This is a genomic window from Pseudomonas sp. S3E17 (assembly GCF_024168685.1).
Classification (GTDB): domain Bacteria; phylum Pseudomonadota; class Gammaproteobacteria; order Pseudomonadales; family Pseudomonadaceae; genus Aquipseudomonas; species Aquipseudomonas marginalis.
The window spans coordinates 4,689,927-4,747,597 of the sequence record NZ_JALJWE010000001.1; the positions used below are offsets into that span (position 1 = coordinate 4,689,927).

The 57,671-nt window shown below is 59.3% G+C and carries 48 protein-coding genes and 2 pseudogenes (2 of these 50 cut by a window edge); 17 read left to right on the forward strand and 33 right to left on the reverse strand.

Annotated elements, in window-relative coordinates; genetic code table 11:
• The 3 genes from J3D60_RS21210 to pbpC all read left to right on the forward strand — a co-directional run.
• On the forward strand, positions 1–122 hold the 3' end of the coding sequence (locus J3D60_RS21210) for a mobile mystery protein B (RefSeq protein WP_253492685.1). The gene continues 466 nt to the left of window position 1, outside the view; the window shows 122 of its 588 coding nt (coding positions 467–588); its start codon lies beyond the left edge, outside the window; its stop codon occupies positions 120–122.
• A gap of 93 nt (positions 123–215) precedes the next feature.
• The gene (locus tag J3D60_RS21215; RefSeq protein WP_253492686.1) at positions 216–6,020 is read left to right on the forward strand and encodes an alpha-2-macroglobulin; all 5,805 of its coding nucleotides are present in this window, start codon (positions 216–218) and stop codon (positions 6,018–6,020) included.
• On the forward strand, positions 6,001–8,298 hold the full coding sequence (pbpC, locus tag J3D60_RS21220) for a penicillin-binding protein 1C (RefSeq protein WP_253492687.1): 2,298 nt from the start codon (positions 6,001–6,003) through the stop codon (positions 8,296–8,298). The genes J3D60_RS21215 and pbpC overlap by 20 nt, the downstream gene beginning before the upstream one ends.
• Before the next feature lie 22 nt (positions 8,299–8,320).
• Here pbpC and J3D60_RS21225 read toward each other — a convergent pair whose 3' ends face one another.
• The 18 genes from J3D60_RS21225 to mnmG form a co-directional block, all read right to left on the reverse strand.
• Positions 8,321–9,523: a Fic family protein gene (locus J3D60_RS21225; RefSeq protein WP_253492688.1), complete on the reverse strand. Its 1,203-nt coding sequence runs from the start codon at positions 9,521–9,523 to the stop codon at positions 8,321–8,323.
• A 132-nt stretch (positions 9,524–9,655) separates the two neighbouring features.
• On the reverse strand, positions 9,656–10,018 hold the full coding sequence (locus tag J3D60_RS21230) for a hypothetical protein (protein WP_065937918.1): 363 nt from the start codon (positions 10,016–10,018) through the stop codon (positions 9,656–9,658).
• A 58-nt stretch (positions 10,019–10,076) separates the two neighbouring features.
• A complete protein-coding gene (gene glmS / locus J3D60_RS21235) occupies positions 10,077–11,909 on the reverse strand; it encodes a glutamine--fructose-6-phosphate transaminase (isomerizing) (RefSeq protein WP_027608179.1) in 1,833 nt (610 codons plus the stop codon).
• 10 nt (positions 11,910–11,919) lie between these two features.
• Positions 11,920–12,687 carry a DeoR/GlpR family DNA-binding transcription regulator gene (locus J3D60_RS21240; RefSeq protein WP_027608178.1) on the reverse strand — a complete coding sequence of 256 codons (768 nt, stop codon included), beginning with the start codon at positions 12,685–12,687 and terminating at the stop codon, positions 11,920–11,922.
• Between the two features lie 227 nt (positions 12,688–12,914).
• Positions 12,915–14,282 (reverse strand): bifunctional UDP-N-acetylglucosamine diphosphorylase/glucosamine-1-phosphate N-acetyltransferase GlmU, encoded by a 1,368-nt coding sequence (glmU, locus tag J3D60_RS21245; protein ID WP_253492689.1) that lies wholly within the window; start codon positions 14,280–14,282, stop codon positions 12,915–12,917.
• A 122-nt stretch (positions 14,283–14,404) separates the two neighbouring features.
• Positions 14,405–14,821 carry a F0F1 ATP synthase subunit epsilon gene (locus J3D60_RS21250; RefSeq protein WP_065937916.1) on the reverse strand — a complete coding sequence of 139 codons (417 nt, stop codon included), beginning with the start codon at positions 14,819–14,821 and terminating at the stop codon, positions 14,405–14,407.
• Positions 14,822–14,865: 44 nt separating this feature from the next.
• The gene (atpD, locus tag J3D60_RS21255; protein WP_003177062.1) at positions 14,866–16,242 is read right to left on the reverse strand and encodes a F0F1 ATP synthase subunit beta; all 1,377 of its coding nucleotides are present in this window, start codon (positions 16,240–16,242) and stop codon (positions 14,866–14,868) included.
• 27 nt (positions 16,243–16,269) lie between these two features.
• Positions 16,270–17,130, reverse strand: a complete 861-nt coding sequence (atpG, locus tag J3D60_RS21260; protein WP_003195829.1) for a F0F1 ATP synthase subunit gamma — start codon at positions 17,128–17,130, stop codon at positions 16,270–16,272.
• 50 nt (positions 17,131–17,180) lie between these two features.
• On the reverse strand, positions 17,181–18,725 hold the full coding sequence (gene atpA, locus J3D60_RS21265; protein ID WP_003177064.1) for a F0F1 ATP synthase subunit alpha: 1,545 nt from the start codon (positions 18,723–18,725) through the stop codon (positions 17,181–17,183).
• 21 nt (positions 18,726–18,746) lie between these two features.
• On the reverse strand, positions 18,747–19,283 hold the full coding sequence (locus J3D60_RS21270; RefSeq protein WP_027608176.1) for a F0F1 ATP synthase subunit delta: 537 nt from the start codon (positions 19,281–19,283) through the stop codon (positions 18,747–18,749).
• A gap of 12 nt (positions 19,284–19,295) precedes the next feature.
• Positions 19,296–19,766: a F0F1 ATP synthase subunit B gene (locus J3D60_RS21275; RefSeq protein WP_008439543.1), complete on the reverse strand. Its 471-nt coding sequence runs from the start codon at positions 19,764–19,766 to the stop codon at positions 19,296–19,298.
• Between the two features lie 55 nt (positions 19,767–19,821).
• Positions 19,822–20,079 (reverse strand): F0F1 ATP synthase subunit C, encoded by a 258-nt coding sequence (gene atpE, locus J3D60_RS21280; protein WP_002555987.1) that lies wholly within the window; start codon positions 20,077–20,079, stop codon positions 19,822–19,824.
• 133 nt (positions 20,080–20,212) lie between these two features.
• The gene (gene atpB, locus J3D60_RS21285; RefSeq protein ID WP_017736231.1) at positions 20,213–21,082 is read right to left on the reverse strand and encodes a F0F1 ATP synthase subunit A; all 870 of its coding nucleotides are present in this window, start codon (positions 21,080–21,082) and stop codon (positions 20,213–20,215) included.
• A gap of 16 nt (positions 21,083–21,098) precedes the next feature.
• Complete coding sequence (locus tag J3D60_RS21290) at positions 21,099–21,506, reverse strand: F0F1 ATP synthase subunit I (protein ID WP_010565865.1); 408 nt, start codon at positions 21,504–21,506, stop codon at positions 21,099–21,101.
• Between the two features lie 148 nt (positions 21,507–21,654).
• The gene (locus tag J3D60_RS21295; protein WP_015886650.1) at positions 21,655–22,527 is read right to left on the reverse strand and encodes a ParB/RepB/Spo0J family partition protein; all 873 of its coding nucleotides are present in this window, start codon (positions 22,525–22,527) and stop codon (positions 21,655–21,657) included.
• Positions 22,528–22,536: 9 nt separating this feature from the next.
• A complete protein-coding gene (locus J3D60_RS21300) occupies positions 22,537–23,334 on the reverse strand; it encodes a ParA family protein (protein WP_016978715.1) in 798 nt (265 codons plus the stop codon).
• Positions 23,335–23,352: 18 nt separating this feature from the next.
• Entirely contained in the window at positions 23,353–23,997 is a 645-nt protein-coding gene (gene rsmG, locus J3D60_RS21305; protein WP_065937914.1) for a 16S rRNA (guanine(527)-N(7))-methyltransferase RsmG, read from the reverse strand.
• Complete coding sequence (mnmG, locus tag J3D60_RS21310; RefSeq protein ID WP_027608172.1) at positions 23,994–25,886, reverse strand: tRNA uridine-5-carboxymethylaminomethyl(34) synthesis enzyme MnmG; 1,893 nt, start codon at positions 25,884–25,886, stop codon at positions 23,994–23,996. The genes rsmG and mnmG overlap by 4 nt, the downstream gene beginning before the upstream one ends.
• Positions 25,887–26,450: 564 nt before the next feature.
• Here mnmG and J3D60_RS21315 point away from each other — a divergent pair.
• The 3 genes from J3D60_RS21315 to J3D60_RS21325 all read left to right on the forward strand — a co-directional run bounded on the left by J3D60_RS21315 (position 26,451) and on the right by J3D60_RS21325 (position 30,432).
• The gene (locus J3D60_RS21315) at positions 26,451–26,957 is read left to right on the forward strand and encodes a sigma-70 family RNA polymerase sigma factor (RefSeq protein ID WP_065937913.1); all 507 of its coding nucleotides are present in this window, start codon (positions 26,451–26,453) and stop codon (positions 26,955–26,957) included.
• Positions 26,957–27,901, forward strand: coding sequence for a FecR domain-containing protein (locus J3D60_RS21320; protein WP_065937912.1), 945 nt, complete (start codon positions 26,957–26,959; stop codon positions 27,899–27,901). The genes J3D60_RS21315 and J3D60_RS21320 overlap by 1 nt, the downstream gene beginning before the upstream one ends.
• Positions 27,902–27,993: 92 nt before the next feature.
• Positions 27,994–30,432 (forward strand): TonB-dependent siderophore receptor, encoded by a 2,439-nt coding sequence (locus J3D60_RS21325; protein WP_253492690.1) that lies wholly within the window; start codon positions 27,994–27,996, stop codon positions 30,430–30,432.
• Positions 30,433–30,492: 60 nt separating this feature from the next.
• On the opposite strand, the gene mnmE is transcribed toward J3D60_RS21325, so the two are convergent.
• The 5 genes from mnmE to rpmH form a co-directional block, all read right to left on the reverse strand.
• The gene (gene mnmE / locus J3D60_RS21330) at positions 30,493–31,863 is read right to left on the reverse strand and encodes a tRNA uridine-5-carboxymethylaminomethyl(34) synthesis GTPase MnmE (protein ID WP_115488321.1); all 1,371 of its coding nucleotides are present in this window, start codon (positions 31,861–31,863) and stop codon (positions 30,493–30,495) included.
• Positions 31,864–31,942: 79 nt separating this feature from the next.
• On the reverse strand, positions 31,943–33,646 hold the full coding sequence (gene yidC / locus J3D60_RS21335; RefSeq protein WP_253492692.1) for a membrane protein insertase YidC: 1,704 nt from the start codon (positions 33,644–33,646) through the stop codon (positions 31,943–31,945).
• Between the two features lie 2 nt (positions 33,647–33,648).
• On the reverse strand, positions 33,649–33,894 hold the full coding sequence (yidD, locus tag J3D60_RS21340) for a membrane protein insertion efficiency factor YidD (protein WP_010207715.1): 246 nt from the start codon (positions 33,892–33,894) through the stop codon (positions 33,649–33,651).
• Positions 33,887–34,291 carry a ribonuclease P protein component gene (gene rnpA, locus J3D60_RS21345; RefSeq protein WP_218188790.1) on the reverse strand — a complete coding sequence of 135 codons (405 nt, stop codon included), beginning with the start codon at positions 34,289–34,291 and terminating at the stop codon, positions 33,887–33,889. Before rnpA ends, yidD begins: the two co-directional genes overlap by 8 nt.
• Before the next feature lie 16 nt (positions 34,292–34,307).
• Complete coding sequence (rpmH, locus tag J3D60_RS21350; protein ID WP_003213577.1) at positions 34,308–34,442, reverse strand: 50S ribosomal protein L34; 135 nt, start codon at positions 34,440–34,442, stop codon at positions 34,308–34,310.
• Between the two features lie 586 nt (positions 34,443–35,028).
• On the opposite strand from rpmH, the gene dnaA reads away from it, so the two are divergent.
• From dnaA to gyrB, 4 genes are read left to right on the forward strand one after another with little or no spacing between them, the layout of a single operon-like run.
• On the forward strand, positions 35,029–36,549 hold the full coding sequence (dnaA, locus tag J3D60_RS21355) for a chromosomal replication initiator protein DnaA (protein ID WP_065937908.1): 1,521 nt from the start codon (positions 35,029–35,031) through the stop codon (positions 36,547–36,549).
• Between the two features lie 38 nt (positions 36,550–36,587).
• Entirely contained in the window at positions 36,588–37,691 is a 1,104-nt protein-coding gene (gene dnaN / locus J3D60_RS21360; protein ID WP_005783345.1) for a DNA polymerase III subunit beta, read from the forward strand.
• A gap of 20 nt (positions 37,692–37,711) precedes the next feature.
• Complete coding sequence (recF, locus tag J3D60_RS21365; RefSeq protein ID WP_027608164.1) at positions 37,712–38,815, forward strand: DNA replication/repair protein RecF; 1,104 nt, start codon at positions 37,712–37,714, stop codon at positions 38,813–38,815.
• Positions 38,816–38,819: 4 nt separating this feature from the next.
• Positions 38,820–41,237, forward strand: coding sequence for a DNA topoisomerase (ATP-hydrolyzing) subunit B (gyrB, locus tag J3D60_RS21370; protein WP_065937907.1), 2,418 nt, complete (start codon positions 38,820–38,822; stop codon positions 41,235–41,237).
• Positions 41,238–41,343: 106 nt separating this feature from the next.
• On the opposite strand, the gene J3D60_RS21375 is transcribed toward gyrB, so the two are convergent.
• Positions 41,344–42,069 carry a response regulator transcription factor gene (locus J3D60_RS21375; RefSeq protein ID WP_065937906.1) on the reverse strand — a complete coding sequence of 242 codons (726 nt, stop codon included), beginning with the start codon at positions 42,067–42,069 and terminating at the stop codon, positions 41,344–41,346.
• A gap of 278 nt (positions 42,070–42,347) precedes the next feature.
• On the opposite strand from J3D60_RS21375, the pseudogene J3D60_RS21380 reads away from it, so the two are divergent.
• Positions 42,348–42,514, forward strand: a pseudogene (locus J3D60_RS21380) (hypothetical protein); the annotation flags it as partial.
• 3 nt (positions 42,515–42,517) lie between these two features.
• A complete protein-coding gene (locus J3D60_RS21385) occupies positions 42,518–44,800 on the forward strand; it encodes a CHASE2 and HATPase_c domain-containing protein (protein WP_253492695.1) in 2,283 nt (760 codons plus the stop codon).
• A gap of 179 nt (positions 44,801–44,979) precedes the next feature.
• On the opposite strand, the gene J3D60_RS21390 is transcribed toward J3D60_RS21385, so the two are convergent.
• The 4 genes from J3D60_RS21390 to glyQ form a co-directional block, all read right to left on the reverse strand.
• A complete protein-coding gene (locus J3D60_RS21390) occupies positions 44,980–45,750 on the reverse strand; it encodes a 1-acyl-sn-glycerol-3-phosphate acyltransferase (protein WP_065926814.1) in 771 nt (256 codons plus the stop codon).
• 82 nt (positions 45,751–45,832) lie between these two features.
• On the reverse strand, positions 45,833–46,369 hold the full coding sequence (gene gmhB, locus J3D60_RS21395; RefSeq protein ID WP_168166790.1) for a D-glycero-beta-D-manno-heptose 1,7-bisphosphate 7-phosphatase: 537 nt from the start codon (positions 46,367–46,369) through the stop codon (positions 45,833–45,835).
• Between the two features lie 2 nt (positions 46,370–46,371).
• On the reverse strand, positions 46,372–48,426 hold the full coding sequence (gene glyS / locus J3D60_RS21400; protein ID WP_065937904.1) for a glycine--tRNA ligase subunit beta: 2,055 nt from the start codon (positions 48,424–48,426) through the stop codon (positions 46,372–46,374).
• Complete coding sequence (gene glyQ, locus J3D60_RS21405) at positions 48,423–49,376, reverse strand: glycine--tRNA ligase subunit alpha (RefSeq protein ID WP_003187265.1); 954 nt, start codon at positions 49,374–49,376, stop codon at positions 48,423–48,425. Before glyQ ends, glyS begins: the two co-directional genes overlap by 4 nt.
• Before the next feature lie 81 nt (positions 49,377–49,457).
• Between glyQ and J3D60_RS21410 the strand changes: the two genes are divergently transcribed.
• Entirely contained in the window at positions 49,458–50,015 is a 558-nt protein-coding gene (locus J3D60_RS21410; RefSeq protein WP_065926816.1) for a DNA-3-methyladenine glycosylase I, read from the forward strand.
• A gap of 40 nt (positions 50,016–50,055) precedes the next feature.
• Positions 50,056–50,943 carry a lysophospholipid acyltransferase gene (locus tag J3D60_RS21415; RefSeq protein ID WP_065937902.1) on the forward strand — a complete coding sequence of 296 codons (888 nt, stop codon included), beginning with the start codon at positions 50,056–50,058 and terminating at the stop codon, positions 50,941–50,943.
• A 124-nt stretch (positions 50,944–51,067) separates the two neighbouring features.
• On the opposite strand, the gene J3D60_RS21420 is transcribed toward J3D60_RS21415, so the two are convergent.
• From J3D60_RS21420 to def, 5 genes are all read right to left on the reverse strand, one after another.
• Positions 51,068–51,379, reverse strand: coding sequence for a M48 family metallopeptidase (locus tag J3D60_RS21420; RefSeq protein ID WP_065926817.1), 312 nt, complete (start codon positions 51,377–51,379; stop codon positions 51,068–51,070).
• Positions 51,380–51,397: 18 nt separating this feature from the next.
• Positions 51,398–52,771: a Trk system potassium transporter TrkA gene (trkA, locus tag J3D60_RS21425; protein WP_027608153.1), complete on the reverse strand. Its 1,374-nt coding sequence runs from the start codon at positions 52,769–52,771 to the stop codon at positions 51,398–51,400.
• A gap of 22 nt (positions 52,772–52,793) precedes the next feature.
• The gene (gene rsmB / locus J3D60_RS21430) at positions 52,794–54,104 is read right to left on the reverse strand and encodes a 16S rRNA (cytosine(967)-C(5))-methyltransferase RsmB (RefSeq protein ID WP_253492698.1); all 1,311 of its coding nucleotides are present in this window, start codon (positions 54,102–54,104) and stop codon (positions 52,794–52,796) included.
• Positions 54,101–55,054 (reverse strand): methionyl-tRNA formyltransferase, encoded by a 954-nt coding sequence (gene fmt, locus J3D60_RS21435; RefSeq protein ID WP_253492699.1) that lies wholly within the window; start codon positions 55,052–55,054, stop codon positions 54,101–54,103. Before fmt ends, rsmB begins: the two co-directional genes overlap by 4 nt.
• Before the next feature lie 69 nt (positions 55,055–55,123).
• A complete protein-coding gene (gene def / locus J3D60_RS21440; protein WP_005783383.1) occupies positions 55,124–55,630 on the reverse strand; it encodes a peptide deformylase in 507 nt (168 codons plus the stop codon).
• A 135-nt stretch (positions 55,631–55,765) separates the two neighbouring features.
• Between def and J3D60_RS21445 the strand changes: the two are divergent.
• From J3D60_RS21445 to J3D60_RS21455, 3 genes and pseudogenes are all read left to right on the forward strand, one after another.
• Positions 55,766–55,903 (forward strand): annotated as a pseudogene (locus J3D60_RS21445) (peptidoglycan-binding protein); the annotation flags it as partial.
• A gap of 118 nt (positions 55,904–56,021) precedes the next feature.
• Positions 56,022–57,125 (forward strand): DNA-processing protein DprA, encoded by a 1,104-nt coding sequence (gene dprA, locus J3D60_RS21450; RefSeq protein WP_253492700.1) that lies wholly within the window; start codon positions 56,022–56,024, stop codon positions 57,123–57,125.
• 75 nt (positions 57,126–57,200) lie between these two features.
• Positions 57,201–57,671: the 5' portion of an L-threonylcarbamoyladenylate synthase gene (locus J3D60_RS21455; protein WP_027608149.1), read on the forward strand. The gene runs 87 nt beyond the window's last position; only the first 471 of its 558 coding nucleotides appear in the window; the start codon lies at positions 57,201–57,203; its stop codon lies beyond the right edge, outside the window.

Consider the following 57,671-nt stretch of genomic DNA (forward strand, 5'->3'; position numbering starts at 1 on the left):
CCTTCTCCTGGGGGCGCGGTAACCTGGTGATCGTGAACGAAGTTCGCCAACGCTACATCCAGGCGCTTCGCGCTGCCGACGCCAATGATTACACGCTGCTGTTGGCATTCGTGCGCAGCTGACTCGGTAAACATCCCCGCCGTGCGGCGTATCGGCGTCATCTTTTGTATCAAAGACCCTGTAAGATACGCCGCACTTAGCCAGGGATGCTCACCATGTTCGATTCGCTCAAAGCCATCAGCCGTCGTGTTGTCGGTGTGTTTCTGACTGTGGTGGGGGCCGTTTTCGGCCAATGGCATCCGCCGCTATGGCTGCGCGCCATCGGCCGTGGCCTGGCGAACCTGGGCAACAAAGCCCGTGCGTATCCACGCCAGGCGGGTGCTGGCGTATTGGGCCTGGTGCTGTTGGCGGCCGCTGGCTTCTATGGCTGGCACTGGTACTCCAACCTGCCGCAGCCCCACACCGTGGGCTATTCGCTGCACAAACCCAACCTGACTGACTACACCCAGCAACCGCCGGTTGTGGATAACTTGCAAGTGCGTTTTGCCGAATCGGTGGCCCCGCTGGCCGCCATTGGCAAGCCGGTCACCGAAGGCATCACCCTCAAACCCAATGTGGCCGGGAGCTGGCGTTGGTCCGATGACCGCACGCTGCTGTTCGTACCGGAGAAAGACTGGCCCATCGAAGCGGGTTACACCCTTGATCTGGCCAGGAAAGGTTTGCTGGCCGATGGCGTACTGCTCAGCCAGTACAGCAGCCAGTTCTCCACCCAGCCGTTCCGCGCCACCCTGACACACAACGAGTTGTATCAAGACCCGTCGAACCCGACGCTGAAACAACTGGTGGCGACCTTCCATTTTTCCCACCCGGTCGATGAAGACAGCCTGCGCAAGCGCGTTTCGGTCACCCTCGGCAAAGGCCTGGCCTACCGCGACGCCCAGTTGCCCAACCGCCCGGACATCAGCTTCGACGAGACCAGGCTGAACGCCTACGTGCGCTCCGCCGCCCTGGCCACACCGCTGGAAAGCACGCCGGTCAGCGCCAAGTTGGATGAAGGCATCAAGGCCCGCGACGGCGGCAACGCCAGCACCGCGCCGCTGGTGGCGGAAGTCACCGTGCCCGGCCGCTATCGCCTGACCTTTACCGGCGCCGAAGTGAGCTTTGTGGATAACGAACGCGGCGAGCCTGAGCCGGTGTTGATGTTCAGCAGCTCCAGTGCCGTGGCCGATGAGACCATTGCCGGTAAGGTCCAGGCCTGGCTGTTGCCGGAAAAAGCCCAGGACGACACCCGTCCCTATAACAGCAACGACATCGACGATGCCCTGCTGGCCCGCAGTACCAAGGTCACGCTGACCCACGTGCCCAGCGTCGAACCGCTGAACACCCTGCACGCCTTCAAGTTCAAGGCCCCGGCCGGCCGTGCGCTGTATGTGCGCGTGCCCGCCAACCTGGAAGCCATCGGTGGCTACCTGGCGAAAAACCCTACGGCCTCGCTGATCAGCATGCCGGCTTATCCGCGCACCTTGCAGTTCCTCTCCGACGGCGCGTTGCTCAGCCTTAACGGCGAAAAACGCCTGGGTTTCATGGCCCGTGGTGTACCTGGCGCCCATGTGGAAATCGCGCGCTTGCTGCCCAACCAATTGCAGCACCTGGTGGACCAGAGCAGCGGCAGCTTTGCCCGGCCCAATTTCGGCAACGAGTATTTCGACCGCATGGTTGAACGCCAGTCCCTGGATATTGCGCTGTCGTCCTCGGAACCGGCGAAAACCGTGTATGACAACGTCGATCTGAGCCACTACCTCACCGCCAACGGTGGCCGTCGCGGCATTTTCGTGCTCAAGCTCAGCCCTCAGGATGAGCCGGCCGAACGCACCTTCGACTATTCGCGCAGCACCACCTCTGACCTGCGCTTTATCGTGGTCACCGACCTCGGCATCATCGCCAAGCGCTCCAGCGATGGCAGCCATGACGTGTATGTGCAATCCATCGGCAACGGTTCGCCGGTGTCCGACGCCCAGGTCGACATCATTGGCCGCAACGGTCTGCCCGTGAGCAGCGGCCACACCGACGGCGAAGGCCACGTGCATTTCGCCAAGCTGGATGAACTGCGCCGTGAGAAAACGCCGCTGATGTATGTGGTCACTCGCGGCAATGACCAGTCGTTCCTGCCGATCGCCCGTCAGTCCCAGCAGCTGGATTTGTCGCGCTTCGACGTAGGCGGTTTGGAAGAAGACGGCGCGATTGATCGCCTCAGTGCCTACCTGTTCACCGACCGTGGCCTCTACCGTCCTGGCGAGACCGCGCACCTGGGCATGATCGTGCGCAGCGGCAACTGGAAAGGTGCCCTGCAAGGCCTGCCCGTGGAGTTGCAGATCACCGACCCACGCGGTCTTGAAGTGATTCGCCAGCCGCTGAAGCTGTCTGCCAGCGGTTTTGAAACCTTTGATTTCCCCAGCAGCGAAGTCGCCCCCGCCGGTGACTACACCGCGACCTTGCAGTTGATTGGCCAGAAACAGACCCGCACCGACCTCGGCAGTGTCAGCTTCAAGGTCCGCGATTTCGAACCGGACCGCATGAAGGTCAGCCTGAGCCTGCACGACACCCCGGTACAGGGCTGGATTCCACCGGACCAGGTGGTGGCCAAGGTCACCGCGATGCACCTGTTCGGCGCCCCGGCGGCCGGCCGTCGCGTCACCGCGAAGATGTCCCTGAGCCCGACGCTCGCGGCATTCGAGCGTTACCCCGACTACCGTTTCCGCCTCAACGATTCCCTGGAAGAGGCCAGCACCGAAGACCTGGCCGAAACCACCGTCGACGACAATGGCCAGGCCGTACTCGACCTCAACCTGCAACGCTTCGCCAACAGCACCTATCGCTTGCAAGTGATGACCCAGGTGTTCGAGGCCGAAGGGGGTCGTAACGTGGCGGCGCAAAGTGCCTTGCTGGTGTCGTCCGCACCCTACCTTGTGGGTGTGAAAAGCCAGGACTCGCTGTCGTACGTCGCCAAGGACGCCCCGCGCCAGGTGCACTGGCTGGCCGTCACGCCAGACCTCACCCCGTTGGCGGTGGATGGCTTGACCAGCGAAGTGGTCGAACACCGCTACGTGTCGGTACTGGTGAAACAGTCCAACGGCACCTACAAGTACGAGTCGCGTATCAAGAACATCAGCCAGCCGGCCTCGCCGCTGGTGATGACCAAGGACGGCGCCAGGCAGGCCCTGAACACCGCCACTCCAGGGGATTTCACCCTGCAAGTGAAGGACGCCAACGGCAACCTGCTCAACCAGATCGACTACAGCGTGGCCGGACGCGGGAATACCTCGCGCTCCCTGGAACGCAACGCCGAGCTGCAACTGCGCCTGGATAAACGCAGCTACGCCACCGGCGATGAGATCGCGATCAGCATCCGCGCGCCTTACACCGGTGCGGGCCTGATCACCATCGAGCGGGACAAGGTCTACACCCAGCAGTGGTTCAAGGCCGACAGTACCAACAGCGTGCAACATATCCGCGTGCCTGCGGGGCTTGAGGGCAATGCCTACGTCAACGTGCAGTTTGTGCGCGACATCGGCTCGTCCGAGGTCTACATGAGCCCGCTGTCCTACGGGGTGGTGCCGTTCAGCATCAACCTCGATGCGCGGCGCATGGCGTTGAAGGTCGAGGGCCCGGCGAAAATCGAGCCGGGGCAGACGCTGGACATCAAGGTCAACGCCGATCGCCCGGGCCGCGCGGTGGTGTATGCAGTGGACGAAGGCATCCTGCAGGTAGCCCGCTACCAGACGCCGGACCCGCTGGGCTTCTTCTTCCAGAAACGTGCGCTGGAAGTCGGCACCAGTCAGATCCTTGACCTGATCCTGCCGGAATTCAGCCGCCTGCTCAGTGGGGCGGCGCCCGGTGGCGATACGGAAGGCGCCCTGGCCAACCACCTCAACCCGTTCAAGCGTAAACACCAGCCGCCAGTGGCCTGGTGGTCCGGGCTGGTGGACTTGCCCGCCGGTGAAACCGTGCTGCATTACCAGGTGCCGGACAGCTTCAACGGCAAGCTGCACCTGTTCGCGGTGGCTGTGGACGCCGACAGCGTGGGCGTCAGCGAGGCCAATACCGAGATCCGTGGCCCGATCGTCATCACGCCGAACGTGCCAGCCTTCGTGGCGCCGGGTGATGTGTTCAACGTCAGCGCCGGGGTATTCAGCAACCTCGAGGCGGCGGCGGACGTGAAGTTTGAAGTGCAGACCAGCACTGGCCTGGTGGTGCAGGGCGACAAAGCCAGCACCTTGTCCCTGCAACCGCGCAAGGAGGGCACCGCCGAGTTCAAGATCAAGGTCGGCGAAACCCTCGGTTCGGCGGACCTGCGCTTTGTCGCCGTGTTGCCGGATGGCAAGCGGATCCAGGTGGCGGAAACCACTTCGATTCGCCCTCTGAGCGAGCATCGCGTGGCCCTGAGCCTGGGTCGTTTCGACAGCGCCAGCAAAGAGCTCAAGCCCACCCGTGAACTGTTCAGCCAGTTGCGCGACGTACAACTGGGTGTGGCCGCCTCGCCGCTGGTATGGGCCAACGGCCTCAAGCATTACTTGGATGACTACGGTTATGCCTGCACCGAGCAACTGGTGTCCAAGGCCATGCCGGCGTTGATCTGGGGCGGCACCGCACCCGAGGCAGAACAGGCCTTCAGCGGAGCGGTGCGTATGTTGCGCCAGCGCCAGAACCAGGCCGGCGGCTTTGGTTTGTGGGCCGCCAACCCGGATGTGGCGCCCTACGCCAGCCTGTACGCCACCGATTTCCTGATCGAAGCCAAGGAGCGCGGGCTGCCGGTGCCGGAAGACCTGCTGGTGCGCGCCAACAGCTATCTGACGGACCTGGCCAACGGCCCGAGCGAAGGCCTGTCGGAATTGCGCAACCGCGCCTACGCCAGTTACCTGTTGAGTCGTCAGGGGATTCTGGTGAGCGGCGCCTTGAGCGATATCCGCGAACGCTACGAAAGCTACTTCAAGGACAGCTGGCAGAACGACTTGGGCGCCGCCTACCTGGCGGCCAGCTACAAACTGCTCAAGCAGGATCGCCAGGCCGACACCGTGTTCCGCAAGATCCCTTGGCGTTCGCTTGTGGATAAGTGGGACAGCGACGGCCTGTATTACGACCCGCTGGTCCACGATGCCGAGCACCTGCATCTGCTCGCTCGCCATTTCCCCGAGTTGCTGGACGATGTTCCTACCGCCCTGCTGGATAAACTCGGCAAGCGCCTCAACGAACAGCGCTACAACTCGCTGTCGGCGGCGCTGTTACTGCGGGCCTTGGACAACTACGGCCAGCGCGCGCAAAGCGATATGACCCTCAAGGCCACTGCCTGGCTGGGCGACAAGCAGCAACAATTGCTGGAAATGGCTGGCCAGCCACCCCGCGCGGCGGTACCGGGCGCCACGCAAAAACTGCTGATGGAAAAATCCGATGGCCCGGCGGCGTTCTACATGCTCAGCGAAGCCGGTTTCGACAAGGGTGCCAAGCTCAAGCCCATCAACAACGGGCTGGAGATCATCCACGAATACCTCGACCTCAAAGGCGAGCCGGTGAGCACAGTGGCGGTGGGCGATGAGTTCCTGGTGCGCTTGCGCCTGCGTGCCACCGACCGTGACCAGGTGCAGCAAGTGGCGGTGGTCGACTTGCTGCCCGGTGGCGTCGAGCCTGTGTATAACTTGCCGCCGGAGCCGGAAGCCGCCAGCAGCGAGGACAGTGAAGGCGAAGCGTCTGAATACGTAGAAGAAAGCGAACAAGAAGCCGATGCCTGGCAAGCGCCCATCGGCGAAACCGAGCTGAGCAACTGGCAGCCGGACTATGTGGATGTGCGTGATGATCGGGTGGTGTTGTACGGCACGGCACTGCGCGACGTAGGCACCTTCGTCTATCGCGTGCGCGCCACCAACGCCGGCACGTTCAATACACCACCGGCCTACGCCGAAGGCATGTACGAAACCACCCTGCAAGGACGCGGCAAAGTAGGCCAGCTTGAAATTACCAAGCCTTAAACGCCTGGCGCCGCTGCTGGCAGCGGCGCTGGTGCTGGCGGGGCTGCGGCTATGGCCCTACGCTCCGCTGGAACAGGCTGTGACGTCGTCACGGGTGGTGCTGGCCGATGACGGTTCGCTGCTGCGCATGACCCTGGCGGATGACGGCCAATACCGTTTATGGCTGCCGCTGGAGCGCATCTCGCCGTCACTGGTGGAGGCCTTGCTGCTCAAGGAAGACCGCAATTTCTATTGGCACCCGGGGATCAATCCCCCGGCGTTGCTGCGCGCGGCCCTGGCCACCTACAGCGGCGGCCAACGCCAGGGCGGCTCGACCTTGAGCATGCAACTGGCACGGCGCCTGTGGGATCTCAACACCCGCCAGGTACCCGGCAAATTGCAACAGATGGCGTTGGCCCTGTGGCTGGAGGCGCGCTACAGCAAGCACGACATCCTTGAGGCTTACCTGAACCTGGCGCCCATGGGCGGCAATATCGAAGGCGCCGAAGCGGCCAGTCGCATCTACTTCGGCAAGGCGGCGGCGCAGTTGTCGTTGTCCGAAGCCTTGGCGCTGGCGGTGATTCCCCAGCAGCCGGGGCGGCGCGCGCGCTTTGGGCCGTCGCTGCAAAACGCGCGACTGCGCTTGATGAATGACTGGCGCGAAACGTATCCACAAGACCCGCGTAACGCCAGTTTGCTCGAGCTGCCCCTGGAAGCCCGCAACCGCCAGCAGATCCCGTTTCTGGCGCCGCATCTGAGCGAGCAGCTGTTGGCCTCCCAGCCCGGCAACGAACTCAACAGCACCCTCAACCTGCCCCTGCAGCAACTGCTCGAACGCCTGATCAGCGGCTTTATCGCCGAGCGGCGCAGCACCGGTGTGGAAAATGCCACGGCCATCCTGATCGACAGCCGCGACCAGAGCGTCAAGGCGCTGGTGGGCTCGGCGGATTACTTATCCACAGGCATCCACGGCCAGGTCAACGGCGTATTGTCACGCCGGTCGCCAGGTTCGACCCTCAAGCCGTTTCTCTACGGGCTGGCACTGGATCAAGGGGTGATCCACCCCATGAGTATCCTCAAGGATTTGCCCAGTAACTTCGGCTACTTCCAGCCGGAAAATTTCGACGGCAGTTTTGTCGGGCCTCTGACCGCACGGGATGCATTGATCCGTAGCCGCAATATCCCGGCGGTGTGGCTGGCCAGCCAGGTGAAGTCGCCGTCGTTGTATGGGTTGCTGCAACGCGCCGGGATCAAGGGCCTGCGCGGTGAAAGCCATTACGGCCTGGCCCTGGCCCTCGGTGGCGGTGAGATGACCCCCGAGGAACTGGCGCGGCTGTATCTGATGCTGGCGGGCGACGGCCGTCTGCGGCCGTTGCGCTATCTGCAGGAGCAGCCCCAGGCCACCGGCCCGCAGCTCCTCACCCCGCAGGCGGCCTTTATGGTGCGCGATATGCTGCGCCGTAACCCACGCCCGGATGGCCTGCCCGCGCGGCACTGGCGCACCGCCTGGAAAACCGGCACGTCCTGGGGGTTCCATGATGCATGGAGCGCGGGTCTGGTCGGCCCCTACGTGCTGGTGGTGTGGGTGGGCAACTTCGATGGTCGCCCCAACCCGGCGTTTATCGGTGCCAAAACCGCCGCGCCGCTGTTCTTCCGTATCGCCGACGCCCTGCCCCTGGCCTTGCCCAACGTCGTGATCAAGGCCGACAAACCACCCGCCGGCCTGGTGCGCATCGACGTCTGCGCCGCCTCGGGCGAGTTGCCCAACCGCTGGTGCCCGCAAACCCGCAAGACCTGGTACATCCCCGGCGTGTCACCGATTCGCGTGTCCAACCTGCACCGCCCGGTACTGATCGACACCCGTACCGGCAAAGCCGCGTGCCCGCCGTTCGAGGCGCAATACACCCGCGAGGAAGTCTTCGAATTCTGGCCCAGCGACATCCAACGCCTGTACCGCGCCGCCGGCCTGCCCCGCCGCACACCACCCAACGTGATGAAAAACTGCCAGCCCAACCGCATCAGCGACCAGAGCGAAGCCCCGCAGATTCGCTCGCCGCTGACTCAAGTGAGCTATCAGTTGCGCCTGTCCCAACCCCAGGAAAGCATCCCGCTGAACGCGAATGCGGCCAGCGATGCGGCGACGCTGTACTGGTTTGCTGATCAAACCTTGATCGGCCAGGGCCCGCCGCAAGCCACATTGAACTGGCGGCCGGGCAAGTCGGGGGAGTATCGGCTGCGGGTCAGTGATGATCAGGGGCGCAGTGCGAGCCGGGGGTTGAGGGTGGAGTTTGTGCCGTGATAAGCCGCCTCTGACCCCTGGCTCAGTAAAAGCGCCGATGAAGATCAGGGAATATCATCTGCGCGAACCATACGGGTAGGCCGGGAAAAATCGAGCGTGACTTGGCAGACGGCGCTTCAACTACGCCCAAATCAATTAACTTTTTAAGCTGATCACTTGCTACGCGATCATGCAGCCCAGAAAAGATTTTGAAGTCCGCTCGGGCAATCTCACCTTGAGTTAGCAGGATATGGATGGCCTTGGCCATTTCCGGCTTCACTCCAGCCCCAATGAATCGCTCCTCAAGCCCAATCACTCTCTCAAGCCGCTGACGCAGACTTACCAGGCCCATCGCTTGTTCTACATACTCCATCTGATCAATGCAGACTTGCAGCATGAACTCTACAAATTCGAACAACCCACCTTGAGTCAGCTGACCACGACCGTCGAGATCACCGCGACGCGGCTGATCCGCTGCACGCAAGCGTCCATGGTACTCATCCTGTTTTCGTGCCAGCCCCCGAGAAAGTGACCACAGTGGGGACGCTAGCCCAAGGCGCATCAACTGCAAGTGCGTAATCATGCGCACGACTCGGCCATTGCCATCTTCAAATGGGTGAATAAACGCAAGACGATGGTGATAAGCAAGAGCGCTGAGAATTCGCGACGTCAGATCAGGTTGCCCCCCATATACCTGTTGAAGGCGGGTGAGCATGGGGGCGACGGATTCCCAGGCAGGCGCTGCATGATCACCCACCAAGACATTGCGTTGTGCACTATCACGCAATTGACCCGGCACCATTAGGCGCCCATCACTCAGCCGCAAGTCGTCGTCGCTGGCACCTGTAAAAAGGCGGCGATGAATGACAGAAATGAATTCAGGGGCAAAGAACACGCTCCAAGGCGCGTCAATTGATTTCGGCCGACGTACTGCTCGCTCCAGTAACGCCTGAACGCCGATGTGACTTTCGGCCAGCTCACGCAGTTCTTTGGAGTCGCGCCTGGGTACTCGTGTAGATAACGTAGCAGGCTCGGTGAATTGGCCTTCAATCAGGTTGCTGTAGTAACTATTGGTGATCCGCATCAGGCCGCCGATGCGAATAGCGGTGTTTTCGGGGAGCAAACCCGTGAGTTTTCCGGCACGAAACGATAGCGTCTCTGCCGTACGTAAAATCGACGCAGGGAAACCTGGCGATGGCCAGACAGGTTCCAACCAGTGATTCCCGAAGATGAACTTCTGCGTCATGTTCCTCACCATTTTTCCGATTTTTTTTCGAATCTGTTTTCCTTTAAGGTCCAATAGTAACGGGATAAATCCAAGATTTTATACAACTATCTGCTAAACATTTTTCTGATTTTTTTTCTGATTTTTTTTGGCCTATACAACCAGCTCCACGTAGTTCGACTCCCCGCCTCCCGTCGCCCCCGACAACCAACCCCACACGAAACTCAGCGTGGTACGCCCGGCGGCATCGACACCGATGATGCCCCGCGACCAGCCGGCCAGCAGCTCACCTTCCAGTGTCAGGCATTGATACAGCAGCTCGATAGAGTCTGGGCCTGTGACGCGGCCGACCTGCGTACCCAGGCGAATTCGGCCGCCTTGGTAGGTACCGGAAATGGCATCGCCCTCGACAAGGTAATGAAACACCGTGCCCGCGCCGGAGAGCCCGTGGGTGTTGGTGGCGACGGTGAATCGGCGGTTGTGCAAACGCTCGTGGATTTGCGAGGGGGTATTCATCGAAGGCGCGTCCTTTCGGGTACCTGGAGACCCGGGCGGGCCTCCAGGGTGGAGCGGGTTACTCCACCGTCACCGACTTCGCCAGGTTGCGCGGCTGGTCGACGTCGGTGCCTTTGAGCACGGCGACGTAGTACGACAGCAGTTGCAGCGGGATGGTGTAGAGGATCGGCGACAGGGTGTCGTGGATGTGCGGCATGTTGATGACGTGGGTGCCTTCACCGTTGGTCATGCCGGCTTTTTCGTCGGCGAACACGATCAGTTGGCCGCCACGAGCGCGGACTTCCTGCAGGTTGGACTTGAGCTTCTCCAGCAGTTCGTTGTTCGGCGCGACGGTGACCACCGGCATGTCGTCGTCCACCAGGGCCAACGGGCCGTGCTTGAGCTCACCGGCCGGGTAGGCTTCGGCGTGGATGTACGAAATTTCCTTGAGCTTCAGCGAGCCTTCCATCGCCACCGGGTACTGCGCGCCACGGCCGAGGAACAGGGTGTGGTTCTTGTCGGCGAACAGCTCGGCGACTTTTTCCACGGTACTGTCCATGGCCAAGGCTTCGCCCAGGCGAGTCGGCAGGCGGCGCAGTTCTTCCACCAGGGTGGCTTCGACGCCGGCTGCCAAGGTGCCGCGAACCTGGCCCAGGGACAGGGTCAGCAGCAACAGGCCGACCAACTGGGTAGTGAAGGCTTTGGTGGACGCCACGCCGATTTCGCGACCGGCCTGGGTCAGCAGGGTCAGGTCGGACTCACGCACCAGGGAGCTGATGCTGACGTTGCAGATCGCCAGGCTGGCGAGGAAGCCCAGCTCCTTGGCGTTGCGCAGCGCGGCCAGGGTGTCGGCGGTTTCGCCGGACTGGGAAATGGTCACGAACAGCGTGTCGGGCTGCACCACCACCTTGCGGTAGCGGAACTCACTGGCGACTTCGACCTGGCACGGGATGCCGGCCAGTTCTTCCAGCCAGTAACGAGCAACCATACCGGCGTGGTAGCTGGTGCCACAGGCCACGATCTGCACATTGCGCACTTTGGCGAACAGCTCGGCGGCCTGGGGGCCGAAGGCGTTGACCAGCACTTGCTTGTCGCCAAGGCGGCCTTCCAGGGTGCGCTGCACCACAGCCGGTTGTTCGTGGATTTCCTTGAGCATGAAGTGGCGGAACTCGCCTTTGTCGGCGGCCTCGGCACCGTCGCGGTATTGCACGGCTTCGCGTTCGACGGAATTACCGTTCACGTCCCAGATCGCCACGCTTTCACGGCGAATGTCGGCAATATCGCCCTCCTCCAGGTACATGAAGCGGTCGGTCACCTGGCGCAGGGCCAGTTGGTCGGAGGCGAGGAAGTTCTCGCCCAGGCCCAGGCCGATCACCAGCGGGCTGCCACTGCGGGCGGCAACCACGCGGTCCGGTTGGCTGGCGCTGACCACGGCCAGACCATAGGCGCCGTGCAGTTCCTTGACCGTGGCCTTGAGGGCGGCGGTCAGGTCACTGTGGTCCTTGAGCTTGTGGTTGAGCAGGTGGGCGATGACTTCGGTGTCGGTGTCCGAGGTGAACACGTAGCCCATGCTCTTGAGCTGTTCGCGCAGCACTTCGTGGTTTTCGATGATGCCGTTGTGCACCACGGCCAAGTCACCGGAGAAGTGCGGGTGGGCGTTGCGCTCGCACGGTGCGCCGTGGGTGGCCCAGCGGGTGTGGGCAATCCCCAGGCGACCTACCAGCGGCTCGCCGGCCAACGCCTGCTCCAACTCGCTGACCTTGCCTGGGCGGCGCATGCGCTCAAGCTTGCCGGCGTTGGTGAAGACGGCCACACCCGCGCTGTCGTAGCCGCGGTATTCCAGGCGCTTGAGGCCTTCGAGCAGGATGGCAGTAACGTTACGTTCGGCGACTGCGCCAACAATTCCACACATGGTGCTTCTCCTAGATGATTGCCGCGCATATCAGCGTAATGCCGCGGGCTTGGATCTGGTCGCGGGCCTCAAGCGGCAGGCGATCATCGGTAATAAGGGTATGGACGCTGCTCCAGGGCAGTTCCAGGTTGGGAATCTTGCGGCCGATCTTGTCGGATTCGACCATCACCACCACCTCGCGGGCGACCTCGGCCATCACACGGCTCAGGCCCAGCAATTCGTTAAAAGTGGTGGTACCACGCTGTAGATCGATGCCGTCGGCGCCGATGAACAGTTGATCAAAGTCGTAGGAACGCAACACCTGCTCGGCGACCTGGCCCTGGAACGAGTCCGAATGCGGGTCCCAGGTGCCGCCGGTCATCAACAGCACCGGTTCGTGTTCCAGTTCGCTCAAGGCACTGGCCACATGCAGGGAGTTGGTCATGACCACCAGGCCGGGCTGGTGGCCCAGTTCCGGGATCATGGCGGCGGTGGTGCTGCCGCTGTCGATGATGATGCGGGCGTGTTCACGCAAACGCATCACCGCAGCACGGGCGATCGCACGTTTGTAGGCCGAGACCGGTTGGGCGGGGTCGCCCACCAGTTCCTGAGGCATGGTGATCGCGCCACCGTAGCGACGCAGCAACAGGCCGTTACTTTCGAGCGCGGCCAAGTCCTTGCGGATAGTGACTTCCGAGGTTTCGAAACGCTTGGCCAATTCGTCCACGCTGACTTCGCCCTGTTCGTTGAGCAAGGTCAGGATGTTGTGGCGTCGTTGGGGTGTATTTCGTTTCGACATGGTGATGATAAGTTTCGTTTCGAAAGATAACGAAGGCAATCAAAACCTATTGGGAAGATATCGTCAAGCGTCGGAAACAGATTTTTCCAACGACGCAGTTCAAATGTGGAAGGGGCTTGCCCCCGATTGCAGTAGATCAGTCGACTAAAACATTGACTGAAAATCCGCCATCGGGGACAAGCCCCCTCCCACATTTGGATAGCATTGCTGATTAGGCTGTGGATAACTCAGCTTTTCTTGATTTTGACCGGGCGTTTCCAGCCGTCGATATTGCGTTGGCGGGCACGGGCTACGGCCAGTTGGGACTTATCCACATCCTGATTGATGGTTGAGCCTGCGGCAGTGTTCGAACCATCACCGATCGTCACAGGTGCAATCAGCGAGTTATTCGAGCCGATGAAGACGTCCTCACCAATAGTGGTCTGGTACTTGTTGGCACCGTCGTAGTTGCAGGTGATTGCGCCAGCGCCGATGTTGCTGCGCGCACCGATCACCGCATCCCCCAGGTAAGCCAGGTGGCCGGCCTTTGCATCGTCGCCCATGCGTGCATTTTTCAGTTCGACAAAATTGCCGACGTGCGCCCTGGCGCCCATCACAGTGCCCGGACGCAACCGCGCAAACGGACCGGCATCGCTGCCCTCGCCCATTACGGCGCCGTCGATATGGCTGTTGGCCTTGATCACCACGCCCTTGCGCAGGGTGCTGTCCTTGATCACGCAGTTCGGGCCAATGACCACGTCGTCTTCGATGATCACGCGGCCTTCGAGGATCACGTTGATGTCGATCAGCACATCGCGGCCCACGGTGACCTCACCGCGTACGTCAAAACGCGCAGGGTCGCGCAGGGTCACGCCCTGGGCCATCAGGCGGCGGCCTTCACGCAGTTGGTAGTGACGCTCGAGCTCTGCAAGCTGCTTGCGATCATTGGCGCCCTGCACTTCCATCGGGTCGTGGGGCTGTTCGGTGGCGACCAGCAGGCCATCACTCACGGCCATCTCGATCACGTCGGTGAGGTAGTACTCGCCCTGAGCGTTGTTGTTGGACAGGCGGCTCATCCAGTCGGCGAGCTTATTGGCAGGGACGGCGAGAATACCGGTGTTGCCTTCGGTGATAGCTCGCTGGACTTCACTGGCGTCCTTGTGCTCGACGATCGCCGCGACCTTGCCGTCGGCACCGCGCACGATGCGCCCGTAACCGGTGGGGTCATCCAGCTCAACGGTGAGCAGGCCCATCTGCCCCGGCACCACACGCTTGAGTAGACGCAGCAGGGTTTCCACTTCGATCAGCGGCACGTCGCCGTAGAGGATCAGCACGGTGTCGGCGGTAATGAACGGCACAGCTTGCGCGGTGGCGTGGCCAGTGCCCAGTTGTTTGTCCTGCAATACGAAATTCAGGTCATCCGCCGCCAGGCGCTCGCGCACCACATCAGCACCGTGGCCGATCACCACGTGGATACGTTGCGGGTCCAGTTGACGAGCGCTGTGGATAACATGTCCAAGCATGGAATTGCCCGCGACCGGGTGCAGCACCTTCGGCAGGGCCGAACGCATGCGGGTGCCCTGGCCTGCGGCGAGAATGACGATTTCAAGAGACATGAATGGCTACCAATCCTGGGCGGTCCGGCTTCAGACCAAAGATGTGTTTTGCTAAAAAAGAAAAAGGGTAGCCGAGGCTACCCTTTTTAATCAATCGCGCATAAGCATCACGGCGTCGCCGCTTACTTCTTGCGGATCTGCTGGAGCGTGCGCAGCTGGGCTGCAGCCTCGGCCAGACGTACAGCAGCAGCGCCGTAGTCGAAGTCCGCACCCTTTTCGTTCAGGGCCTTCTCGGCAGCCTTGACGGCTTCCTGAGCGGAGGCTTCATCCAGGTCGCCAGCACGTTGCACGGTGTCGGCAAGTACCTTGACCATGTTCGGCTGAACCTCCAGGAAACCACCGGAGATGTAGAACACCTCCTTTTCCCCGCCTTGCTTGGTCAGAGTGATCGGACCTGGCTTCAAGCTGGTGATCAATGGCGCGTGGCCCATGGCAATACCCAGGTCACCGAGTTCGCCGTGTGCAATCACCATTTCTACCAGACCGGAGAAGATTTCCCCTTCCGCGCTGACGATATCGCAATGGACTGTCATAGCCATCTGATTGCCTCAACCTGATGAGCGCCCGTTTCCGGGCGCCTGGATTACAGTTTCTTGGCTTTCTCGATCGCTTCTTCGATGCCGCCGACCATGTAGAACGCTTGTTCTGGCAGGTGGTCGTAGTCACCGTTGAGGATGCCTTTGAAGCCAGCAATGGTGTCTTTCAGGGAAACGTATTTACCCGAAGCACCGGTGAAGACTTCAGCCACGAAGAACGGCTGCGACAAGAAGCGCTGGATCTTACGAGCACGGTTTACCAACTGCTTGTCGGCTTCCGACAGCTCGTCCATACCCAGGATCGCAATGATGTCCTTCAGTTCTTTGTAACGCTGCAGCACGTACTGGACGCCGCGAGCGGTGTCGTAGTGCTCCTGGCCGATCACGTTCGGGTCCAGCTGGCGCGAAGTCGAGTCGAGTGGATCGACCGCTGGGTAGATACCCAGGGAAGCGATGTCACGGGACAGAACGACGGTGGCGTCCAAGTGGGCGAAGGTGGTCGCAGGCGATGGGTCGGTCAAGTCATCCGCAGGTACGTATACCGCTTGGATCGAAGTGATCGAACCTTCCTTGGTCGAAGTGATACGTTCCTGCAGAACGCCCATCTCTTCAGCCAGGGTCGGCTGGTAACCTACTGCGGAAGGCATACGGCCCAGCAGTGCGGATACTTCAGTACCGGCCAGGGTGTAACGGTAGATGTTGTCGACGAACAGCAGAACGTCGTTACCTTCGTCACGGAACTTCTCGGCCATGGTCAGGCCAGTCAGTGCTACGCGCAGACGGTTTCCCGGCGGCTCGTTCATCTGACCGTAGACCAGTGCCACTTTGTCCAGAACGTTGGAGTCCTTCATCTCGTGGTAGAAGTCGTTACCCTCACGAGTACGCTCACCCACACCGGCGAACACGGAATAACCGCTGTGCTCGATGGCGATGTTACGGATCAGTTCCATCATGTTTACGGTCTTGCCTACACCGGCACCACCGAACAGACCGACTTTACCGCCCTTGGCGAACGGGCAAACCAGGTCGATAACCTTGATGCCGGTTTCCAGCAGGTCGTTGCCGCCAGCTTGTTCCGCGAACGAAGGTGCTGGACGGTGAATGCCCCAGCGCTCTTCGGTGTCGATCGGGCCAGCTTCGTCAATCGGGTTGCCCAGTACGTCCATGATCCGGCCCAGGGTCGCTTTACCGACCGGTACGGAGATGGCAGCGCCGGAGTCGATAACGTCCAGACCGCGCTTCAAGCCTTCGGTGGAACCCATCGCAATGGTACGAACTACGCCGTCGCCCAGCTGCTGCTGAACTTCCAGAGTAGTTTCCGCGCCTTGTACTTTCAGCGCGTTGTAGATGCTCGGTACGCTGTCGCGTGGAAATTCCACGTCGATAACGGCGCCGATGATTTGAACGATACGTCCGCTACTCATAGCTGGATCCTCTGAATATTTGAACCGTTAAACCGCGGCAGCGCCGCCGACGATTTCCGAGATCTCTTGGGTGATCGCAGCCTGACGCGCCTTGTTGTAGATCAGCTGCAAATCGCTGATCAGATCACCGGCGTTATCGGTAGCGTTTTTCATCGCGATCATCCGCGCCGCTTGTTCAGCTGCGTTGTTCTCGACCACCGCCTGGTACACCTGCGACTCCACGTAGCGCACCATCAAGCCGTCAAGCAGCTCTTTGGCGTCTGGTTCGTAGAGGTAGTCCCAGTGGTGCTTGAGTTCCTGATCCGGAGTCGCCACCAGTGGAATCAATTGCTCCACGGTTGGCTGCTGGGTCATGGTGTTGATGAATTTGTTGGATACCACGGAGAGGCGGTCAATCCGGCCTTCCAGGTACGCATCCAGCATCACCTTCACACTGCCGATCAAATCATTGATCGACGGCTCTTCACCCAGGTGGCTGATAGCCGCAACGACGTTACCGCCGAAGTTGCGGAAAAAGGCCGCACCCTTGCTACCAACAACACACAGATCGATCTCGACGCCGTTTTCGCGGTTTACCGCCATGTCCTTGACCAGGGCCTTGAACAGGTTGGTATTCAAGCCACCGCACAAACCACGGTCACTGCTCACTACCACATAACCCACACGCTTGACGGCGCGTTCGATCATGAAGGGGTGGCGGTATTCCGGGTTGGCGTTGGCCAGATGCCCAATTACCTGGCGGATACGCTCCGCATAAGGACGGCTAGCAGCCATGCGCATTTGTGCCTTGCGCATTTTGCTGACCGCCACTTTTTCCATGGCGCTGGTAATTTTTTGCGTGCTTTTGATGCTCGCAATCTTACTGCGAATCTCTTTTGCGCCTGCCATGTAACACCTATCAGGTTAGCAAGCGGGAGCCTTGCGGCTCCCGCTGCGGCTTACCAGGTTTGGGTGGCCTTGAACTTCTCGATACCGGCTTTCATGCCAGCGTCGATATCGTCATTGAAGTCACCCTTCACGTTGATCTTCGCCATCAATTCGGCGTGATCGCGGTTGAAGTAAGCAATCAGCGCTTGTTCAAAGCTGCCGACCTTGGCGATTTCAACGTCGGTCAGGAACCCACGCTCAGCGGCATACAGCGACAACGCCATGTCAGCGATCGACATTGGGGCGTATTGCTTCTGCTTCATCAGCTCGGTAACGCGCTGACCATGCTCAAGTTGCTTACGGGTCGCTTCGTCCAGGTCAGAAGCGAACTGGGCGAATGCCGCCAGTTCACGGTACTGAGCCAGAGCGGTACGGATACCACCGGAGAGCTTCTTGATGATCTTGGTCTGAGCGGCACCACCCACACGGGATACCGAAACACCGGCGTTCACTGCAGGGCGGATGCCCGAGTTGAACATGGCCGATTCCAGGAAGATCTGACCGTCGGTGATGGAAATCACGTTGGTCGGAACGAACGCGGAAACGTCGCCAGCCTGGGTTTCGATGATCGGCAGTGCGGTCAGGGAACCGGTTTTGCCGGTCACTGCGCCGTTGGTGAACTTCTCTACGTACTCTTCCGAAACGCGGGATGCACGCTCCAGCAGACGGGAGTGGAGATAGAACACGTCGCCTGGGTAGGCTTCACGGCCTGGTGGACGGCGCAGCAGCAGGGAAATCTGGCGATAAGCCACTGCTTGCTTGGACAGATCGTCATAAACGATCAGCGCGTCTTCACCGCGGTCGCGGAAGAATTCACCCATGGTGCAACCGGAGTACGGTGCCAGGAATTGCAGCGCAGGAGATTCCGAAGCACTGGCAGCCACGATGATCGTGTTGGCCAGGGCGCCGTTTTCTTCCAGCTTGCGAACCACGTTGGCGATGGTCGATTGCTTCTGACCGATCGCTACGTAGACGCAGAAAATGCCGCTGTTCTTCTGGTTGATGATCGCGTCGATCGCCAGAGCGGTTTTACCGATCTGACGGTCACCGATGATCAGCTCACGCTGGCCACGGCCGACCGGGATCATGGCATCGACAGCCTTGTAGCCAGTCTGTACAGGCTGGTCTACCGACTTACGCCAGATCACGCCTGGAGCAACTTTCTCGACCGCGTCGGTCTCGGTGTTGCCCAGTGGACCTTTACCGTCAACAGGGTTACCCAGTGCGTCGACAACGCGACCCAGCAATTCCTTACCAACCGGAACCTCCAGGATACGGCCAGTGCACTTGGCGCTCATGCCTTCAGCCAGACTGGTGTACGCGCCCAATACAACGGCACCTACGGAGTCTTGCTCCAGGTTGAGGGCCATACCGTAGACGCCGCCCGGAAACTCGATCATCTCGCCGTACATAACGTCGGCCAGACCGTGAATCCGCACGATGCCGTCAGATACGCTGACGACAGTGCCTTCGTTACGGGCTTGGGAGGTCACATCGAGCTTGTCGATGCGGCCCTTGATAATTTCACTTATTTCGGAAGGATTGAGTTGCTGCATTGCTCTGCTGCCCCTTCAAACTCAAGATTTCAATGCTTCGGCAAGATTCGCGAGTTTGCCGCGAATCGAGCCATCGATAACCAGGTCGCCGGCGCGAATGACAACACCCCCAATAAGGGATGGGTCTTCCGCAACTTGCAGGCGCACTTCCCGGTCGAGTCGTGCACTGAGAACCTTGGCGAGTTTGTCTTGCTGTTCTTGGTTCAATGCAAAAGCACTGGTCACTTCAACGTCTACCGATTTCTCTTGCTCGGCCTTGTACAGGTCGAACAGAGCGGCAATCTCCGGCAAAAGCAGGAGACGGTCGTTTTCGGCGATGACATTGATGAAGTTCTGCACTTTCACATCAAACTTGTCGCCGCACACTTCAATAAAAGTGGCGGCCTTGTCTGCGCTCGTCAGTCGCGGGGCCTTGAGCACGCGCTGCATGGTGCCGTCTTGCGACACTGCTGCAGCCAGGCCGAGCATGGCTGACCAAGAGGCCAGCTGCTGGTGGGCCTGGGCGTGCTCGAAGGCTGCCTTAGCGTAAGGTCGGGCCAACGTGGTCAATTCTGCCATGATCGCCCTCGCTTAAATTTCAGCAGCCAGTTTGTTAACCAGCTCCGCGTGCGCGTTTTGATCAATTGTGGCACCCAGGATCTTCTCAGCACCGCCGACGGCCAGAGCACCCAGTTGGGCACGCAGCGCATCTTTGACACCGTTCAGTTCCTGCTCGATCTCGGCTTGAGCCTGAACCTTCACACGGTCAGCGTCGATACGGGCTTTTTCAACAGCCTCTTCAACAATCTGGTTACCGCGTTTCTTGGCTTGCTCAATGATTTCGGCTGCTTGAGCTTTCGCTTCGCGCAGTTGCTGACCCGCTTTATCTTGGGCCAACTCCAGGTCGCGAGCTGCTCGTGCGGCAGCGTCCAGTCCATCCGCGATCTTCTTTTGACGTTCGTGCAAAGCCGCGATGACCGGAGGCCATACGAACTTCATGCAGAAAACGACAAAAATCAAGAACGCTAAGGACTGACCAATAATGGTTGCATTAATGTTCACGCCAATACCTCGCTCATTCGTTGCACAACACACCAATCACTCGAAAAACGAGTGATTAACCGGCGAGTTGACCAACGAAGGGGTTCGCGAAGGTGAAGAACAGAGCGATACCAACGCCGATCATGGTCACGGCGTCGAGCAGGCCGGCAACGATGAACATTTTAACTTGCAGCATTGGAACCATTTCTGGCTGACGCGCTGCGCCTTCCAGGAACTTGCCGCCCAGCAGGCCGAAACCAATGGCAGTACCCAGGGCGCCCAGGCCGATCAACAGTGCAACAGCGATAGCGGTTAGACCAACTACAGTTTCCATCTTTCCTCCCGACTTTTACGTCGTATGGTTTAGGTTTTTTAGATTTTAAAGCGGTAAAACAAATCGTTTCATAGCCCTGGTGGGCCACCTTCCCGTTTCACCGGGAAGGACATCAGACTAGTCGAGACTGGCCTTAATGGTTCTCTTCGTGCGCCATCGACAGGTAGACGATGGTCAGCATCATGAAGATGAAGGCCTGCAGGGTGATGATCAGGATGTGGAACACAGCCCACGCCCACTGCAGAACAATGCCCAGGCCGCTAAGCCAGAGCAGGCCGCTGCCGAACATCACAGCGATCAGAATGAACACCAGCTCGCCGGCATACATGTTGCCGAACAGTCGCAGGGCCAGGGAGATCGGCTTGGCGATCAGGGTGACGAATTCCAGCAGGAAGTTCACCGGGATCAGCAGGGCTTGAACAAAAATGTTCTTGCTGCCGAACGGGTGCAGGGTCAGTTCGCCGATGAAGCCGCCGATGCCCTTGATCTTGATGCTGTAGAAAATGATCAACGCAAATACCGACAGGGCCATGCCCAGGGTAGCGTTCGGGTCAGTGGTCGATACGGCACGGAATGGAATGTGCGGGTCGCCGGAAATCGCCATGGCCAACTGAGGAATCCAGTCAACCGGGATCAGGTCGACGGCGTTCATCAGGAACACCCAGACGAAGATGGTCAGTGCCAGCGGTGCAATCACCGGGCTACGGCCATGGAAGCTGTCTTTCACGCTGCCATCGACGAATTCGACCAGTACTTCAACGAAGTTCTGCAAAGCACCTGGTTGACCGGAAGTCGCCTTCTTTGCCGCCATGCGGAAAATCAGGACGAAGATCAGACCCAAAGCGACCGACCAGCCCAGAGTATCCAGGTGGAAAGCCCAGAAGCCCATTTCTTTGGCTTCTGCTGCGGAGTGGGCAAAGCCCCAGCCGCCGTTGGGAAGCTGACCGAAGGTCAGGTTCTGCAAGTGGTGCTGGATATAGCCCGAAGCGGTTGTTTCTGCCATGGTTGCCTCAAACGCCCTAAGGTTTCGAAAGTCTTGTTTTCATCAGCAGGGGAGCGAACCAGCTGACCAGTTGGGTCAACACGAAGACGCCGAATACAGCCAGCGGCGCCAATGGCTTCACACCTGCAAAGGTCAGTGCAAACAGCACTGCCGTCAAAATCAGTTTCCCCGCCTCGCCGGCATAAAAAGACCGGACGATAGCCTGGGCTGCTCGGGCGCCGGAAAACCGAAAGGCCCTGTGAGCAAAATACATATTGGGCAGCAAGGCTATCAGGCCTCCGCAAAGTCCTGAATATCCGGCTACGACTCCATGCCAGTACCAAAGCGCCAATGCGGCGATCAGCAAAATGACAAATTGAGCCAATAAAACCGGAAAAACAGCCAAGCGATGGAAGGGCAACGTGTTTGGCGTGCGGGTTTCCATCACTCTTGCTCCTCAATAGTCGGCTGCCGGAAATCAATAACTTGGCATAATTTGTGCCGACAAAATGCGCGCAGAGTATAGGGGCGGTTCTGCCCCTATTCAACTGCCGGGTAGTGATTTCCGATCACGCGCTACATAAGCAAATGTTTCAGCGGATGTGGGCAAGGACGCCCTGAAGCTCATCAAGGGAGTTATATCCGATGACCAATTGCCCTTTGCCTTTCTTGCCGTGGCGAATTTGTACCGCAGAGCCCAGGCGTTCGGCCAGGCGCTGCTCGAGACGCGCGATATCCGGATCAGGTTTGGCCGTTTCGACCGGTGCAGGTTTGCCGCTGAGCCACTGGCGAACCAGGGCCTCGGTCTGACGAACGGTGAGCCCTCGTGCGACAACGTGTCGCGCCCCTTCAACCTGTTGATTTTCCGGCAAACCGAGCAAAGCACGGGCGTGGCCCATCTCGAGGTCGCCATGGGACAACATGGTCTTGATGACTTCCGGCAGCGCGATCAGGCGCAGCAAGTTGGACACGGTGACACGGGATTTACCCACGGCCTCGGCGACCTGTTGCTGGGTCAGCTGGAATTCCTGCTGCAAACGCTGCAAGGCGATCGCTTCCTCGATGGGATTGAGGTCTTCACGCTGGATATTCTCGATCAACGCCATGGCGATGGCGGTTTCATCCGGTACATCGCGCACCATCGCCGGGATGGTGTCCTTGCCCGCCTGCTGGCTGGCGCGCCAGCGGCGTTCACCGGCGATGATTTCAAAGCGGCCGCCGCCGATCGGGCGCACCACAATCGGCTGCATCACGCCCTGGGCCTTGATCGAATTGGCCAGTTCTTCCAGGGCCTGGGGGTCCATGTCCCGGCGTGGCTGGTATTTGCCGCGCTGGATCAGGTCCAGGGGCAAGTGCTGCAGCTCGCGTTCGTCAGCCTGCACCGCTTGTTCTTCAAGCGATGTGACGGTCGGACCACTCAGCAGTGCATCCAGTCCACGTCCGAGACCTCGTTTCTTGACGGCCATGGGGATTCCTTAAGTTGGCTGGGCTGCAGCGGTGCGTGAGTTGCGGCGTTGACGACGAACCATCTCGCCGGCCAATGCCAGGTAGGCAATGGCGCCACGGGATGATTTGTCGTACGCCAGCGCGGGCATGCCATAGCTTGGCGCTTCGGCCAGGCGGATGTTGCGTGGAATCACGGTGTCGTACAGCTGGTCGCCAAAGTGTTCCTTGAGCTGCGCCGACACATCGTTCATCAGGCTCAGGCGCGGATCGAACATGGTCCGAAGCAGGCCTTCGATCTGCAGGTTCGGGTTGAGCAGCTCGGCAATACGCTTGATGTTATCCACAAGGTCGCTCAACCCTTCCAGCGCGTAGTACTCGCACTGCATGGGGATAATCACCCCATCGGCAGCCACCAATGCGTTAAGCGTGAGCATCGACAGCGACGGTGGGCAGTCGATCAAAATGTAGTCGTAGTTCTCGCGGATCGGTGCCAACGCGCTGCGCAGACGGCTTTCCTTCATCTGCATTTCCAGCAGCACCACTTCCGCCGCAGTCAAATCGCGGTTGGCCGGCAGCAGTTGATAACCGCCATGCTCGGAGTAGTGCATGGCCTGGGCCAGGTCGCACTCGCCAATCAGCAAGTCGTAGACCGAGTTTTCCAAGCCGTGTTTATCCACACCGCTACCCATGGTGGCGTTGCCCTGTGGATCGAGATCGATCAACAGCACCCGACGCTTGGTGGCGACCAGGGATGCTGCGAGGTTGATGCAGGTGGTGGTTTTGCCCACGCCACCTTTCTGGTTCGCTATCGCGAATACCTTAGCCATTCTTGCTTGTGTTCCCAATCATGCCGTGCGGCGCAGTATCAGCAGATGGCGTTGGCCTTGGCAACCGGGTACGGCCAAGGCGTGTTCGCTATCGAGGTGGAAGTCTGCCGGCAATGCTAACAGCTCATCGCTTGGATGGACGCCCTTCATTGCCAGCCAGCGGGTGTCGCCGTCGCCCAGGTGACGAGTCCAGCTGCTGAAGTTCTCCATGCTGCTGAACGCCCGGGAAACAATTCCGTTGAAGGGCAACTCAGGCGTGAAGGCTTCGACGCGACTGTGGATAACGTGCAGGTTATCCAGCTTGAGTTCGAGTTTGACCTGGGTCAGGAAGCGGGTTTTCTTGCCGTTGCTGTCCAGGCAGGTCACTTGCGACTCGGGAAACAGGATAGCCAGCGGGATGCCAGGCATACCGCCACCACTGCCGACATCGAGCCAACGACCGTTTTCGATAAACGGCATTACGCTCAGACTGTCGAGCAAGTGACGGGAAACCATTTCGTCGGGATCACGCACGGCCGTCAGGTTGTAAGCCTTGTTCCATTTGATCAACAGGGCCAGATAACCCAGCAGCAAATCGTGCTGGGCCTGGGTCAAGTCCACGCCCAATTGGCGCGCACCTGTGGATAACTCTTCGGCGTGTTGCGAGGTGACCAACGAACTCAAGCGCTTTGCTCCAACTGACGGCCCGCGCCGCGTTTTTTCAAATGAATCATCAACAGCGAAATGGCTGCCGGGGTGACACCGGGGATACGTGAAGCCTGGCCGAGGGTCTCGGGGCGAGTTATCCCCAGCTTGCTTTGGATTTCTTTCGACAAGCCGGAAATACCGGTGTAGTCGATATCCACAGGCAGCCTGGTGTCTTCACTGGCGCGCAGACGAGCGATTTCGTCCTGCTGGCGGTCAATGTAACCGGCGTACTTGGTCTTGATTTCGACCTGCTCGGCAACCTGTGGATCATCGGCGCCGCCGCCGGTCACTTCGACCAGGCCAGCGTAGTCGATTTCCGGACGGGACAGCAGGTTCAGCAGGTTGTATTCATGAGTCAGCGGCGTGCCGAATTTTTCCGCAATCGCGTCGCCCTGCTCGGTCCCGGGGCGAACCCAGGTACTTTTCAGGCGCTGCTCTTCAAGCTCGATGCTTTCGCGTTTTTTGCAGAAAGCCGCCCAGCGCGCATCGTCGACCAAGCCCAGTTCACGGCCTTTTTCGGTCAGGCGCAGGTCGGCGTTGTCTTCGCGCAGGATCAGGCGGTATTCCGCTCGGGAAGTGAACATCCGATACGGTTCCTGGGTTCCCAGGGTAATCAGGTCGTCGACCAACACGCCGATATACGCTTCATCGCGACGCGGGCACCAGCTGTCTTTGCCTTGTGCACGCAATGCGGCGTTGGTCCCGGCCAGCAAGCCCTGGGCGCCGGCTTCTTCGTAGCCGGTGGTGCCGTTGATTTGCCCGGCGAAGAACAGGCCGCCGATAACCTTGGTTTCCAGGCTGTACTTCAGGTCACGCGGGTCGAAGTAGTCGTATTCGATGGCGTAGCCCGGACGCACGATGTGTGCGTTTTCCATGCCGCGAATCGATTGCACGATCTGGATTTGCACATCGAACGGCAGGGAAGTGGAAATCCCGTTCGGGTACAGCTCGTGGGTAGTCAGGCCTTCGGGCTCGATGAAGACCTGATGGCTTTCCTTGTCGGCAAAGCGGTGGATCTTGTCTTCGATCGACGGGCAGTAACGTGGGCCAATACCTTCGATTACCCCGGAGTACATCGGCGAACGGTCGAGGTTCGCGGCAATGATTTCGTGAGTGCGCGCATTGGTATGGGTAATCCAGCAGCTCACCTGTTTGGGGTGCTGCTCCTTGGAACCCATGAACGACATCACCGGGATCGGAGTATCGCCTGCTTGTTCGGTCATCACCGAGAAATCCACGGAACGCCCGTCGATACGCGGCGGGGTCCCGGTTTTCAGGCGACCCACGCGCAGCGGCAATTCGCGCAGGCGTTTTGCCAGGGCAATCGACGGAGGATCACCGGCGCGGCCACCCGAATAGTTCTGCATACCGATGTGGATAAGTCCGCCGAGGAACGTACCGGTGGTCAACACCACGGATTCTGCGAAGAAACGCAGGCCCATTTGGGTGACAACACCGCGAACCACGTCCTGTTCGACGATCAAGTCATCGGCGGCTTGTTGAAATATCCACAGGTTGGGCTGGTTTTCCAGGGTTTCGCGGACCGCGGCTTTGTACAGGATGCGGTCTGCCTGGGCCCGAGTGGCACGCACGGCCGGGCCTTTGCGGCTGTTGAGCACGCGAAATTGAATACCACCCTTGTCGGTAGCCTCGGCCATCACGCCACCAAGGGCGTCGATTTCCTTGACCAGATGGCTTTTGCCGATCCCACCAATGGCGGGGTTGCAACTCATGGCGCCGAGGGTTTCCACGTTATGCGTCAGCAACAGGGTTTTTACGCCCATGCGTGCTGACGCCAGTGCTGCCTCGGTACCGGCATGACCGCCGCCGATGACGATCACTTCAAAACGGGAAGGGAAATCCACCACGCACCTCGTGCCTGCTTATGTAGGTAATCAGGAATTGTTTGTTGAAAGGGTTTTGGAGCTTTGGCGGCAAGTATAGGGACTTCGCCCTTCCTAAAGAACCCTTTGCACAAAATTTAACCAGCTGTGGATGAATCACAGACAATAGAAATTAAAAGAGAGAAATTTATTAAATCTTTGTTTTTATGTTTATTTCTACTGGGCACCGTTTCTGTGGATAGATCTCTACAGACCTTTATTTACAATGTGTACAGCGATTCAAAAGTCTGTGGTCATGTGCCAATGAGGCCCTTGGATAAGTGCTTTAAGCCTGTGGATTAAACAGGTGGTTATCCACAGAGAGGTTTTTACTCAGGTTTCGAGCCCTGTTATCAACTGGGCACAGGGGCGGTTATTCACAGAGCTTAATCCACAGAAATCCGTGCAATGGTGTGAATTTCGCCCACGGCGAAGCCAACCGAATCTTTCTATTCGGGGGTGAGCACGTCAAAAAGAGATCTATTGTGAGAAAACAGCCAGGCAGTTAATAATAGCGATTATCATTAACCTGCCTTGTCATGCCCTATGTCTCCTTCTTCACACACGGCTGCGGTTCAGAACATCTACGAGCAGCACCATTCCTGGTTGCACGGGTGGCTCAAAGGTAAGTTGCATAACGCCTGCGATGCAGCGGACGTGGCGCACGATACGTTCGTGCGCATTCTGGTTGGGCGGCATGCGGCGCAGATCGTTGAACCGCGTGACTACCTGGCAACCATCGCCAGGGGCCTGGTGATTGATCGTTATCGCCGGCATGCCATCGAGCAGGCCTACAAGCAAACCTTGGCCGAACGGCCTGAAGCCACGGCCATCAGTGAAGAAGACAAAGCCATCATCATCGAGACGCTGGTGGCTGTGGATAAAGCCCTGTCCGGACTCGGTGAGCGAGCGCGACGGATCTTCCTGTTGTCGCAGATCGAGGGGCTGACTTATCAACAGATCGCCGATCAACTGCAGGTGTCGCTGACCACGGTGAAGAAGCACATGATCCGTGCATTGACTGAATGCTCGCTGATCATGGCCAGCCTGTAATGGCCGCCCCCGATCGCAAGACCTTCGAGGCCGCTGCTCACTGGTATGTACAGTTTCAATCCCAAACGCCTACGGCCGCTGAACGCCTTGCCTGGCAACAATGGCTCAACGGCGATCCGTCCCATCAGGCGGCGTGGAACCAGATGGAGCAATTGCAGCGCAGTCTCGGTGCCCTTCCCCAGGATTTCACCCGCCGGGCATTGTCGACCACGCAACAACGTCGTCAGGTATTGAAGTGGATGCTGGTAATGGGCGGTACCGGGTACCTGGGCTGGAATGTCCAGCAACACACCTCCCTGGGCAATGTATGGGCCGACTACCGGACGTCCGTGGGTGAACGCCAGCGTATCGCGTTGGCTGACGGCACCCGGATTGATCTTAATACCAGCACGGCGATTGACGTGATCTTCGACGGGCGCCAACGTTTGATCCGGCTGCGTGAAGGTGAAGTACTTATCCACACCGGCAAGTTGGGCGGGCACACGCCCTTTTATGTCGAAACCCGCCAAGGCCGAGTCCAGGCATTGGGTACTCGGTTTACAGTGCGCCAGTTGCCAGATTCCACGCGTGTCGGTGTTCTGGAGGATCGCGTAAGTGTGGCCCCTGGTGACCGGCCCAACCATGCGCGACTGCTCGGTGCCGGTGAAAGCGCTGACTTTGATCGTCAAAACATAGGGCTTGGCCACACGTATAGCGGGTCCCAGGCTGCCTGGGTCGATGGCCAACTGATCGTATTGGATGCTCGCCTCGGGGATGTGATCGAAGACCTTGCCCGCTACCGTCCCGGCGTCCTGAAATGCGACTTGGCTAGTGCACGCCTACGTGTTTCCGGGACTTTCCGCCTCGACTCCACCGATGCGGTACTGGCGAATCTGCAGGCAACCTTGCCCATTCAGGTGAAATACTTCACGCGCTATTGGGTTTCGGTGAAGCGAATCGCTTGATCGCAAAAAATATCCTCACAAGGGGTTATCTTTTTTTTACCTGGCACGGCCCTAAAGGTAATCACGACGCCACCTTCAGGGCTTACCCACCTATGCGCCTTCGCACCAAGCTCCGCCAGCGACTTTCCTACCACGGTATGACGTGCAGCCTGCTGCTCGGCACAGCAGCCACAGCCGGTGTTTTACTATCCAGTGACGCCATGGCCGCCAGCGCCGTGCAGCATTACGCCATTGCGGCCGGTCCCCTGGACAATGCCTTGAGCCAATTTGCCGCCAGGGCGAATGTGATTCTGTCTTTCTCGCCCCAACAAACCGCGCGCTTGAACACCACCGGGCTGGAAGGTGACTATTCGGTTGAGCAAGGCTTTGCACTGTTGCTGCAGAACTCGGGGTTACAAGCGGTAGTCCAGGCGCCAGGCAGCTATGTCCTGCAGGCCATTCCTACAGGGCAACTCACGCTCGCGCCCACCACGGTCAGCACTTATCAACAGGCTGGGTTCAATCAAGAGATTGCCGGGGATGTGGGCTACAAAGCGCAAAACAGCCGTATCGGCACCAAGACCAGCACACCTCTGTCGGAAACACCGCGTTCGGTATCGGTCGTCACCGGCCAGCGCATCAAGGACCAGAAGTCGCAGACCCTGACTGAAGTATTGGGCTACGTGCCAGGTATCTTCGCGCCGCCCTTTGCTGCTGGCGACGGTCTCGCGGGGGACTTGTTCTTCATCCGCGGTTTCAATGCCACGGATTACGGCTACGGCCTGCTGCGAGATGGCCTGCGCGTACAAGGCAATCGGTACGACACCACCAGTGAGCCCTATGGCCTGGAGCGGGTCGAAATCTTCCGTGGGCCCTCTTCCCTGCTGTACGGTGAAAACGCGCCTGGCGGTTTAGTGAACCTGGTGAGCAAACATCCGACTGCCACGCCGCAGGGTGAAGTACAGCTCGGTTATGGCTCGAATAATCGGCGTCAGTTGGGTGTGGATATCTCTGGTCCACTCAACGACAGCGGCAACATCCTTGGCCGGGTGGTGATGCTCGGCCGCAAGTCCGATACGCAGACTGACCATGTTCCTGATGATCGCCTGTATATAGCGCCTTCACTGACCCTGAATTTCGACGACTTCAACACGCTCACGCTGTTGGCCAATTACCAAAAGGACCACACCAATCTCGAACTCGGCCTACCCGCCGCGGGGACCTTGCTTACAAATCCGAACGGAAAGCTGTCCAAGCACACCATGCTCGGCGACCCGGACTGGAACACGTTCGAACGTGAAGCCTGGAGCAGCGGCTACGAATTCAGCCACAGCTTCAATGATGAGTGGCAGTTCCGCCAGAACTCGCGGTACATGCAATCGCGCATCAACCGTCACGAAACCTGGCCGGGCACATTGAACAATGGCGGTTTCGGCACCCAACTGAACATGACGGCCTACGACCGCTACAACAAGTCGATGGTCTACTCCCTGGATAACCAGTTGGAAGGCAAATTCCAGGTCGGTGACCTGGAAAATACGGTGCTGTTCGGCGCCAGTTATGACCGCACCTCGTTCAACCAGGATTGGGACGCAGGCTTCGCCGGCACCATCAATGTGTATAACCCCGTGTACCTGCGTGAGCCGCTTACCCCGGTGGCTGTGCAAAACACCTTGCTCGAGCAGCAAATGAAGGGTGTTTATGCACAAATCCAGAGCAAGTATGACCACTGGTTGTTCCTGCTGGGCGGCCGCCAGGACTGGGTCGACAGTGATTTCCGCGACAAGGTCAACAAGGCCAGCAACACCGGCTCCGAAGACCGCAAGTTTACCTACCAGGGCGGGGTGATGTACCAGTTCGACAACGGCCTGACACCGTACGTCAGCTACTCCACCGCATTTGTGCCTGTACAGCAGATCTCCAACGCCGGCTCACCGTTGAAGCCGATCACCAGTAGTCAGTACGAAGTGGGTGTGAAGTACGAACCGGTCGGCTGGGATACGGCGATGACCCTGTCGGTGTATGACTTGCGCAAGGAAGACGACACCTACCTCGACGCCACCACCAACAGCTACCGCCAGGTGGGCGAAAGCCGGGCCAAAGGGGCCGAGGTCGAGGTGAACAGCAACATCACCCCCAACCTGAATGTGACCGCAGCCTACACCTACACTGACGCTCGTATTACCAAGGACTCGGCGACCTCGCTGGTCGAGGGGCATCAGATGACGGGGGTTCCGCGCAACCAGGCCTCGGTGTGGGGCAAGTACCGCTTCCTCGATGGCCAACTCAAGGGCTTGTCCCTGGGCGGCGGTGTGCGCTATTTCGACAGTACGTTTTCTTACACCCAGCCAAGCCTCTACGGAAAGCTGGATGCTGGGAGCGTCACTCTGGTGGACGCAGCCGTCGGCTATCAGATCGACAGGCACTGGTCAGTGGACGTGAACGCCAAGAACCTGTTCGACAAGGAGTATGTTTCTGGCTGCAACGACGCGGGCCGCTGCTACTGGGGTGACAGTCGTACACTGCTTGGGACTGTTTCGTACAACTGGTGATGGATGATGGCCTGAAGAATCAAAATGCTCTTCAGGCCGCTATCGCTGGCAAGCCTGCTCCTACTTGCCGATACAGAAGCTGGAGAAGATCCGTCCCAACAAATCATCGGAGCTGAATGCCCCGGTGATTTCTCCCAACAGCTGCTGCGCCTGGCGAAGATCCTCAGCCAGCAGCTCCCCCGCCCCCGCCAAGGTCAACTGCGCCCGGCCGTGTTCCAATGCCGCGCTTGCATGGCGCAGCGCCTCCAGGTGCCTGCGGCGCGCACTGAAGCTGCTTTCCGACGTCTGCTCGTAACCCATGCAGGCCTTGAGATGCTCGCGCAGCAATTCCAGGCCCTCCCCCGCAGACTTGGCGCTCAGGCTGATAGTGACGTGGCCGTCAGCGCTGGTTTCCATCGCAATGGCTTCACCCGTCAGATCGGCTTTGTTACGAATCAAGGTGACTTTGGCCGGGTCCGGCCGTTGCTCGAGGAATTCCGGCCACAATGCAAAAGGATCCACAGCCTCCGGCGCGGTGGCGTCCACCACCAGCAATACCCGGTCCGCTTCGCCGATGGCCTTGAGCGCGCGTTCCACGCCGATCTTTTCAACCTGGTCATCGGTATCGCGTAAACCGGCGGTGTCGACGACGTGCAACGGCATGCCATCGATGTGGATATGTTCGCGCAGGATATCCCGGGTGGTGCCGGCGATCTCGGTGACAATGGCTGCTTCACGCCCCGCCAGCGCATTGAGCAGGCTGGATTTGCCGGCATTGGGACGCCCGGCGATCACGACGGTCATGCCGTCTCGCAGCAACGCGCCTTGCCCGGCTTCCCGAAGGACTGTGGATAACTCATCACGGACCTTATCCAGCATCGCCAATACATGGCCATCAGCAAGGAAGTCGATTTCCTCTTCAGGAAAATCAATCGCCGCCTCGACGTAGATGCGCAGGCTGATCAACTGTTCGGTCAAGTTATGCACACGCAGGGAAAAAGCGCCCTGCAGAGAGCGCAGCGCATTGCGTGCAGCTTGCGCAGAACTGGCCTCGATCAAATCGGCAATCGCCTCGGCCTGTGCCAGGTCGAGCTTGTCGTTGAGGAATGCCCGCTCACTGAACTCACCCGGGCGAGCCAGGCGGCAACCCAACTGCAGGCAGCGTTGCAGCAACATATCCAGAACGATCGGGCCGCCGTGCCCCTGCAATTCCAGTACGTCTTCACCCGTGAAGGAGTTGGGTCCCGGGAAATACAGGGCCAGGCCTTCGTCCAATACTTCCTCATCAGAGCCGAGGAACGGGCCGTAATGGGCGTAGCGCGGCTTCAACTCACGCCCGCTGATGGCCTTCGCGGCAATACCGGCGAGCGGTCCGGAAATACGAACGATACCGACACCGCCGCGACCCTGAGCGGTAGCGACAGCAGCGATGGTTTCACGAGGAGCGCTCATCAGCAGGTTCCAGAATAAAAGTGACGGAAAGCAAAACGCCCCACTAGGGGGCGTCTTGAGTGGTTATCCACAGAGTAAATTACGCCTCGGCTTTTTTGGTAGCCGCTTCGATTTTACGTGTGATGTACCACTGTTGAGAGATCGACAACACGTTGTTGACCACCCAGTACAGAACCAGGCCAGCAGGGAACCACAGGAAGAAGAAGGTGAAGATGATTGGCATCATTTTCATCACCTTGGCCTGCATCGGATCCGGCGGCGTCGGGTTCAGGCGCTGCTGGATAAACATGGTCGCGCCCATGATGATCGGCAGGATAAAGAACGGGTCTTTGATCGACAGGTCAGTTATCCACAGCATGAACGGTGCCTGGCGCATTTCCACGCTTTCCAGGAGTACCCAGTACAGCGACAGGAATACCGGCATCTGTACCAGAATCGGCAAGCATCCACCCAGCGGGTTGATCTTCTCTTTCTTGTACAGCTCCATCATGGCCTGCGACATTTTCTGCCGGTCATCGCCATGTTGTTCTTTCAGTGCGGCCAGTTTAGGGGCCACGGCACGCATGCGCGCCATCGACTTGTAGCTGGCGGCCGACAGTGGGAAGAAGATCCCCTTGATCAGCATGGTCAGGAAGATGATCGACCAGCCCCAGTTACCGACGATGCTGTGGATATGTTGCAGCAGCCAGAAGATCGGCTGGGCAATGAACCACAGGATGCCGTAGTCCACAGTCAGTTCCAGACCTGGGGACAACTCTTTCAGCACCGCCTGGCTTTTCGGGCCGGCGTACAGGGTAGCGCTGGTTTCAGCCTTGGCACCTGGCGCGACGGTCATCGCCGGGCCGGTGTAGCCGATGATGTAGTTGCCTTTGCTGTCCTTGCGCGCCAGTACGGAATTGTTCTGGCCAGGCTGAGGAATCCACGCGGTCACGAAGTAGTGCTGCAGCCAGGCTACCCAGCCACCGTTCACGTTATAGGTGATCGGCGCCTTGGTTTTGTCTTCGGCCACCTTATCCATGTCTTTCATGGATACTTTTTTGTACGGTTCCGAACTTGTCCACAGGGCAGCGCCCAGGTAAGTCGCGGTACCGGTCGCAGTGCTGGACGATGGATCGGAACTGGCGTCACGCTTGAGCTGCGCAAACATTGCGCCGGTCCAAGGCTGGGCGCTCTGGTTGTCGATCAAATAGGTGACAACGATGTCGTACAGGCCGCGCTTGAGTGTGAAGCGCTTGATGTAGTTGACGCCGTCCTTGCTGAACTTCAAGTCCACGACCAGTTGGTCTTGGCCATCTGCCAGTTGATAGCTCTTCTTCTCCGCAGAGAAAATCGGACGACCGGTTGCACTCGCATCAGGGCCGTTGGTGCCGATCAGGCCACTTTGTGCCTGGTAAACACGTTCACCACCGTTATCGAACAACTGGAATGGGATTTCCGGGTGATCCTGACGACGCGGATACAGCGGAAGTGTCAGCTTGGCAACATCGCCACCTTGCGGGTCGATGGCCAGGTCCAACACATCCGTCTTGATCTGGATGAGGTCGGTGCTTGCGGCAACTGCAACTTCGGCAGGTGCTTTTGTTTCGCCCGCTGCCCGTGGAATGTCATCACTGGCGGCAGTATTGGTGCCAGTTACTGTATCGGGAAGCCCCGCTGGAACAGCATTGGCAGCAACATTCTGAGTCGGCAGGGCAGCCTGGCCATAGTCCTGGTTCCACTTAAGGACCATGACGTAGGACACGATTGCCAGGGCGACGATCAGGATCGTGCGTTTAATATCCATGATTACTCGGCCATCGAAGAAGAACGGGAGGTAGGGATAGGTGGAACCGGGTCATAACCACCGGGATTCCACGGATGACAGCGACCTAAACGACGAAAGGTCAGCCAGCCACCGCGCAGAAGACCATGATTTTCTATGGCCTCTAACGCGTAGCAGGAACAACTGGGGTAGAAACGACAGTGGCTGGCCATCAGAGGACTAATGGCATAGCGATAAAACTGGATCGGAACGAGTGCCAGTTTACGCATCGGTGCTGTCTACCCCTACAGTTTCGGTGCTGACTACTGGTGCCGGTTTGTTGGTACGCGCCAGACGTTTCCAGAGCTTGCCGAAATGCTGAATCAATTCGGGGTTTTCTACATCCCCCAAGCCTTTGCGCGCGACGATAACAATATCCCAACCAACCAGAGTGTCCTGGTGGAGGCGAAACGATTCGCGCATCAGACGCTTGAGGCGATTGCGCTCAACGGAGAGCTTTACGCTCTTCTTGCCGATCACCAACCCGAGACGGGGGTGATCAAGATCGTTGTTACGCGCAAGGAGCAGGAGATTTTTCCCCGGAACCTTGCCGGTGGGGGAGTCAAAGACTGCCTTGAAGTGCCGGGGGGTTAGCAGACGCTTTTCCCGACTGAAGTCCTGACTCACCACCAGTACCGGATTATCAAACTGCCAGACGCGCACGACCTTTGGCGCGGCGACGCGACAGGACAGCACGGCCGTTCTTGGTAGCCATGCGAGCACGGAAGCCGTGGGTACGGGCGCGTTTGATGGTGCTTGGTTGGAAAGTACGTTTCATGGCGTTGTTACCTGGTTCGTCCACAACGGGCCGGAATGGCCCCCGTTTTAAGAGACCGGCGATTCTAGAGAAAGCAAGCCTCTAGGTCAATTTCCAACCAGCTTTTCCTTCAATTAGATCTTTACGGGCCTCCAGACCTTTTTCTTTCCGTTCTGCTTCCATGAGCAATGCCATAGATATAAAAATAAAGAAGGAAGTTATTTAAAGCTTTTCTGTAAAGCTTATAAAAGCTAGGCAGGCCATCCTCTGTGGATAACTGCCTTAAGGCCATATTCCACGTGCTGTACAGAGAATGACAACATGGGGGAGAAGCGGTGCTCTGCCTGTGCTGCGCTGTCGGATAAGCTGTGTGTGGAATGGCATGTTATCCACAGGCCAGTTACCCACAGACTTTCGACCCCACTTGTACAACGAGCTCAGGCGCGCTTATCCACAGAGCTTATGCACAGACCATCTGTCGCATTTTTTGCAGTTAAGGCATTGATTTTGGCTGGCCTGTGAGCAACCTACATGTGGATAAGTGGGCTGCTGGCCGCTACAATGGCGGCTGTTTTTGCCTCACCGGCTTTCAACTTAGGGGATATCCGTGTCAGTGGAACTTTGGCAGCAGTGCGTGGAGCTTTTGCGCGATGAGCTGCCTGCCCAGCAATTCAACACCTGGATCCGCCCGCTACAGGTCGAAGCCGAAGGCGACGAGTTGCGTGTCTATGCGCCCAATCGTTTTGTTCTCGACTGGGTCAACGAGAAGTACCTGAGCCGCGTTCTCGAATTGCTCGATGAACACGGCAATGGCCTTGCGCCCGTGCTCTCCTTATTAATAGGCAGCAAACGCAGCTCGGCACCTCGTGCTGCACCGAATGCTCCGCTCGCAGCGAGTGCCTCGCAGGCTCAAGCCCCTGTGCCGCCTGTTAATAATTCGCCAGCGCCGGTTGCCCAGACGGCTTCGAAAGCCTCGTCGCAGAACAACGCGACTATCAATGAAGAGCCGTCCCGCGACAGCTTCGATCCGATGGCGGGTGCCAGTTCCCAGCAGGCTCCGGTCCGCGCCGAGCAGCGCACGGTGCAGGTCGAAGGTGCGCTCAAGCACACCAGCTACCTGAACCGCACGTTCACCTTCGAGAACTTCGTCGAAGGTAAATCCAACCAGCTGGCCCGCGCGGCCGCCTGGCAGGTCGCCGATAACCCCAAGCATGGTTACAACCCGCTCTTCCTTTATGGCGGCGTTGGCTTGGGTAAGACCCATTTGATGCACGCTGTGGGTAACCACCTATTAAAGAAGAACCCGAATGCCAAGGTTGTGTACCTGCACTCGGAGCGCTTCGTCGCTGACATGGTCAAGGCCCTGCAGCTCAATGCGATCAACGAGTTCAAGCGGTTCTACCGCTCCGTTGATGCATTGCTGATCGATGACATTCAATTCTTCGCGCGCAAGGAGCGTTCCCAGGAAGAGTTTTTCCACACCTTCAACGCCCTGCTCGAAGGCGGCCAACAGGTCATCCTGACCAGTGACCGTTACCCGAAGGAAATCGAAGGCCTGGAAGAACGCTTGAAGTCGCGCTTTGGCTGGGGCCTTACCGTTGCGGTAGAGCCGCCGGAGCTGGAAACCCGCGTAGCGATCCTGATGAAAAAGGCCGACCAGGCGAAAGTCGATCTGCCCCACGACGCCGCGTTTTTCATCGCCCAACGCATCCGTTCCAACGTGCGTGAGCTGGAAGGTGCGCTCAAGCGTGTCATTGCGCATTCTCACTTCATGGGCCGCGACATCACCATCGAGCTGATTCGCGAATCCCTGAAAGACTTGCTGGCATTGCAGGACAAACTGGTGAGTGTGGATAACATCCAGCGCACCGTGGCCGAGTACTACAAGATCAAGATTTCCGACCTGCTGTCCAAGCGCCGTTCGCGCTCGGTGGCACGTCCGCGTCAGGTGGCCATGGCACTCTCAAAGGAGTTGACCAACCATAGCCTGCCGGAAATCGGGGATGTTTTTGGCGGCCGCGACCACACCACGGTCTTGCACGCATGCCGCAAGATCAACGAACTTAAGGAATCCGACGCGGATATTCGCGAGGACTACAAGAACCTGCTGCGTACACTGACTACTTGATGACACCAGCGCAGCTTATTAAGGCAAGGGACTAGACCATGCATTTCACCATTCAACGCGAAGCCCTGTTGAAACCCCTGCAACTGGTCGCAGGCGTCGTCGAGCGCCGACAGACCTTGCCGGTGCTCTCCAACGTATTGCTGGTGGTCGAAGGCCAGCAATTGTCCCTGACCGGTACCGACCTGGAAGTCGAGCTGGTCGGTCGCGTGCAACTGGAAGAGCCCGCTGAACCTGGCGAGATCACAGTACCCGCGCGCAAGCTGATGGACATCTGCAAAAGCCTGCCGAACGACGCGCTGATCGACATTAAGGTTGATGAGCAGAAGTTGGTAGTCAAGGCGGGTCGCAGTCGTTTCACGCTGTCTACGTTGCCGGCCAATGATTTCCCGACTGTGGAAGAAGGCCCTGGCTCACTGACCTGCAGCCTGGAGCAAAGCAAACTGCGTCGTCTGATTGAGCGCACCAGCTTCGCTATGGCCCAGCAGGACGTACGTTACTACCTCAACGGCATGCTGCTGGAGGTGTCGGAAGGCATCATTCGCGCCGTGGCCACTGACGGTCACCGTCTGGCGATGTGCTCGATGCGCGCCGATATCGGTCAACCTGACCGTCACCAAGTGATCGTGCCGCGTAAGGGTATTCTCGAACTGGCGCGCCTGCTCACCGAGCCGGATGGCAACGTCAGCATCGTGCTGGGTCAGCATCATATTCGCGCGACCACTGGCGAGTTCACCTTCACCTCCAAGCTGGTCGACGGCAAGTTCCCGGATTACGAGCGCGTTCTGCCTAAAGGCGGGGACAAGCTGGTGATCGGTGATCGCCAGGCCCTGCGTGAAGCGTTCAGCCGTACTGCGATCCTGTCCAACGAGAAGTACCGGGGCATTCGTCTGCAACTGGCCAATGGTCAGTTGAAAATCCAGGCCAATAACCCGGAGCAGGAAGAAGCGGAAGAGGAAGTGGGCGTCGACTACAACGGAGGCTCTTTGGAAATCGGCTTCAACGTGAGCTACTTGCTGGACGTGCTGGGTGTGATGACCACCGAACAGGTTCGCCTGATCCTGTCCGACTCCAACAGCAGCGCCCTGGTGCAGGAATCCGATAATGACGACTCGGCTTACGTTGTTATGCCGATGCGCCTGTAATCATGCCCAGCAGAAGCTAGATGTCCCTTAGTCGCGTCTCGGTCACCGCGGTGCGCAATTTGCACCCGGTGACCTTCTCCCCCTCTCCCCGCATCAATATCCTCCACGGCGCCAACGGTAGTGGCAAAACCAGCGTGCTGGAAGCCATCCACCTGCTAGGGCTTGCCCGTTCCTTTCGCAGTGCCCGCCTGTTGCCGGTGATTCAGTACGAACAACTGGCCTGCACGGTATTTGGCCAAGTCGAACTGGCAGAGGGTGGGCACAGCAGCCTGGGGATTTCTCGTGATCGCGGCGGTGAGTTCCAGATTCGCATCGACGGGCAAAATGCTCGCAGTGCCGCACAACTGGCAGAGATCCTGCCATTGCAACTGATCAACCCTGACAGCTTCCGCTTGTTGGAAGGCGCGCCAAAGATCCGCAGGCAGTTTCTCGACTGGGGAGTGTTCCACGTGGAACCGCGATTCATGGCCACGTGGCAGCGCCTGCAGAAGGCCCTGCGGCAGCGGAACTCATGGCTGCGGCATGGTACACTTGACGCCGCTTCGCAAGCGGCCTGGGACCGGGAATTGTGCCTGGCCAGCGATGAAATAGATGAATACCGCCGCGCCTATATCAAAGCCTTGAAACCAGTCTTTGAGCAGACCTTGAGTGAGTTGTTGGATCTCGAGGGGCTGACGCTGAGTTACTACCGTGGCTGGGACAAAGACCGTGAGCTGAGTGCAGTGCTCGCGACGTCCCTGCAGCGGGATCAGCAAATTGGCCATACCCAGGCCGGACCCCAACGGGCTGATTTGCGTCTTAGATTAGGCGCACACAATGCTGCGGATATCTTGTCCCGCGGCCAGCAGAAGTTGGTGGTGTGTGCACTTCGGATCGCCCAGGGGCATCTGGTTAGCCAAGCCCGACGTGGTCAGTGTATTTATCTGGTGGATGACTTGCCGTCTGAACTCGACGAGCAACACCGCCGTGCATTATGCCGCTTGTTGGAAGACTTACGCTGCCAGGTGTTTATCACCTGTGTAGACCACGAATTATTGAGGGAAGGCTGGCAGACGGAAACGCCAGTCGCTTTGTTCCACGTGGAACAAGGCCGTATCACCCAGACCCACGACCATCGGGAGTGAAGGCATGAGCGAAGAAAACACGTACGACTCGACCAGCATTAAAGTGCTGAAAGGTTTGGATGCCGTACGCAAACGTCCCGGTATGTACATTGGCGACACTGATGACGGTAGCGGTCTGCACCACATGGTGTTCGAGGTGGTCGACAACTCCATCGACGAAGCTTTGGCCGGTCACTGCGACGACATCAGCATCATCATCCATCCGGACGAATCCATTACCGTGCGCGACAACGGTCGCGGCATCCCGGTAGATGTGCACAAAGAAGAAGGTGTTTCGGCGGCAGAGGTCATCATGACCGTGCTCCACGCCGGCGGTAAGTTCGACGACAACTCCTACAAAGTCTCCGGTGGTTTGCACGGTGTGGGTGTGTCGGTGGTGAACGCTCTGTCCGAAGAGCTGATCCTGACCGTTCGCCGCAGTGGCAAGATCTGGGAGCAGACCTACGTCCACGGTGTGCCACAGGAGCCGATGAAAATCGTTGGTGACAGTGAAAGCACCGGTACCCAGATCCATTTCAAGCCATCGGCTGAAACTTTCAAGAACATCCACTTCAGCTGGGACATCCTGGCCAAGCGGATTCGTGAATTGTCCTTCCTCAACTCCGGTGTCGGCATCGTCCTCAAGGATGAGCGCAGCGGCAAGGAAGAGCTGTTCAAATACGAAGGCGGCTTGCGTGCGTTCGTTGAATACCTGAACACCAACAAGACTGCGGTCAACCAGGTGTTCCACTTCAACATCCAGCGTGAAGACGGCATCGGCGTGGAAATCGCCCTGCAATGGAACGACAGCTTCAACGAGAACCTGTTGTGCTTCACCAACAACATTCCACAGCGTGACGGTGGCACTCACTTGGTGGGTTTCCGTTCGGCGCTGACGCGTAACCTGAACACCTACATCGAAGCCGAAGGCCTGGCGAAGAAGCATAAGGTCGCCACCACTGGTGACGATGCCCGTGAAGGCCTGACCGCGATCATCTCGGTGAAAGTGCCTGACCCTAAATTCAGCTCCCAGACCAAAGACAAGCTGGTGTCTTCCGAAGTGAAAACTGCGGTTGAACAGGAGATGGGTAAGTACTTCTCGGACTTCCTGCTGGAAAACCCGAACGAAGCCAAGCTGGTTGTCGGCAAGATGATCGACGCCGCACGTGCCCGTGAAGCGGCGCGTAAAGCCCGTGAGATGACCCGCCGTAAAGGTGCGCTGGATATTGCCGGCTTGCCAGGCAAACTGGCTGACTGCCAGGAGAAGGACCCTGCCCTTTCCGAACTGTACCTGGTGGAAGGTGACTCTGCTGGCGGTTCCGCCAAGCAGGGTCGTAACCGTCGCACCCAGGCCATCCTGCCGTTGAAGGGTAAGATCCTCAACGTCGAGAAGGCTCGTTTCGACAAGATGATTTCCTCCCAGGAAGTCGGCACCTTGATCACGGCACTGGGCTGCGGTATTGGCCGAGACGAGTACAACATCGACAAGCTGCGCTATCACAACATCATCATCATGACCGATGCTGACGTCGACGGTTCGCACATCCGTACCCTGCTGCTGACCTTCTTCTTCCGTCAGTTGCCGGAGCTGATCGAGCGTGGCTATATCTATATCGCCCAGCCGCCGTTGTACAAAGTGAAGAAAGGCAAGCAAGAGCAATACATCAAAGACGACGACGCCATGGAAGAGTACATGACGCAGTCGGCCCTGGAAGACGCCAGCCTGCACTTGAACGACGAAGCCCCGGGGATCTCCGGCGAGGCGCTGGAGCGTCTGGTTAACGACTTCCGTATGGTGATGAAGACACTCAAGCGCCTGTCGCGCCTGTACCCACAGGAATTGACCGAGCACTTCATCTACCTGCCGTCCGTAAGCCTGGAGCAGTTGGGCGACCACGCACACATGCAGGAATGGCTGGCCCAGTACGAAGTACGCCTGCGTACTGTCGAAAAATCCGGCCTGGTGTACAAAGCCAGCCTGCGTGAAGACCGTGAACGTAACGTCTGGCTGCCAGAGGTCGAATTGATCTCCCACGGCCTGTCGAACTACGTCACCTTCAACCGCGACTTCTTCGGCAGCAACGACTACAAGACCGTTGTGACCCTCGGCGCGCAACTGAGCACCCTGCTGGACGATGGTGCTTATATTCAGCGTGGCGAGCGTAAGAAAGCGGTCAAGGAGTTCAAGGAAGCCCTGGACTGGTTGATGGCGGAAAGCACCAAGCGCCATACGATCCAGCGATACAAAGGTCTGGGCGAAATGAACCCGGATCAACTGTGGGAAACCACCATGGACCCAGCCCAGCGCCGTATGCTGCGTGTAACCATCGAGGACGCCATTGGCGCAGACCAGATCTTCAACACCCTGATGGGTGATGCGGTCGAACCTCGCCGTGACTTCATCGAGAGCAATGCCCTGGCAGTGTCTAACCTGGATTTCTGATCCAGGTACGACGCCTAAAATAAAAAAGGCCAACGCATAGCGTTGGCCTTTTTTATTGCGTGGAAATCATCTTCTGCAAAATGCTCCACGTGGAACATCGTGTTTTTTATCCATGAGAAGAAGCCGCCGCCACACTCTCCAATCGATACCCATACCCATAGATCGTCAACAATTGCCAACCCCTGTCAGCGGTAAGCCCGAGCTTGTTGCGTAGCCGATAGATATGCGTATCCAGCGGCCGCGAGGACACCATTTCTTCATGGGTCCAGAACCGCTCATAAAGGTACTCGCGCGACAGCGGCCGAGCCAGGTTGGCGAACAAGCAGCTCGCCAGGCGATATTCGCGCTCGGTGAGGTTGATCGGTTTGCCTGCGCGTGTGACGGTCAACTCTGCGTCGTCGAAGGTCAGGTCGTTGAAACTCTGCACTTCAGGGGTTGCCGATCTCTGCAGGCCATGCCGACGTAGAACGGCTGTCACTCGTGCCTTCAGTTCGTTAGGCCGAAAGGGTTTACTGACGTAATCGTCGGCGCCACTGTTCAATGCGCTGACGATATCGCTTTCGGCATCACGGCTGGTGAGCATGATGACTGCAGGTGGCGACTCCATGTGTTCACGGGTCCAGCGCAGTAAGGCAATACCGGTGATGTCGGGCAGTTGCCAGTCGAGTATCAGCAGGTCGAAGGTCTCCCGACGCAACTGACGCAGCAGGTCTTCGCCGCGTTCGAAGCAATGCAGGGACCAGGGTTGTTCGGCGGTGCTGGGGATTTGTCGCAGTGTCTGTTCCACCCGTCGCAATTCAGCGGGTTCGTCATCCAGTATTGCGACACGCATGGGTGGGTCCTTTCTTCTTGAAGAGTACGGCAGTCGTATTGAGGGGCACGTACTGCGCAGATGCCGGTCAATGAATCTGAAGAATTGTGCTCAGGTTCGTCGACCCCTTGGATCTCTCGGTACGCTGGGATCAATAAGCGAATACGCCATTGAAACTCCTCCATACCGATGTGGGAAAGATACCGGCTCCAGGCCTTAAGGAAAAGGATCAGCCGACGCGTGCGCTGTCGTAAACTCCTGTGCCCCGATAGTGGATGCCCTTTGGAATCCCCGCCGTTATGAACATCCAGCAGGAAATTTTTTCCACCGCGCCGAAAATGAGCTTCACTGGGCTCAACGCGTCGTTCTATCACGTACGTGTGTCGGCTTACGCCATGCAACGCCTGAGGAGGAATCGGGGGTCTATGCCATCTTCTATCGCACGCCAACAACTCAGGCGCGTTGATCCATGATGCTCTGGGGAAAGGCCGAAAAGCGCCAACCCACCCATGCCCAGCGCCTGTTCCACGGTCTGGTACGTGAGTGGTTATGGATCGGTTTGCTGCTGTTGCCAATCACTGCCTACCTCTCGATGAGTCCTGGCCTGGCCTTGAACAACCCGCTATACGACAGCCTTCGTCGTCTGGCACCGCTGCCGGTGGACCCGCGTATCCTGCTGGTGACCATCGATGACCCTAGCCTGAAGAAACTCGGCCAGTGGCCCTGGCCGCGCAGTGTGCACGCCGACCTGATCGATCGCCTGAGCGCGGCGCAACCGGCCGGTATCCTGTTTGATGTGGTCTTCAGCGAGCCCGGTAACCCGGTCAATGACAAGCGCCTGGCCGACGCGGTGTGCAACGCCGGCAACGTATTGTTGCCCTTGGCTCGTGACGATTCGGCCAGCTATAGCCAGCCTGGGGCACAAATGTTGTCACTGCTCAAATGTGCCAAGGGTGTCGGGCACATCAATGTGGAGGCGGATAGCGATGGCGTGGTCCGCAGGCTGTATATGCGCGAGGGACCAGCCGACGCCACGGCGCTTCAGTTAGCGTGGCTGGCTTTCGTGATGAGCGGGCAATCGGCCGAGATGCCCGGGGAACCTCTGCCATCGATCACCCAGGATTGGCACCGGGAGCATGCTGTCCGTATCCCGTTTATTGCTGCCGACACCCATTTCCCGAGTGTGTCTTATGCCAGCGTATTACACGGTGAGGTCCCTCCTGAGCGGTTACGGGGCCGTCTGATTCTGGTGGGGGCAACTGCGTCGGGCATGGGCGATCGCTTTGTCACCCCGCTCTCGCCTATGGCCGGTACGACTGCGGGTGTGGAGATCCAGGCCAATGTACTCAATGGCTTGCTGCAAGGTCGAAGTATCGTCGATATGCCCGGTTGGCTGGCCGCACTGATGGCAACGTCCCTGGTGGCGGTGCTGTTGGGCCTGCTGCTCTACCGCCCACACTATGCGCTGTGGATGACCCTGGGGTGCATGTGCATGGCCTTGCTCGGTTCAGCGGCCTTATTGCGCCTGGGCTACTGGTGGTCGCCCGCGGCCTGTTGGATCGGTTTGCTGCTCAGCTACCTGATCTGGAACTGGCGGCGTCTCAGCGTGATCCTGGCCTACTTTGGCTGGGAATTGGCGCGCCTGGATCACGAACCCAAAGTCTTGCCCGAACGCCGTCGTGCACCCGCCAGCAAAGGTGATGTATTACAGGGCCGTATCTTTGCCTTGGAGCAAGCGGTCAGTCGTACGCGGGACACCCGACGGTTTATGGCCGATGGGTTGGAATGCCTGCCGGTGGCAACACTGATCACAGACACCCAGGGTAATGTCCTGTTGGCCAACCGCATCGCCCGGGAAGTGTTCGGCAATGATCTGATCAACCATAACCTTCTGGAGCAACTGGCCGACCTGGGTTATCCGCCGCTGCACAATGGCGTACGCCCTACCCTCTCGACACTGGAACTCATCGAGTTTCGTGATATCCATCAACGCAGCCTGCGCATGGAGCTTGCCCCCTTGCTGCCGGCCGAAGGGGATGTCGCGCTTGGCTGGCTGTTGAGCCTCACCGACCTGAGCAAGGAACGCGAGGCCCAGCAGCATCGGGAAACCATGCTGCGCTTCCTCTCCCACGACTTGCGTGCACCCCATTCGGCGATCCTCGCCCTGTTGGATGTGCACGGCAGTGAGTCGCCGATATTCGCCCAGATAGAGCAACAAGTACGCCGCGCCTTGAGCCTGACCGAATCATTTGTGCAACTGGCGAGGGCTGAGGCCGATGGCTACCAGTTCGAGCCTACGCTGTTCGCCATGTTGGTAATGGATGCCTTTGATCAAGTGGCCGTGATCGCCCAGCTCAAGGGGATTCACCTGGTCCACGATCTGGATGAGGCCGATGAAGGGATGGTGTCAGCCGATCAATCGCTGCTCACCCGCGCATTGTTCAATGTGCTGGAGAACGCGATCAAATACTCTCCGTCCGGTACCACTGTCCGGCTGCGGCACAGCAGCGCGCAAGGCTGGTTGGAATGCCGCATCAGCGACCAGGGCCCAGGGATAGCCGCCGAGGATTTGCCGGAACTGTTCAGCCAGTACAAGCGCTTTGACTCGGCCCAAGGCAGCGAAGGGCTGGGGTTGGGACTGAGCATGGTCAAGGCGGTGGTGGAGCGTCATGGGGGCCGTATCGAGTGTGAAAGCACCGTGGGCAAAGGCACCACTTTCAGCCTGCAGCTGCCCTTGCTGGACGACGGCTAAAACGTACCTTTGCGCTGTGCATAAAAAACCGGTCTCAAGGACCGGTTTTTTAATGCGGAAAAAACTTATGCACGTTTTTTGCGATTTTAATGGATTTGGAAATATCTAACTAAATCAACTTATTAGGACCAAAAAAAGCCAATTCGCCAACAAAGCGTACACAGGTTATCCACAGATGCTCATACCACCGGCGTCTCCACCACAATCGGCTCCGGCGGCAGGGAACCCATGGCCCGCTGCTGCGCTTCATTCCATGCCTGGGCACGGTCATTCAGCGCGGCAATGGCGCGTGGGCCTTCCCCTTCTGCGTACATTGGCTCGCCTATCACCACAGTGATGGTGCCCGCGCGTTTTGCCCAACCCGCCTTCGGCCAGAACTTGCCGGCGTTATGCGCAATCGGCAGCACCGGCAGGTTGGCGTTGACTGCCAATGCGGTACCGCCGCGAGAGAACTTGCCGACTGTCCCAAAGGGTACCCGCGTACCTTCCGGGAAGATCAGCACCCACACGCCATCCTTGAGCAGTTCATCGCCCTTCTTGGCGACATGCTTGAGCGCCGCCTTGGGGTTGTCACGGTCGATGGCGATCGGGCGCAACATGGCCATGGCCCAGCCGAAGAACGGCACGTACAGCAACTCGCGCTTGAGCACCTGGCTCAACGGCGAGAAGTAAGCCGAGAGGAAGAAGGTCTCCCAGGTGCTCTGGTGGTTCGACAGAATCACGCACGGCTGGTCCGGTACGTTTTCAGCGCCCTTGATCTCGAAGCGAATGTTCAGGAACACCTTGGTCAGCCACAACGCGCAGCGGCACCAATAGACGTTGATAAAGCGATAGCGCGCCTTGAACGGCAGGAACGGCGCAATAAAAAAGCTCAGGGTGCACCAGAGAAACGAACTGGTGCCCAGCAGCAGGTAAAAGAAAAAGGTTCTGATGGCCTGCAAAATCGACATGGCGGCATTTACCGTTGCGGGACATGGCCCGCCTGTTAAAAGCGCACTCCCGAACAGTCCTTGGCCAGGAAGTCGAGGGCGGCTAGTTGTTGATAAGTTCTGCGGCAACCGCCGCCAGATCGTCAAAAATCAAGGTGCCTACCGGCAGGTTTTTCACCTGGGTCTTTTCGCCTTTCCCGGTCTTTACCAAAACTGGCTGAGAGTCGACGGCTTTGGCCGCCTCCAGGTCACCGAGGCTGTCCCCGACGAACCATATCCCAGCCAAGGGCACCTTGTAATGTTCTGCAATGATTTTCAACATGCCAGGCTTGGGTTTGCGGCAATCGCAGCCCTCATCCGGCCCGTGAGGGCAATACACCACCAGCCCCACCTCACCGCCCTGCTCCGCCACCAGCGTGCGCAAGCGCGCGTGCATGGCGTCCAGGGTGGCGATGTCGTAATAGCCGCGGGCGATGCCGGACTGGTTGGTAGCGATGGCCACCGTCCAGCCGGCTTTGCTCAACTGCGCGATGGCCTCGATCGAACCGGGCAGTGGAATCCATTCCGCCACCGACTTGATGTAAGCGTCGGAGTCGTAGTTGATCACCCCGTCCCGGTCGAGAATCAGCAGTTTCAACATGGTCAGCTCAGCGTCGAAATGTCAGCGATGTTGACGAACAGGCCACGCAGACGCGCCAGCATGGCGTAGCGGTTTTTCCGCACGCCGGCATCTTCGGCATTGATCATCACCGCTTCGAAGAACGCATCCACCGGCTCACGCAAGGTCGCCAGGCGCGCCAGGGCTTCGGCGTAATTGCGTTCGGCGATCAGCGGCTTCACCGCGTTCTCTGCCTTGGCAATGGCAGAATTCAGCGAGAACTCCTTAGCGTCGGCGAACAGGCCTGGGTCGACATCGGCGTTGCCCAGGCCTTCGGCCTTGCTCAGCAGGTTCGACACTCGCTTGTTCACAGCGGCCAGGGCGTCGGCTTCGGGCAGCTTACGGAACGCCTGTACGGCTTGTACGCGCTGATCGAAGTCCAGTGCCGAACCCGGTTGCAGGGCACGTACCGACAGGTAGACGGAAACGTCCACGCCTTCGTCTTCATAACGCGCACGCAGGCGGTCGAATACGAACTCCAGCACTTGCTCGGCCAGGCCGGCTTGCTTGACCTTGCCACCGAACTGGCCGACCGCGAACACCACGGCCTGGGTCAGGTCGAGGTCGAGCTTCTTGTCGATCAGGATACGCAGCACGCCAAGGGCTGCACGACGCAGGGCATACGGGTCTTTGCTACCGGTAGGCAGCATGCCGATACCGAAGATACCGACGAGGGTATCCAGCTTGTCGGCGATGGCCACGGCCGCACCGGTCAGGGTGGTCGGCAGCTCGGCGCCGGCGCCACGCGGCATGTACTGCTCGTTCAGCGCCAGCGCGACATCGTCCGCCTCGCCATCGTTGAGGGCGTAGTAGTAACCGGCAACGCCCTGCATCTCCGGGAACTCGCCGACCATCTCGGTGGCCAGGTCGCACTTGGACAGCAAGCCTGCGCGCGCAGCCCAGGCGGCATCACCGCCGATGCGTGGGGCAATGTAGGCCGCCAGCTTGGAAACGCGCACGGCCTTGTCGTAGACGCTGCCGAGTTTTTCCTGGAACACCACGTTCTGCAGGCGCAGGTTGAAGTCTTCGAGTTTCTGCTTCTTGTCTTGCTTGAAGAAGAACTCGGCGTCAGTCAGGCGTGGGCGAACGACTTTCTCGTTACCGGCGATGATCTGCTGCGGGTCCTTGCTTTCGATGTTGGCCACGGTGATAAAGCGCGGCAGCAACTTGCCCTCCACGTCCAGCAGGCAGAAATACTTCTGGTTGTCCTGCATGGTAGTGATCAGCGCTTCCTGCGGCACATCGAGGAAACGTTCTTCGAACGAGCACACCAGCGGCACCGGCCATTCAACCAGCGCGGTCACTTCGTCGAGCAGGCTTGGCGGCACGATGGCGGTGCCTTCCTGCAGGCGGGCGAGTTCTTCGGTGCGCTTGCTGATCAGCTCGCGACGCTCGTCGGCATCGGCCAGCACGTAGGCAGCACGCAGATCGGCGGCATAGTTAGCCGGCGAAGTGATGCGCACCGCTTGTGGATGGTGGAAGCGATGGCCACGGGAATCACGGCCAGCTTTCTGGGCGAGGAGGGTGCAATCGATGACCTGGTCACCGAGCAGCATCACCAGCCACTGGGTCGGGCGCACGAACTCTTCCTTGCGCGCGCCCCAGCGCATGCGCTTGGGAATCGGCAGGTCGTTCAGGGAGTCTTCGACGATGGTCGGCAACAGGCTGGCGGTCGGCTTGCCTGTGATGACCTGGCTGAAACGCAGTTTCGGGCCGCTCTGGTCGATCTCGCTCAGCTCGACGCCACATTTCTTGGCGAAGCCCAGTGCGGCTTGGGTCGGGTTGCCTTCGGCGTCGAAAGCCGCCTGGCGTGGCGGGCCGTCGAGGTTGATGCTGCGGTCCGGCTGCTGGGTTTCCAGCGCGGTCAGCAACACGGCCAGGCGGCGCGGTGCGGCGTAGACTTTTTTCGCTTCAAACTTCAGGCCGGCGCTCTGCAGGCCTTTTTCGATACCGGCCAGGAACGCATCGGCCAGGGTATTGAGTGCCTTGGGTGGCAGCTCTTCGGTGCCCAGTTCAACCAGGAAATCTTGAGCACTCATTGTGCAGCCTCCAGCTTAGCCAACACTTCATCACGCAGGTCCGGGGTGGCCATCGGGAAGCCCAGCTTGGCGCGAGCCAGCAGGTAGGCTTGGGCGACGGAACGCGCCAGGGTGCGTACACGCAGGATGTATTGCTGGCGCGCGGTTACCGAGATGGCACGGCGGGCGTCCAGCAGGTTGAAGGTATGGGAGGCCTTCAACACCATTTCGTAGCTCGGCAACGGCAGCGGCTGGTCGAGTTCGATCAGGCGCTTGGCTTCGCTTTCATAGAAGTCGAACAGTTCGAACAGCTTGTCGACGTTGGCGTGTTCGAAGTTGTAGGTCGATTGCTCCACTTCGTTCTGGTGGAACACATCGCCATAGGTCACTTTGCCGAACGGGCCGTCAGCCCACACCAGGTCGTAGACCGAATCCACGCCCTGCAGGTACATGGCCAGGCGCTCGAGGCCGTAGGTGATCTCGCCGGTCACCGGGTAGCACTCGATGCCACCGGCCTGCTGGAAGTAGGTGAACTGGGTGACTTCCATGCCATTGAGCCAGACTTCCCAGCCCAGGCCCCAGGCGCCGAGGGTGGGCGACTCCCAGTTGTCTTCGACGAAACGGATGTCGTGCACCAGCGGGTCGAGGCCCACGTGCTTGAGCGAGCCCAGGTACAGTTCCTGGAAGTTATCCGGGTTCGGCTTCAGGACTACCTGGAACTGATAGTAGTGCTGCAGACGGTTCGGGTTTTCGCCGTAGCGGCCGTCAGTCGGGCGACGACTGGGCTGCACATAAGCGGCGTTCCAGGTTTCCGGGCCGATGGCCCGCAGGAATGTAGCGGTGTGGAAAGTGCCGGCGCCTACTTCCATATCGTAGGGCTGAAGTACCACACAACCTTGCTCGGCCCAGTATTGCTGGAGGGCGAGGATCAAGTCTTGGAAGGTACGCACGGCTGGCGTAGGCTGGCTCACGAAATTCACCTGTTACTTGGGCTGCGATTTAAAGAGCGGGAGTATACCCGATTCGGCCGCGCCACCATCCCCTGGAGCCTTATGCCACGCTGCTTTTGGTGTTCTGAAGATCCGCTGTACATGGCTTATCACGATCAGGAGTGGGGAACGCCGCTGCGCGATGCGCAGGGTTTGTTCGAGTTGCTTTTGCTCGAAGGGTTCCAGGCGGGCCTGTCCTGGATCACCGTTTTACGCAAACGCGAGCATTATCGAAAGGTCTTGTTTGGTTTTGATGCCCGGCGTCTGGCACAGCTGACCGATGCCGAGATCGAAGCGCTGATGCTTGACCCTGGCATTGTGCGTAACCGCCTCAAGCTCAACGCCACCCGGCGCAACGCCGCAGCCTGGCTGGCGCTTGAAGATCCGGTGGGGTGGCTCTGGTCGTTTGTCGGCGGCGTGCCCAAGGTCAACCATTTCAAGGACCGCAGCGAAGTGCCGGCGATTACGCCGGAGGCTGAAGCCATGAGCAAAGCACTCAAGAAAGCCGGCTTCACCTTTGTCGGCCCGACCATCTGTTACGCGTTCATGCAGGCCTCGGGCATGGTCATGGACCACACCCAGGACTGCGACCGTTACGCGGACTTGGCCAACGCCGGTTAGAATGGCGGCTTTGCGCACCACACACGATCAGGAGTGACCTGTGGAAAAGTTTAAAGGCGCCTTGCTGGTAGGCGCTCTTCGGTTGTTTGCCCTATTGCCCTGGCGCGCGGTTCAAGCGGTCGGCACGGCCATCGGCTGGATCATGTGGAAAACCCCTAACCGCTCCCGTGACACGGTGCGGATCAACCTCTCTAAATGCTTCCCGGACATGGACCCCGCCGCGCGCGAGCGCCTGGTTGGCCAGAGCCTGAAGGACATCGGCAAGTCCCTGACCGAAAGTGCCTGCGCCTGGATCTGGCCGGCCCAGCGCTCCATCGACCTGGTGCGTGAAGTCGAAGGCCTGGAAGTGCTGCACGACGCCCTGGCCTCGGGCAAAGGTGTGGTCGGCATCACCAGCCACCTGGGTAATTGGGAGGTGTTGAACCACTTCTATTGCAGCCAGTGCAAACCGATCATTTTTTACCGCCCGCCCAAGCTCAAGGCGGTGGACGAGTTGCTGCGCAAGCAGCGCGTACAATTGGGTAACCGCGTGGCGGCGTCCACCAAGGAAGGCATCCTCAGTGTGATCAAGGAAGTGCGCAAAGGCGGCCAGGTGGGTATTCCGGCCGACCCGGAGCCGGCCGAGTCCGCAGGGATCTTCGTGCCGTTCTTCGCCACCCAGGCGCTCACCAGCAAGTTCGTGCCGAACATGCTCGCCGGCCACAAGGCCGTGGGGGTGTTCCTGCATGCGCTGCGGCTGCCGGACGGTTCGGGCTACAAAGTGATCCTGGAAGCGGCGCCGGAAGACATGTACAGCACCGACACCGCCACGTCCTGCGCGGCGATGAGCAAAGTGGTGGAGCGTTATGTCGGCGCCTACCCGAGCCAGTACATGTGGAGCATGAAGCGCTTCAAGAAACGCCCGCCGGGTGAGGCGCGGTGGTACTGACCCAGAGCCAATCCAAAACCAAATGTGGGAGGGGGCTTGCTCCCGATAGCAGTGTGTCAGCCAACGCATGTTTGACTGAAACACCACTATCGGGAGCAAGCCCCCTCCCACATTTTCGATCTGCTTAGCTTTGGCGGTCGAGTTTCTTCAGAAACACCGTCATCTCTTTCTCGGCCTGCTTGTCGCCATGGGCCTGGGCCGCTTCGATGCCCTTCTCCCACGCCTGTCGCGCCGCGGCGTTATCACCCTGCCCCAGCTGCGCCTTGCCCAACAACTTCCACGCCGCCGAATACTTCGGATCGAACTCGACGCATTTGTGCAAATGCTCCGCCGCCTTGGCATTGTCCTTCAGGTCCAGATAACCCTTGCCCAACCCAAAGCGCAGCAGGGAATTATCCACACCCTTGGCGAGCATTTTTTCCAGGGATTCGAGCATGTCAGTCACTCCGGTTGATCAGAAAAAGCTCAATCCCACGTGGAACAGCTTCTCCACATCGCGGATATGTTTTTTATCCACCAGGAACAGGATCACGTGGTCACCCGTGGCGATCACCGTGTCGTCGTGGGCGATGATCACTTCCTCATCACGAATGATTGCGCCAATGGTGGTGCCCGGCGGCAGGCCTATATCGCGGATGGCCTTGCCGATCACTTTGCTCGACTTCGAATCACCGTGGGCAATCGCCTCGATGGCCTCCGCCGCGCCCCGGCGCAGGGAGTGCACGCTGACGATATCGCCACGGCGCACGTGGGCAAGCAAGGTGCCGATGGTGGCCAGTTGCGGGCTGATGGCGATGTCGATATCGCCGCCCTGGATCAGGTCGACGTAGGCCGGGTTGTTGATGATGGTCATGACCTTCTTGGCCCCCAGCCGCTTGGCCAGCAAGGACGACATGATGTTGGCCTCGTCATCGTTGGTCAGGGCCAGGAAGATGTCGGCGTCGGCGATATTTTCTTCCATCAGCAGGTCGCGGTCCGAGGCACTGCCTTGCAGTACGACCGTGCTGTCCAGGGTGTCGGACAAATGCCGGCAGCGTGCCGGGCTCATCTCGATGATTTTCACCTGGTAGCGACTTTCGATCGCTTCGGCCAGGCGCTCGCCAATCTGCCCGCCGCCGGCGATGACGATGCGTTTGTAGCTCTCATCGAGCCGACGCATTTCACTCATGACGGCACGAATATTCGCTTTGGCAGCGATGAAGAATACTTCGTCATCGGCCTCGATCACCGTATCGCCCTGGGGCAGGATCGGCCGGTCACGTCGGAAAATCGCGGCTACGCGGGTTTCCACATTCGGCATGTGTTCACGCAGTTGACGCAACTGCTGACCCACCAGTGGCCCACCGTAGTAGGCCTTCACGGCCACCAATTGCGCCTTGCCGCCGGCGAAGTCGATCACCTGCAAGGCGCCGGGGATTTCGATCAGGCGCTTGATGTAGTGGGTGACTACCTGTTCCGGGCTGATCAGCACGTCCACGGGGATAGCGTCGTTATCAAACAGGCCGGCGCGGGTCAGGTAGGCGGCTTCACGCACCCGGGCGATCTTGGTCGGGGTGTGGAACAGGGTGTGGGCGACCTGGCAGGCGACCATATTGGTCTCGTCGCTGTTGGTGACCGCGACCAGCATGTCGGCATCGTCGGCACCCGCCTGACGCAGCACAGTAGGAAACGACGCCCGGCCTTGTACGGTGCGGATATCCAGGCGGTCGCCCAGGTTGCGCAGGCGCTCGGCATCGGTGTCGACCACGGTGATGTCATTGGCTTCACTGGCTAAATGTTCGGCCAGTGTGCCGCCAACCTGCCCTGCTCCAAGGATGATGATTTTCATCCGGTCACTCCCTTAAACCCGTTCAGCCGCGCGCGGCGGCGATCTTGATCAGTTTGGCGTAGTAGAAACCATCATGCCCGCCTTCCTGCGCGAGTAACTGGCGGCCATGGGGCTGCTTGATACCGGCGGCCGTGGCGAGGTCCAGTTCCCGCGCGCCGCTGGTGCGGGCGAGAAAGGCTTCGATCACCTCGGTGTTTTCGGTGGGCAAGGTGGAGCAGGTGGCGTAGAGCAGGATGCCGCCGACTTCGAGGGTCGGCCACAGTGCGTCGAGCAGTTCGCCTTGCAGCACCGCCAGGGCGGCGATGTCGTCGGGTTGGCGGGTGAGCTTGATGTCCGGATGACGGCGGATCACACCGGTGGCGGAACACGGCGCGTCGAGCAGGATGCGCTGGAACGGTTTGCCGTCCCACCAGGTGGCGGTGTCGCGGCCGTCGGCAGCGATCAGCTCGGCGCTGAGGCCCAGGCGTGCAAGGTTCTCCCGTACACGCACCAGACGCTTGGCTTCCAGATCGACCGCCACTACATCGGCCAGGTCCTTTTCAACTTCGAGGATGTGACAGGTCTTACCGCCTGGAGCACAGCAGGCGTCCAGTACACGCTGACCGGGAGCCAGGTCGAGCAGGTCGGCGGCCAGTTGCGCGGCCTCGTCCTGCACACTGATCCAGCCTTCGGCGAAGCCCGGCAGGCTGCGCACGTCGGTGGCCGCTTCCAGCACGATGCCGTCGCTGCTGTACACGCATGGCGTGGCGTTGATCCCTGCGTTCGTCAGCAAGTGCAGGTACGCATCACGGCTGTGATGACGACGATTGACCCGCAGGATCATCGGCGGGTGCGCGTTGTTGGCCGCGCAAATGGCTTCCCATTGCTCTGGCCAGAAGGCCTTCAGGGATTTTTGCAGCCAGCGCGGGTGAGCGGTGCGCACCACCGGGTCATGTTCCAACTCGGCCAGCAGTCCTTCGCTTTCGCGCTGGGCGCGGCGCAGTACCGCGTTGAGCAGGGCCTTGGCCCAGGGCTTTTTCAGCTTGTCGGCGCAACCGACGGTTTCACCGATGGCGGCGTGGGCCGGCACGCGGGTGTAGAGCAACTGATAGAGACCGACCAGCAGCAGCGCCTCGACATCAGCATCGGCCGCCTTGAACGGCTTTTGCAGCAGCTTGGCTGCCAGCGCCGATAACCGTGGTTGCCAGCGGGCGGTGCCGAAGGCCAGGTCCTGGGTGAAACCACGATCGCGGTCTTCAACCTTGTCCAACTGCGTGGGCAGCGAACTGTTCAGCGAAGCCTTGCCGTTGAGTACGGCGGCCAGGGCCTTGGCGGCGGCCAGACGCGGGTTCATTGGGCTGCCACCCCGAGGATCGTGCCCAGGGAAAATTTCTCACGGCGACTGTTGTACAAATCGCTGAAATTAAGCGCCTTGCCACCGGGCAATTGCAGACGGGTCAGGCATAGCGCCTGTTCGCCGCAAGCGACCAGCAGCCCCTCCTTGCTGGCGCCGATGATTTCACCGGGTGTGCCTTTGCCGTCGGCCAAGGTCGCGGCCAACACTTTCAAGGCTTCGCCATTGAGGGTGCTGTGGCAGATCGGCCACGGGTTGAAGGCACGCACCAGGCGTTCCAGCTCCACAGCCGGGCGGCTCCAGTCGATGCGGGCTTCGTCCTTGTTCAGCTTGTGGGCGTAGGTGGCCAGGCTGTCGTCCTGCACCTCACCTTGCAGGGTTCCGGCAGCGAGACCGGCAATAGCCTGGATCACGGCGGGCGGACCCATCTCGGCGAGGCGGTCGTGCAGGCTGCCACCGGTGTCTTGGGCCGTGATCGGAGTGGTGACCTTGAGCAGCATCGGGCCGGTGTCCAAACCCGCCTCCATGCGCATCACCGTCACGCCGCTTTCGCTGTCGCCTGCCTCCACGGCACGTTGGATCGGCGCCGCACCGCGCCAGCGTGGCAGCAGTGAGGCGTGGCTGTTGATACAGCCCAGGTGTGGAATATCCAGCACGACCTGGGGCAGGATCAAACCGTAGGCCACCACCACCAGCAAGTCCGGTTGCAGCGCCGCCAGTTCAGCCTGGGCCTCGGCGTTGCGCAGGGTCGGCGGTTGCAGCACGGGAATGTTGTGCTCAAGCGCCAACTGCTTGACCGGGCTCGGCATCAGTTTTTGCCCGCGACCGGCCGGGCGATCCGGCTGGGTGTACACCGCGACGATGTCATAAGGGCTGGCAAGCAGGGCCTTGAGGTGTTCGGCGGCAAATTCAGGCGTGCCGGCAAAAACAATGCGCAATGGCTCGGTCATGGGAGGTCTCGGTTAAAAGCAGTCACAAAAGAAAAAGGCTTGCCGCAGCAAGCCTTTGTAAGGAGGGCATCAAGCTTGCTGGCGATGCTTTTTTTCCAGCTTCTTCTTGATCCGGTCGCGTTTGAGCGTGGACAGGTAATCGACAAACAGCTTGCCGTTGAGGTGGTCGCATTCGTGCTGGATGCACACGGCCAGCAGGCCTTCGGCAATCAGTTCGAACGGTTTGCCGTCGCGGTCGAGGGCCTTGATCTTCACGCGCAGCGGGCGCTCGACGTTCTCGTAGAACTCCGGTACCGAGAGGCAGCCTTCCTGGTATTCGCCCATCTCGTCGGTCAACGGTTCGAACTCGGGGTTGATGTACACCCGCGGTTCGCTGCGATCTTCCGACAAGTCCATGACCACGACACGCAGATGCACGTTGACCTGGGTGGCGGCGAGGCCGATACCAGGCGCTTCATACATTGTTTCAAACATGTCATCGACCAGCTGACGAACCTTGTCGTCCACTACGGCCACCGGCTTGGCGATTGTGCGCAGGCGCGAGTCGGGGAATTCGAGGATGTTCAAAATAGCCATAAGCGTAATTGCTGCACATGTGAGGTAAAGGCAAATCGGCGGTGGGATGGACCCATACGGCCGGTGTGAAACGCCCGAAAGCCGCGAAGGCTGTGGCATTTCACGCGAACGCACATAATAAAGGAGATTCACCCCATGAGGAAATCGCTACTCGTCTTGCTGCTATGGGCCCCGTTCGCCATGGCCCTGCTTCCAGAGCCCGGCCCGCGGCTGGATCAAGCGACGCAACAGGCCATTCACTATTTCTTGTTACACAATCCCATTCTTAATACTACGACGTCCCAAGGGCTTTACCCCCCATTTCGAGACTGCCCCTCGACCGCAATAAATAGCCTGCTAAATAAGTTACCAACAGAGTTATCCACAGCTTGTTCCGGTCAAGGATGATCAGATGCTTTCGACAAACTGCAATGAAATTTCCCCTTCAGAACTGGAAGCCCGCCTACGCCTGCACAGGCTGCCGGAGGTAGGCCCGAAGCGTTTTCGGTTGTTGATCGAAGCGTTCGGCAGCGCTTCAAAGGCCATCAGTGCCCCGGCCAGCGCGTGGCGCTCCTTGGGGTTGTCACCCATCAGCGCCGATGCCCGCCGTAGCCATGAGATCCGCGACGGTGCCAGTGAGGCGTTGGCCTGGTTGGAACGTCCGGACCAGCATTTGCTGATGTGGGACCAACCTGAGTACCCGGCACTGCTCGCCCAGATAGATGACGCCCCGCCGCTTTTATTTGTCGCCGGCGACCCCGGGATCCTGGAAAAACCGCAACTGGCGATGGTCGGCAGCCGCCGTGCATCCCGTCCCGGCATGGACACGGCTGTTGCATTTTCCCGCAGCCTGGCGAGCGCCGGTTTTGTCATCACCAGTGGCCTTGCGCTGGGTATCGACGGTGCGGCCCATCAAGCCGCTTTGGATGTGGGGGGTCATACAATCGGTGTGCTCGGCACGGGTCTGGAAAATCTTTATCCACAGCGCCATCGACGGCTTGCGGCGGCGATGATTGCCCAAGGCAGCGCCGTGGTTTCCGAGTTTCCGCTGGACGCCGCCCCCCAGGCCGGTAACTTCCCCCGGCGCAACCGCATCATCAGCGGCCTGTCCCTGGGCGTGCTGGTGGTGGAGGCCAGCATGGCCAGCGGCTCGCTGATCACCGCCAAGCTCGCGGCCGAGCAAGGGCGCGAGGTGTATGCAATCCCGGGCTCCATCCATCATCCGGGGGCCAAGGGGTGTCACCAGTTGATCCGTGACGGTGCGATGCTGGTGGAAACCATTGAACACATCCTCGAAGGCTTGCGTGGCTGGCAGGCATTGTCGCGCCCGGCGCCGATGCCTGTGATACATCCGTTGGTGGCGCTGTTGCACGCGGCGCCCCATACCAGCGAAGCCCTCGCGCTGGCCAGTGGGCGGCCGTTGGCCCAGGTGTTGGCGACCCTCACGGAGTTGGAACTTGAAGGCCTGGTGATCTGCGAAAGCGGGCGCTGGCTTGCGCGTGGGCAGCTTTTGTAGCGGCCAGTTTTTTGGAACTAGGTTTTGTAAAGAAGATCGGTAAACTGCCCAGAGCTTTAGTCCGGAGAGTAAACAATGGTCAACAGGTGGCGTGTGCTGGAAGCCGCACGAGAAATTCGCGCAGGCGCGGTGATTGCCTATCCAACCGAAGCGGTCTGGGGCTTGGGTTGCGATCCCTGGAACGAAGAAGCGGTGGATCGGCTGCTGGCGATCAAGAACCGTTCGGTGGACAAGGGCCTGATCCTGGTGGCAGACAATATTCGCCAGTTCGACTTTCTGTTCGAAGACTTCCCGGATACCTGGATCGAACGTATGGCCAGCACCTGGCCCGGACCGAATACGTGGTTGGTGCCGCATCAGGATTTGTTGCCGGAGTGGGTCACCGGTGTGCACGACACGGTGGCGCTGCGGGTGAGCGATCATCCGCTGGTACGGGACTTGTGCGCGCTGGTGGGGCCGTTGATCTCCACCTCAGCCAACCCCCAGGGCCGCCCGGCAGCGCGCACGCGGATTCGCGTGGAGCAGTACTTTCGCGGGCAGGTGGAT

What these genes read in the sequence shown, in the direction of transcription:
- J3D60_RS21215 (WP_253492686.1), top strand. Translation starts at nt 216, where the DNA reads ATGTTCGATTCGCTCAAAGCCATCAGCCGTCGTGTTGTCGGTGTGTTT.
- J3D60_RS21225 (WP_253492688.1), bottom strand. Translation starts at nt 9,523, where the DNA reads ATGACGCAGAAGTTCATCTTCGGGAATCACTGGTTGGAACCTGTCTGG.
- J3D60_RS21230 (WP_065937918.1), bottom strand. Translation starts at nt 10,018, where the DNA reads ATGAATACCCCCTCGCAAATCCACGAGCGTTTGCACAACCGCCGATTC.
- glmS (WP_027608179.1), bottom strand. Translation starts at nt 11,909, where the DNA reads ATGTGTGGAATTGTTGGCGCAGTCGCCGAACGTAACGTTACTGCCATC.
- J3D60_RS21240 (WP_027608178.1), bottom strand. Translation starts at nt 12,687, where the DNA reads ATGTCGAAACGAAATACACCCCAACGACGCCACAACATCCTGACCTTG.
- glmU (WP_253492689.1), bottom strand. Translation starts at nt 14,282, where the DNA reads ATGTCTCTTGAAATCGTCATTCTCGCCGCAGGCCAGGGCACCCGCATG.
- J3D60_RS21250 (WP_065937916.1), bottom strand. Translation starts at nt 14,821, where the DNA reads ATGGCTATGACAGTCCATTGCGATATCGTCAGCGCGGAAGGGGAAATC.
- atpD (WP_003177062.1), bottom strand. Translation starts at nt 16,242, where the DNA reads ATGAGTAGCGGACGTATCGTTCAAATCATCGGCGCCGTTATCGACGTG.
- atpG (WP_003195829.1), bottom strand. Translation starts at nt 17,130, where the DNA reads ATGGCAGGCGCAAAAGAGATTCGCAGTAAGATTGCGAGCATCAAAAGC.
- atpA (WP_003177064.1), bottom strand. Translation starts at nt 18,725, where the DNA reads ATGCAGCAACTCAATCCTTCCGAAATAAGTGAAATTATCAAGGGCCGC.
- J3D60_RS21270 (WP_027608176.1), bottom strand. Translation starts at nt 19,283, where the DNA reads ATGGCAGAATTGACCACGTTGGCCCGACCTTACGCTAAGGCAGCCTTC.
- atpE (WP_002555987.1), bottom strand. Translation starts at nt 20,079, where the DNA reads ATGGAAACTGTAGTTGGTCTAACCGCTATCGCTGTTGCACTGTTGATC.
- atpB (WP_017736231.1), bottom strand. Translation starts at nt 21,082, where the DNA reads ATGGCAGAAACAACCGCTTCGGGCTATATCCAGCACCACTTGCAGAAC.
- J3D60_RS21290 (WP_010565865.1), bottom strand. Translation starts at nt 21,506, where the DNA reads ATGGAAACCCGCACGCCAAACACGTTGCCCTTCCATCGCTTGGCTGTT.
- J3D60_RS21295 (WP_015886650.1), bottom strand. Translation starts at nt 22,527, where the DNA reads ATGGCCGTCAAGAAACGAGGTCTCGGACGTGGACTGGATGCACTGCTG.
- J3D60_RS21300 (WP_016978715.1), bottom strand. Translation starts at nt 23,334, where the DNA reads ATGGCTAAGGTATTCGCGATAGCGAACCAGAAAGGTGGCGTGGGCAAA.
- J3D60_RS21315 (WP_065937913.1), top strand. Translation starts at nt 26,451, where the DNA reads ATGTCTCCTTCTTCACACACGGCTGCGGTTCAGAACATCTACGAGCAG.
- J3D60_RS21320 (WP_065937912.1), top strand. Translation starts at nt 26,957, where the DNA reads ATGGCCGCCCCCGATCGCAAGACCTTCGAGGCCGCTGCTCACTGGTAT.
- J3D60_RS21325 (WP_253492690.1), top strand. Translation starts at nt 27,994, where the DNA reads ATGCGCCTTCGCACCAAGCTCCGCCAGCGACTTTCCTACCACGGTATG.
- mnmE (WP_115488321.1), bottom strand. Translation starts at nt 31,863, where the DNA reads ATGAGCGCTCCTCGTGAAACCATCGCTGCTGTCGCTACCGCTCAGGGT.
- yidC (WP_253492692.1), bottom strand. Translation starts at nt 33,646, where the DNA reads ATGGATATTAAACGCACGATCCTGATCGTCGCCCTGGCAATCGTGTCC.
- yidD (WP_010207715.1), bottom strand. Translation starts at nt 33,894, where the DNA reads ATGCGTAAACTGGCACTCGTTCCGATCCAGTTTTATCGCTATGCCATT.
- rpmH (WP_003213577.1), bottom strand. Translation starts at nt 34,442, where the DNA reads ATGAAACGTACTTTCCAACCAAGCACCATCAAACGCGCCCGTACCCAC.
- dnaN (WP_005783345.1), top strand. Translation starts at nt 36,588, where the DNA reads ATGCATTTCACCATTCAACGCGAAGCCCTGTTGAAACCCCTGCAACTG.
- recF (WP_027608164.1), top strand. Translation starts at nt 37,712, where the DNA reads ATGTCCCTTAGTCGCGTCTCGGTCACCGCGGTGCGCAATTTGCACCCG.
- gyrB (WP_065937907.1), top strand. Translation starts at nt 38,820, where the DNA reads ATGAGCGAAGAAAACACGTACGACTCGACCAGCATTAAAGTGCTGAAA.
- J3D60_RS21375 (WP_065937906.1), bottom strand. Translation starts at nt 42,069, where the DNA reads ATGCGTGTCGCAATACTGGATGACGAACCCGCTGAATTGCGACGGGTG.
- J3D60_RS21385 (WP_253492695.1), top strand. Translation starts at nt 42,518, where the DNA reads ATGATGCTCTGGGGAAAGGCCGAAAAGCGCCAACCCACCCATGCCCAG.
- J3D60_RS21390 (WP_065926814.1), bottom strand. Translation starts at nt 45,750, where the DNA reads ATGTCGATTTTGCAGGCCATCAGAACCTTTTTCTTTTACCTGCTGCTG.
- gmhB (WP_168166790.1), bottom strand. Translation starts at nt 46,369, where the DNA reads ATGTTGAAACTGCTGATTCTCGACCGGGACGGGGTGATCAACTACGAC.
- glyS (WP_065937904.1), bottom strand. Translation starts at nt 48,426, where the DNA reads ATGAGTGCTCAAGATTTCCTGGTTGAACTGGGCACCGAAGAGCTGCCA.
- J3D60_RS21410 (WP_065926816.1), top strand. Translation starts at nt 49,458, where the DNA reads ATGCCACGCTGCTTTTGGTGTTCTGAAGATCCGCTGTACATGGCTTAT.
- J3D60_RS21420 (WP_065926817.1), bottom strand. Translation starts at nt 51,379, where the DNA reads ATGCTCGAATCCCTGGAAAAAATGCTCGCCAAGGGTGTGGATAATTCC.
- trkA (WP_027608153.1), bottom strand. Translation starts at nt 52,771, where the DNA reads ATGAAAATCATCATCCTTGGAGCAGGGCAGGTTGGCGGCACACTGGCC.
- rsmB (WP_253492698.1), bottom strand. Translation starts at nt 54,104, where the DNA reads ATGAACCCGCGTCTGGCCGCCGCCAAGGCCCTGGCCGCCGTACTCAAC.
- fmt (WP_253492699.1), bottom strand. Translation starts at nt 55,054, where the DNA reads ATGACCGAGCCATTGCGCATTGTTTTTGCCGGCACGCCTGAATTTGCC.
- def (WP_005783383.1), bottom strand. Translation starts at nt 55,630, where the DNA reads ATGGCTATTTTGAACATCCTCGAATTCCCCGACTCGCGCCTGCGCACA.
- dprA (WP_253492700.1), top strand. Translation starts at nt 56,022, where the DNA reads ATGCTTTCGACAAACTGCAATGAAATTTCCCCTTCAGAACTGGAAGCC.